This window comes from Arthrobacter sp. FW306-1B-F12A (assembly GCF_058781865.1).
Genome location: NZ_JBYSXD010000024.1, coordinates 1 through 55,898, shown reverse-complemented (window position 1 = coordinate 55,898; position 55,898 = coordinate 1). Strand labels below are relative to the sequence as shown.

Sequence of the window (55,898 nt, the reverse complement as noted above, 5' to 3'; positions counted from 1 at the left end):
TCCCGGCAAAGCGGCCCACAGTCATGAAGGTCACGAAGATTCCATAACCGATGGCTCCGGCAGCGTCGGATTGACCGTGGCCATCGGCCAACGCCAAGGCCACCCAGTCACCCGCCGCGCCCTCAGCCAGGGCGAGCCCCAGGACGAGCAATCCAAGCAGGAGGGTCCGGCGTTCGCGCCATGCCCGGGCCACCATGCGCTTGCTGTCCAAGGGTTCGGCCGGTCCCTGCTGGCCGGGCTGGATGACGGGCAAGGGGCCGGTTGAAGGATCTTCGAAGGTGTCCGGCTTTTCGGGCTTAAAGGCCTTTGCGGTACCTCCTGCAATGGTATGGCGGGTGATGTCCGCACGGAACCAGGCAGCGGCCGTCACCACGGAGACGGCGACCACCAGGCCGGCCGCTGCCAGATGCCAGAAGACCGGCAGTCCCGCGGCAGCGGCCCACGCGCCAAGAGCCGCGCCCGCAACGGTGCCGAGGCTGAAGGATCCGTGGAGGCGGGGCATGATGTGCCGTTCAAGGGCGCGTTCCAGTGACGCTCCCTCTACATTGGACGCCGTGTTCCAGCTGGCCGTGCCGAGGCCGACCACCATGAGTCCAAGCGCCACGACCACCGGGTTTGCCAGCACGGACGTGCCAAAACCGGCGACCGCCAGGCCGAGGCCCACCATGGCGCCGCCGATCCGCGTGGTCAGTCGTGATCCGAGCCGGATCACGATCACCCCGGATGCGGACACGGAGAGGAACGATGCCACCGTCATGCACATCAGCAGGAGGCCTACCGTGCCGGGCGTCAGGTTCAGGCCATCGCGGATCGCCGGTAAGCGGGACACCCACGACGAGAAGGCCAGGCCACTGGCGCCGTACGCGGTCACCACAGCAGTACGCCACCGCGACAATTCCGCCGCGGTGGCGCGAGGAGCTGATTGTTGCAGCCGGCTCAAGCGAGTTTCACAACGGCCTGGGACTTCATGAGGACCTTCTGGCCGGCGAAGGTGACGGTCAGGTCGATGCGCGCGGTGCCGGCTTCGGCGTCGAGCGCTCCCACCACTCCGGCAACCTCGATCACGGCACCGGGCTCACTGGTACCGGTGGTGTCGGCGACCAGCACCGGTTTGGTGAAGCGCGTCTGGTAGTCGACGACGGCGGCGGGGTCGCCGGCCCAGTCGCTCACCAATTGCACGGCGGAGCCCATGGTGAACATACCGTGCGCGATGACTCCGGGAAGCTCGACGCCGGTGGCGAAGGATTCGTTCCAGTGGATCGGGTTGAAGTCGCCGGATGCGCCGGCGTACTTGACCAGGTCCTGGCGCGTGACCTCGATGCTGCGGGTGCCGATTTCCTGCCCGACAGTAAGTTCTTCAAGTTTCATGCTCATGGTTACTGTCCCTCTCCGCGGACCAGGATGGACGAGGTGGTAGTAGAGACCCTTTCGCCGTCCACCGTCGTGATTTCCGAACGAGTCGTGATCATGGCCCCGCCGCCCATGGCGCGGACGCCGTCGACGTGCAGTTCGGCCCGCAACTGATCTCCGGCAACGATCGGGCGGTGGTGGGTGAAGCGCTGGTCGGCGTGAACCACGCGGCTGAAGTCAATCCCGGAATCGGGGTCCTCGATCAGCTGGGCATCGGCCCGCTGGGCGACGATGATCGCGAAGGTCGGCGGGGCCACGAGGTCGCTGTGGCCCAGGGCCTTGGCGGCTTCGACGTCGAAGTGGGCGGGATGGGTGGCCTTCACGGCCCGGGCGAACTCCCGGATCTTTTCGCGGCCGACGTCGTACACCTCTGCGGCAGGGTAGCTGCGGCCCTGCAAGTCCGGGTTAATAGTCATAGTCCAACCCTATCGGCCCGGGAGCCGGTACGTAGAGCCGGACCGCTACCCCGAGGCAGGCGGTCCGAACCATCTGGTGAGCGCGTCGGCAAGGCCCGCTTGGGTGCCGTCTCCCACCCAGGCCACGTATCCATCCGGCCGGATCAACACGGCGGCAGGAGGACTGACCTCGCCGAGTGCCGGAAGCTCCCACGCACCAAGGTATGTGGCATCTATCAGCTGAACACGGTCTGCCCAGGGTGTGATGTCGATGGTGCCGGGTTCGCCGAGGTTGAGGAGCGCCGGCCGGGCATCGTGCAGCAGGCTGAAGACGCGAATCGGCCCGTCCGCGGTGACGAGGTCGAGATCGGGCATGCGTCGTCCGAGCAGCGGGTGCCCATTGCCGACGTCGTAATGTACGTCGAGGCCGGATTGCATCGCGGCGAAGCGCTTGCGCGGTTCCTCCATGCCGAGCAGCTCGGCCATGACCTCGCCCACAGCCTTCGTGCGGTCGTCCGGGCGGCGAAGCGCGACACTCGCCATCGTATTGCGCAGCACGCGGGCGGCCACCGGATGGCGCTCGGCATGGTAGCTATCGAGGAGGCTTTCCGGCGATGTCCCCTTGACCACTTGGGCCAGCTTCCATCCCAGGTTCACGGCATCCTGCACGCCGGTGTTGAGGCCCTGTCCGCCGTCGGGCGCATGAACGTGCGACGCGTCGCCGGCGAGCAGGACCCGTCCGTCGCGGTAGCTTGCGGCCTGCCGGGTCATATCGGTGAACCTGGAGATCCAGATAGGACCGTGGACCCCGTAATCCGTCCCGCATACGGCGATGAGCGCGTTGCTCAGGTCTTGGAGGGTCGGTTCGGTGGTGGGTCCGATGTGCTGTTCGGTCACCATGACCCCCACGGGCCCGCCATCCGCGTAGACCACCTTGCCGTCGAGAATCTTGTAATCCAGCTTGCCGAAGGAGTGGATACCGAAAGGATTGGTGTGGACGCCCAAGGGCGGCTGCTCGGCCATCTCGACCTGGGCGATCAGGGCACTGGTGGTCGGATCCCATCCGGGGAACTCGATGCCGGCTGCTTTGCGGACCAGGCTGCGGCCGCCGTCGCACCCGACGAGGTACTCTGCGCGCAACGGCCCGCCGTCGGACAACTCGACGTCGACGCCGGTAGCGTCCTGCGCGAAACCGGTCACCTCGCGTCCGTAATAGATCGGCACGGTCAGCTCGGCGACCCAGCCCGCCAGAATGCGCTCGATGTGGTTCTGCCACAGCCCGAGCCCGTAGTTGTGCCGGGTGGGAAAGTCGCTGATGTCGAAACGGACGCCGCCGAACCCCGCGACCTGGGCTATTTGCCCCTCGGACAGGAAGCGATCAGCGATTCCGCGCTGATCGAGGACCTCGATGGTGCGTGAGTGCAAACCGCCTGCACGGGATCCGGCGAGATCCTGGTTGGGACGTCGCTCGACGATCGCGACGTCGACGCCGGCCAACGCCAGTTCGCCCGCCAGCATCAACCCTGTGGGGCCTCCTCCGGCGATTACCACCGCATGCTTGGTCATCGCCATGTTCCGCCAGGCTACTTCTTCAAGCCCTTGCGGACCTGCTGTCCGCGGACCACCATGCCCACGACATGCAGGACCAGGCCGAGCCCGATCACGAACAATGACGTCAGCGCAAGGCCTTGGTTATGGGAGGTGTTGCCGATGATCGTCAGGATGATCCCGACGGCGATAAGCCCCATCGCGCTGAAAACCAGCGTCTTGTAGGCGGTAGAGGCCGTGGCCCAGAATTCGTTCAGCACCCCCCAAGTTTAGGGCACTTGTCAGAAGCGTCGAGTCAGGACCCAACACCAACGAACGCCCGCTCACCTATGGCCGGTCGCCAACGAACGCCCGCTCACCTATGGCCGCCAATCCACCAACGCTCGCGCAGATCATCTGCAGGAGGGTTTCGGGAATTGCCGTCAAAAGTGAGCGAGCGTCCTGAAAAAACCGGATGTAAGTGAGCTAGCGTCGGAGGGAGCTCTAGCGTCGGCGGGAGCCCTTAGAGGGAGGGCTGGACCCCGAAGGCAACGGCAAGCTTCATGATCTTTTCGGCGCGGCCCAGGCGCGGGAGGTCGGAGCCGTCGCGGATGACCCTGCCGTTGGCTTCGAAGTCGTTCATGAAGTCGGTGGCCCAAGCGACGTCCGACGGCGTCGGGCTGATGACCTCGTTGATGACCGTGGTCTGGTCAATGGCCAGGCAAAGCTTGCCGGTCATGCCCATGGTCACCGTAATGCCGGTCTGCTCGCGCAGAATCGGGTGGTTGGTGCCGACGGTGGGGCCGTCGATGGGGCCCGGCAGGTTGCCCACGCGGCTGGCGACGACGAGCTTGGCACGCGGGTAGGCCATCGCTTCCGGCGTGGCGGCCATGCCGGTGTCCCGGCGGAAGTCGCCCGAACCGAAGGCGAGGCGGAAGGCACCCTGTGCGCGGGCGATGTGGTTGGCTTCCTCGATGCCGAGGGCCGACTCCACGAGCGGGATGACCGGGGTCTTTCCGTCCATGCGGTGGAAGGACTCGGTGACCTGGTCCGCGGACTCGGTCTTGGCCAGCATGACGCCCAGCAGGCCGGGCGTGCCACGCAGTCCGGCGAGGTCATCGGCCCAGAACGGGCTCGTGGCGTCGTTGATGCGGACCCATGCCTGGCCGCCGGCGGTCAGCCAGTTGATGACGTTCTCGCGGGCAATGTCCTTCTGGGACGGGTCCACGGCGTCTTCGATGTCAAGGATGATGGCGTCCGCACGCGATGAGGCCGACTGGTCGAAAAGCTCCGTCTTCATGGCGTTCACGAGGAGCCAGGAGCGTGCAATCTCGGCGGGAATGTTGCGGGTTGACCGAATGGACTCGGCGGCGGTGCTAGACGTCATGTATCTACCGTATCCGGCCAGCCGCCGGGAACGCTAAGAATCGGGCACCGGTGTGAGCATCAATACGAACAAAACGATTGTGACAGGAGGCCCCGCCCCCAACTAACTCGCAGTTGTTGTCCTTATGAGCCGTCAAAACGACATCTAATGCGAGGTAGTTGGGTTTGGCGCGCTTTGGGGAGCCCGCAGCTCAAACCAGCTCAACCCAGCGACGCAGGGCGAAATGTGTCCCCCTGTTGCCCGGAGTTGCGCGGGGATTTCGCCGGATTGCCCCCGGTTTCCCGGCGTTTCCGAGGGTTACTGCCGGGCTTCCCCTGACCAGTGGACATGCGCTTACATCGTTCCCACCGGCAGTTCGGTCTACTCCAGACCAGGTCCGGACCCACGAATTCCACTCCCCAGAAAGTAGCTCCCATGAAACTGCACCAGCCCCTGCTAAGCGTCGCGGCCGCCGTCGTACTTGCGCTGACGGTGACCGGCTGCGGCGGCAATGCCCAAGCGGGAGACCAAACAGCCGGTCAAGCAGAAGTCAAAGAACTCCGCTACCAAGGCTCGGCCAACAACGTCGGCCTCCCTGAACTGGCGGCGGACCTCGGTTACCTGGGCGACATCAAACTCAACTGGGTAGGCAACACCACCAGCGGCCCCCAGGACATCCAGTCGGCTGCCACCAACCAGACCGACTTCGGCGGCGCGTTCGCCGGGGCCGTCGTGAAGCTGATCGAGGCAGGGGCTCCCGTGACCGCCGTCGTGAACTATTACGGCGAAGATGCCAAGACCTTCAACGGCTTCTACGTCAAGGCGGACAGCCCCATCAAGACCGCCAGGGACCTCATCGGCAAGAAGATCGCCGTCAACACCCTGGGCGCACATTCGGAAGCCGTCATCAACACCTACCTCAGCAAGAACGGCCTCAGTCAGGACGAAATCAAGCAGGTACAGCTGGTAGTGCTCGCGCCCAACGACACCGAAGAAGCCGTACGCCGCGGCCAGGTTGATGTTGGAAGCTTGGGCGGGGTCCTGCAGGACCATGCCGTTGCCGCCGGTGGACTGCGCTCGCTCTTCAACGACTATGAACTCTTCGGCACCTTTGCCGGCGGGCAGTACGTGCTCCGCAACGACTTCATCGACAAGAACCCCAACACAGCCCGGATCTTCGCTACGGGCGTGGCCAAGGCCATCAAGTGGGAGACCGAGACGCCGCGCGACCAAGTGATCGCGCGCTTCAAGAAGATCATCGACGCCCGCGGACGCAATGAGAGCACCGCGAACCTGCAGTACTGGAAGAGCCCTGGCGTCCCCGACAACGGCGTGATCAAGGACGAGGACTTCACCCGCTGGTCCGCGTGGCTGAAGAGCTCGGGGATCGTCAAGAACGACCTCACACCGGCGAAGTACTACACCAACAAATTCAACGATCTCGCAGCAAGCGCCCCAACCCCAAGTACCGCGAAGGGAAAGTGATGACCGCCAAAATCAGCCTCCGAAATGTCACCAAGCAATTCACCGTCCGCCCCGGAAAAGGCGGCAGGGCCGGCGCGACAGGCAAGCCAGGCGCGAAAGAGCCCACCACACTGACCGCTATTAGTTCCCTCAGCTTGGACGTGCGCGACGGCGAGTTCCTCACCTTGGTGGGGCCCAGCGGTTCCGGCAAGACCACCTTGCTGGACCTCCTGGCTGGCCTGTCCACGCCCACCTCCGGCGAGGTATTGGTGGACGGCCAGCCTGTGACGGGACCCGGAAAGGACCGTGCCGTGGTTTTCCAGCAGTACGCACTCTTCCCCTGGCGCACGGCGTCGGCCAACGTGTCGATCGGGCTCGAAGGCAAGGGAACCGACGGGCGCAAGCTCAACCGCCGCGAACGTGCTGCCAGGGCAAGCGAATACCTCAAGCTGGTTGGCTTGGCGGGCTTCGAGGACCGTTTCCCGCATGAGCTTTCGGGCGGCATGAAGCAGAGGGTGGCCATTGCCCGGAGCCTCGCCTACGAGCCCGATGTGCTCCTCATGGATGAACCCTTCGCCGCGTTGGACGCCCAGACGCGTGAACAACTCCAGGACGAACTCCTGCGGATCTGGCGGGCCACGGGCAAGACAATCGTCTTCATCACCCACGGCATCGACGAGGCCGTGTACCTGGGGCAGCGCGTCGCCGTCCTCAGCGCCCGGCCCGGACAGCTCAAGCAAATCGTGGACGTGGACATCCCGGACCGCGACGGCGGGGACGACATCCGCTCGCACCCCGCCTTCGTCGAACAACGGCACAAGGTCTGGACCCTGTTGCACGACGAAGTCCGCCTTGCCCAGGATGCCGGCCATCGCAAGATCCTGCCCGACGGCACGGCCCCGGATGAAGTCCCGGGAACAACTCTCGAAAGGAGCGCGGCCTGATGACCACGACTCTCACGCAACAGCCCGCGGCGAGCGCCGCACCCAAGCAAGCTCCCGCCGTCGGGCACTCCGGTTCCGTTGAGGCGGGGCGTCTGAGCACGACGGCGACTCTCGCCTTTGTGCGGACCGCCGCCGCCCGCGCCGGTTCCGGCCTGTGGAAGGCCGCGGGGATCATCGCCTTCTTGGCTCTCTGGGAACTCGGGCCGACATATCTGGCCAGCCCCTCGACCCGGGTATTCCTGCCGCCATTGCATGTGGTCCTGGAAGCATGGGGGAAGCTGTTCGAATCCGGCACCATCCAGGGGCATTTGGCCGCGAGCCTCACCCGTTCGGTGACGGGATTCGGCGCAGCCCTCGTGGCTGGCGTTACTCTCGGTTTGCTGATCGCCTGGTACGGGCGGCTCAATGCGGTGCTGAACCCGCTCCTGGAACTGTTCCGGAACACAGCCGCGCTTGCCCTGCTGCCTGTGTTCACGCTGCTCCTCGGGATCGGCGAGGAGTCCAAGATCAGCATCGTGGCCTACGCGGCGTTCTTTCCGGTCCTGCTGAACACGATCGCCGGGGTGAAGACGGTGGACCCGCTGCTCATCCGGGCCGCGAAGTCGCTCGGCCTCTCAAGCCTTTCGCTCTTCCGCAAAGTGATCCTGCCTTCCGCGGTGCCCACCATTTTCACGGGAATCCGCATGGCCGGCACGGCGTCCATCCTGGTGTTGATCGCCGCGGAAATGGTGGGGGCGAAGGCCGGGCTCGGTTACCTGATCGTGAATGCCCAGAGCAGCTTCCTCATCCCGGACATGTACGCCGGCATCCTCACGGTGTCCCTTCTGGGCTTGGCCGTGAATTTCCTCCTTGTAGCCCTGGAACGGCATTTCTCCCGCTGGCGGACCGCCGTCGGGAGCGGGTCCTGACCGTCAATCCATCCATCTAGTCACAACCAAGTCACAACAGAAAAGGAACAAAAATGTCCATCATTACCGAAACCAAACTCGAATTCGCCAAGCTCGGATCCCGGATCGGCGCCGAAATCCGCGGCTTCGACGTCAGCGGCGATCTCTCCCCGGAAACCGTGGGGCAGATCCGGGCCGCGCTCAACGAACACAAGGCCCTCGTTTTCCGGGAGGCCAACATTCTCAGCGACGAGGCCCAGGTGAAATTCGCCAGCCATTTCGGCCCGCTCACCACTGCCCATCCGACCGTGGCCTCCGTGGAGGGCGAAGAGAACGTCCTGCCCGTGGACAGCGAGAACGGTTCCGCCAACAATTGGCACACCGACGTCACATTCGTGGTCAACCCGCCGCAGGCTTCCACTCTGCGCAGCATCGATCTTCCGTCCTATGGAGGCGAAACCCTGATTGCTTCTTCGGCGGGAGCGTACGCAGACTTGCCGGACGAGCTCCGGAGCTTCGCGGACACGCTCTGGGCCATCCACACCAACGACTACGACTACTCGGTGCCGAAGAACCTGGAACATGAGAACGCCGATGAGCGCCGCAAGGAATTCACCCGAATCAAGTTCGAAACCGCCCACCCCGTGGTGCGTGTCCATCCCCTGACCGGGGAGCGCGGATTGTTCATTGGGGGCTTCGCGCAGCGCCTTCGGATCGTGGGGCTGTCCAACACCGAATCGAAGGACATCATCCGCTTGCTCCAGGCTTACGTCACCCGTCCGGAGAACGTGGTGCGCGTGAACTGGGAGCCGAACCAGCTGGTGCTCTTCGACAACCGCATCACCCAGCACTACGCGCCGGACAACTACGACGGCCAGCCGCGCAAGCTCAACCGAGTGACCATCGCCGGCGACATCCCGGTGGGCGTGGACGGCAAGCCGAGCCAGTCGATCCAAGGTGACTCGAGCACCTACTCAGTTGTCGCGCCGCTGTAGTAGCACGCATGTGCTGTTGTAGCTGCCTTAGCCAACTAGCTCGCATTTAATGTCGTTTTCAGGGCTCATAACGACATCTAATGCGAGCTAGTTGGGTTTAACGCGCCTTAGGGGAGCTTGCTGCCCCGCGCAGCCACCCACAGGCCATACCACTCAGCGCGCGTCATGGCTGCGGCAACGGCGGCAGCGTCCGCGCAGGCAGCGATCCGCGCAGGGTTGGAACTGCCGAGCACCGGGGAAATGCGTGCCGGATGCTTCATGAGCCACCCCAACAACACGGCCTCGGGAGTGACACCCTTTGCTTCCGCAAGCTCGGCGACAAGAGCGGAAGTCGCAGCGTCCGCGGCAGTCGGGGCATCCGGCGTCGAGCCCGTGTACCGGCCCTGGGCGAGGGAACCGTAGGCCTGCAGCTCAATCCCCTGCGCGACGCAGTGTTCCAAAGTGCCGTGCGGGAAACTGTAGCCGAGGGCATCATCATGGTTGACCAGGACCGTGCTCTCGAGCCATGCCCGCCGGTGCAGGCTCATTTCCAGCTGGTTGACCACGATCGGCACCTCCAGCCGGTCCTGCAGGAAAGCGATCTGCGCGCCCGACATGTTGGACACGCCCAATTGCCGCACCTTGCCTTCCGCCATGAGTTGCCCGACGGCGGACGCCACCTCCGCGGGTTCCATCAGGGGGTCGGGGCGGTGGAGAAGCAGCACGTCGACGTAGTCGGTCCTCAGCCGTTCCAGGCTTCCATTGACCCGCTCCAGGATGGCGTCCTTGCTGAGGTCGTAGTGTCCGTCGACCCCAGGCCGGCTTAGCCGGATTCCGCACTTGGTCTGGAGCTGGATCTTATCCCGCAGCCCCGGCGTCTGAGCCAGGACTTCACCGAAGACGGCCTCGGACTTGCCGGTGCGGTAGATGTCGGCGTGGTCGAACAGGGTGATCCCGATGCCGATGGCGGCCTCGATCGCGGCCGCGGCCTGCTCGATCTCGGCAGCTGCGTATTCGCTGCCCTCCCAGGGACCTCCAAGGCCCATGCAGCCGTAGATGAGCCGGCCCGCGGCTGTTTCACTTTGTGCAGTCATTTTCCAACTCTTTCACGTGCAACTGGCCCGCAGTTGTTGTCGTTTACAGCCTTCAAAACGACGTTAACTGCGGGCCAGTTGGGTAGGGGGGTGCGGGTTAGCGGGTTAGACGATCCAGGCGGTCGTGTTTGCCGGGAGCTTGCCGCCGTCGAGCGGTGCGCTGCTCACGACGACGGTGCCTTCCGGAAGTGCCACCGGCTCGGTGCCGAAGTTCGTCACCGACCGCCAGCCGTTGGGCCGCGCGAAGTGCAGCACCGACTCGTTGCCGGAGGGGATCCATTCAAGGTCCTCGGCCGCCCGCAGTTCCGAACGCAGTTCCAGGGCCTTGCGGTACAGCTCAAGCGTGGAACCGGGAACGTTGTCCTGCGCCTCCACTGCGTAGCCCGCGAACCATTCAGGCTGCGGCAAGTGGGCATGTCCCTCGCCGAAACCGAACGAGGAACCTTCGCTGGTCCACGGCAGCGGGACACGGCAGCCGTCCCGGCCGACGTCCACTCCCGGGTTGCGGAAGAACGCGGGGTCCTGGCGCTGGCCGGCCGCGATGTCGCCGACTTCCTGCAGGCCAAGTTCTTCGCCCTGGTACAGGTACGCGGAACCCGGCAGTGCGAACATGAGCAACGAGGCTGCGCGGGCGCGGCGCAAGCCGAGCTCGGCGTCGACCTCGGCGGCCGAACCGCCGTCGAGCAGCCATTGCTTGCCGTCCTGGCCCAAGCCGTCCCGGCCGCCGCCCGCGGGCAGGCCGTAGCGGGTGGCGTGCCGAACGACGTCGTGGTTGGAGAAAACCCAGGTGGACGAAGCACCGGATGCCGCGGCCTCGCCGAGGTTCTTGGTGATAATCGTGCGGAACTGTTCGGCGTCGAAATCGGCCTGGAGGAGGTCGAAGTTGAACGCCTGGCCCAGTCCTTCGGGGCTGGCGTAGCGGGCGCGGCGGTCCGCGTGGACCCACGCTTCGGCGACGGCCGTCCGGGGCGGGTTGTACTCGTTGAAGACCTTGCGCCACTCGGCGTAGATCTCGTGCACCTCATCGCGGTCCCAGAACGGGTGCTCACCCAAGGCGTTTTCGCCTTCCTTGGGCAGCTCGGTCTTGGAGGGCAGGACCTCCGGCAGGTCCTTCGTGAGGGCATGGGCGACGTCGATGCGGAAGCCGTCCACGCCACGGTCGGACCAGAAGCGGAGGGTCTTCAGGAAGTCTTCACGAACCTCGGGGTTGTCCCAGTTGAAGTCCGGCTGCTCCTTGGTGAAGATGTGCATGTACCACTGTCCCGGGGTGCCGTCCGGTTCGGTGATGCGCTCCCAGGCCGGGCCGCCGAAAATCGAGTCCCAGTCCGCCGGGGGCAGCTCGCCGTTCTCGCCCAGGCCGTCGCGGAAGATGTAGCGTTCACGGGCAGCCGAACCCTTCGGTGACGCCAACGCTTCCTTGAACCATTCGTGCCTGTCCGAGGAGTGGTTCGGGACGATGTCCGCGATCAGCTTGATGCCCGCAGCGTGCAGTGCGGCCGCCATCTCATCGAAGTCTGCAAGGGTGCCCAGCTTGGGGTCCACGTTGCGGTAGTCATCGACGTCGTAACCACCGTCAGCCAGGGCCGAGGGGTAGAACGGGCTCAACCAGACGGCGTCAATGCCGAGGGATTTCAGGTAAGGAACCTTGGCGGTAATGCCCTTGATGTCGCCCAGTCCGTCGCCGTTCGCATCCGAAAAACTGCGCGGGTAGATCTGGTAGACAGCCGCTTGGCGCCACCAGTTGGGATCGGCCATGCGCTCGGAGTCGTTGTGAGTTGCCATGGTGGCGGTGGAGGACAAAGGGAATCCTGTTCTGTGTCGACGCTTCGATGGATGGGACTTTTATTTAGAATCTAAATTTAGTACCTCAAGTATTATGTGACGCATACCTACAGAAGGTCAACAGCCATGCCTGATATCGCGACTGCCACTCCGCAGATGCTCCGGCGGTTCAACGCGGCCACCGTGCTCGGGGTCATCCGTTCCTCCAACGCAGTGACCGTTTCGGAGCTGATGGACGCTACCGGACTGACCCGCGCCACCACCCTTTCCGTGTGCGAAGACCTCATGGCCCGTGGCTGGATCCGCGAGTTGGAGAACCAGCGCGATTTCGGCGCGTACCAGAAGGGCCGCCCCGCGCGGCGCTTCGAACTCGACGAAAGTGCCGGTTGCGTCTTGGGAATCGACGTCGGCGTCCTCAAGACCACGGTGGTGGTGGCCGATCTGCGCGGAAAAACGGTCGGTCGGGCGAGCAAGCCATTCCGCGGAAGGGCGATCGAAGCGGAGGAACGGATCGGGGTGATCAGCCAAACCGCGCTGCTCGCCCTCGAGGCTGCCGGAGTGGCGCCGGACCAAGTCCTGGCGGTGACGGTGGGGCTCGCCGCCCCGGTGGGCCGCGACGGAAACATCCTCGTCAGCCAGCCGTTCTGGCGCCTGTTCGACGTCGGGCTGAAGAAGGCCCTGCACGATCTCCACGGATGGGAGGTAGTACTGGAGAACGATGCCAACTTGGCGGCATTGGGCGAATGTTGGCGCGGTGCGGGCGGCGGCGTCCAAGACCTGGCCGTACTCCTGGCCGGGGAGCGTTTCGGTGCGGGCCTGGTGGAATCCGGCCGTTTGCTGCACGGTACTGCCGGGGGCGCGGGTGAAATGGCCTATCTGGACATGGTGGAGGGCGTGGGCTCCGCCGACGGCCTCGCCGCGCTTGCCAGGCTATGGGCGGCAGAAGCCCTGGCGGGGGAGTCGAAAACGACGCTGCGGACCGCGGCCGCGCCGGGCGGCGAGGTGACGGCCCAACACGTGTTCGCCGCTGCGGCCCAGGGTGACAAGGTTGCGCTGGACATCCTGGACCGGCTCTCGGACCGGCTGGCCCGGGTGGTCTCGACGGTGGCCATTTTGCTCAACCCGGAACTCGTGGTGATCGGCGGCGCGGTGGCGGATTCGGCGTCGGTCCTTCTTGAGCCTGCCGCCCGGAAGCTGGCCAGTTACACAGCCACTCCCCTGCGGTTGGCCGCGTCCCCTTTGGGCGATGCGATTGTGGGTATCGGCGCGGTGCGCCATGCCCTGGACCGAGTGGAGAAGAACTCCTTGGATCTGGTGTTGCGGCGGGCCTAGGCTCTTCGACGGCTTGACCGGGTTTCCCGTCGGCGCACTCGTCGGCGTCCTAGGCGCCCGGGGCTATTCCGGCATCGCCATCGTGCGGAGGTCCAGCTGGCGCAGGACCCTGTCCGCGACCTCGGGATCCATGCCGGGCTCGCTCCGCGCGGCGACCACTTCCTGGCGCGCGGCGTCGAGGGCGATGGTCTGGACCGCGATCGCCAGTTCCCTGCCGCGCTGTCGCTTTTCGGCGTCCGACTCGTTCTTCAATGTCCCGTCAAGCAACTCGGCATGCAGGCGGGTCATCTTTTCCTTGACGAGGGCCACCTTGTCCGCCGGCAACTCCTTCATCAGATCGTGTTCCTTCAGTGCGGAGATGGCGGCGGTCTGGGCGCGCTTGGCCAGGAGCCGCGCGGCATCCTTTTCGTGCGAACCGCCTTCGGATGCCTTGAGCACGCGCATGAGCCACGGAAGGGTCAGCCCCGGCAGCACCAGGGTGGCCAGCAGTACCGCGCAGGCGATGACCAGGATCTCGTGGCGGGCAGGGAAGTCGCTGCCCTCTGCGATAGTCAGAGGAAGGGCCAAGGCGAGGGCCAGCGTCGCGAGGCCGCGCATGCCGCACCACGTCAGGATCAGGACCTCCTTGGGCGAGGCCGGCTGCAGCAGGTTTTTCCGCTTGCGGGCCGAGATTGCCAAAAGCCCGAGCCAAGCGAAGCGGACAACGAACACGAGCACGCACACCGCCACGGCGGGGCCGATCATGCCATATATGGCCGCCCCTTCGTCCCGGATCACATGCCGGATCTCCAGCCCCACAAGGCCGAACGCCAGGCCCGTGGCGAGAAGTTCCACCACGTCCCAGAAGGCGGTGCGGGTGACGCGCTCGGCGGCGTCCTGGGACCGCGCGTGCCGCTGCGTTTCGAGGGCGGTGACGACGACGGCGATCACTCCCGAGGCGTGCAGCTCTTCCGCAAGGATGTAGGCAGCGAAGGGAATCACCAGGGTCACGGCGCTGCGGGCCACCATGGAGGTGACCAGCTGGGTGATCAGCCTCGTCAACCAGCCCATCGCAATGCCGACAATGACAGCCAAGGCAGCACCGATGACGAATTGGAGCACGACGCCGGCACCCAGCTTGGTGCCGGAAACCGTCGCCGCCACCGCGGCCTGGAAGATCACGATCGCGGCGGCGTCGTTGAACAAGCCCTCGCTCTGCAGCACGGTAATGAGCCTGCGCGGCATGTGGACGCGTCCGGCAACGGATTCAACCGCGACGGGGTCCGGCGGGGCCACCATGGCACCGAGTGCGATCGCCGCAGGAATGCCGATCCCCGGAATCATGAGCCACGCGGCACCGGCAACAACCGCCGTCGATACCACGACGAGCGCCACAGCCATGAGCAGAAGCGTCCGCCACCGGACCCGGAAGACGGCCCAGGAACTCTTCTGGGCGGTTGCGAACAGCAGCGGCGGAAGGAAGATCGGGAGGATCAGTTCAGGCGCAAGATCAAAGTCCGGGAAGCCCGGAATGAAGGTCATAGCCGCAGCCAGCAAGAGCATCAGCACCGGGTACGGGAGCCGCAAGCGGTCCCCCAGGCCCACGGCCACGACCGTTGCAAGAAGCAGTCCAACAATGAGTGCCAACTGGTCCATGTTCCCGATTCGCCAGACGTCGTAGCGGCGGCGTCCCGGGCGCCTGCCGAGGGACTAGCCCTACCAACATATCCCGGCGGGGCGCGGTTAGGACGCGGTGAGAGCCTCCACCACGGGCATTGAGCCGTCCCTGAACTCGATGGTGCGGCGGACAGTCTCGGGCAGTTCCAAGACGGCGGCAGCCACCAAGGCAACATTGGCCCGTGAAGTTTCCGTCCCGGTACTCGGGTCCGCGGGGCTTACCTCAATGAGCGCAGACCCCGGATTGCTGGTCAGCGCACCCGGGCCAAGGATCGTCCAGTCGAGATCAGTAGCGCGCAGGTACTCGTCCGCCGCGGCTTTGGCCTCCGCGTAGGCGTAGAAGCTGTTGTCCTCGGGAACGCCGTGGCTGGGTCCTGCGCCGAAGTAGGACACCATCACATAGCGGGTGATGCCGGATTGTGCCGCGGCATCCATCGAGCGGATGGCGGCATCCCTGTCTACGGCATAAGTACGTTGCGGATTGCCTCCGCCTGCCCCGGCGGACCACACCACGGCGTCGTGGCCGTCAAGCGCCGACGCGATCTCCGCCGTCGTCGAATTCTCGACGTCGAGCACCACCGGGGCCGCGCCCGTCACTTCGACCTCGGGCGCGTGTTCCGGATTGCGGATAAAGGAAGTGACCGCGTGACCTTCGTTGCTCAGGATGCGGGACAGGTGCAAGGCCACCTTGCCGTGGCCGCCGATGATTGCGATTCGACTCATGGACCCATTCTGTCGCAGTGGTCAAGCGAAGCGGCCAAGCCCGCCCGCAGACGGTGGATGAATTCCCGGAAAATCGCCGCTCCGCATTTGCGGAGCCCATTGCTGAATTCGTCAGTTCTCCGGACAAATCTGACTACTAATTACTAAGTAGACTTAGTTTAAACAAAATCGCCACCCTGGCCGGAAGGCCGGAAGTCCGGGCCTTGGGGGCACCCCTCCCGACGCCGAAGAAGACTTGCGAGTGTTTGGTGGCCGGCCGGAAATAAAAGCAAGTGGCACCCACTCGTGTGGAGCGAATTACCCATTCCTACACTCAAATCACCTGCAGCAGGAAAAGGAATACCTCATTTCATAAATCTCATTGATGGACTTATCCAAATAACCGGGTTACATCCCGTTGATGGATCTCTTCGAAATGGGCGGACATGAGGGCTTCCTCAGTGCTGCGCATTTAAGCAAAAGGGTCTCAACGAGCGCCATCCCCTGCGCCTGCGTATCACTTCCCGGGGCCGCCAACCGGCCGGCCCCAGAAACGATGAGCTACGGGGATTCGACATGTATCAGCAGGAGTACAGACACGGCGGGATCAGTGGAGGCAGCGTCCTCGCCCTGATATCCGCGGGGGTAAGAACTGTCACCAGGTACAAGGCATCAATAGCCACTTGGGCAATTGTGGCGGTGGTCGCCATTGCGGCCGTGACGATGCAGAACTACACACAGGTCCTTGCCCCAGGCGCGAGCGCTGCAAACGCCACACACGTCGGTTCGGGAGCCGGGATTGCCGCACCTTCCCCGGCGGTTGCCAGTCCGACGCCGGTTGACAGTCCCACACCGGCACCGGCACCGGCCGCCGTCGCGCCGTCAGCTCCTGCAGCGGCGCCGGTCGCAGCCGCTGCTCCACCCGCTCCTGCTCCTGCGCCTGCTCCGGCGCCCGACACGAACGCCTACACGGTGGTCAGCGGCGACACCGTTGGCTCGATAGCCGCCCGATTCGGCGTCGACGTCGATGCGATGCTGGCAGCCAATGGGCTCAGTGCGTATTCCGTGATCGTGCCCGGCCAGGTGCTGAAGCTGACCGGGCCGCCGGTTGACGCGGCTCCGGCACCCGCTCCGGCACCGGCCCCCGCTCCGGCGCCTGCGCCCGCGCCTGCTCCGGCTCCGGCTCCGGCTCCGGCGGTGCGGACCATCTATGTTGCGGGCTCCGGCGGCCAGGCGGCTGTGGACAGTTGCATTGGCCCGATCCATTTCACTCCGACGGACGCCTATTCGCTTTTCATTACAGAACATGATTTCTGCGGCGGGTGGGCACGATTCTCGGGTATCGGCGTCGGCGAGACGGTGAGCATTCCCGGTTACGGCACATACACCGTGACAGCTCGCGGCCAGGTGCCCCAAGGCGGGACGACAAACAACGTCGCAGCAGTATTCGGCGGCTTCCCCCGGGCGATACTGCAGACGTGCATCCCGGGCACCAACCAGATGCTGGTCATCGCGCTGAACTAAGGGCGCTCCCGTCGGCGCGGGCTGGGCGAGCGCCCTTCCTGACCCTCATTGAATTTTAGAAGGCCCCGTAGAGGGCGTGTCGTCGGGGTGTTGCGCGGGATCGCTTCTCAAAGAAGGTCAGGAAGGGAGGCACCCGGACTCCCTTCCTGGCTGAAAAAGCAGGCCGGAAGCTGAACGCTTCCGGCCTGCTTCTGCAAGGGTGGGCTTTCGATCTTCCCCACAAGACCTCGCTCAACAACCTCCGGTTTGGGAGACTGGATCAAGACCTGAGATTGGGGCGAACTTGGACGGACAACAATGGATCTGGGTTGCGACGGTGCTGGTCGTCGCGGCGATAGTAGCCATTGTCATGGCCTTTGGCCGCCACTGACAGTCGCCGGTTGGTCGCGAATGCGTGCCGGACCTGGCCTTTCCGGACGGGCTTCGGCATCGTGGCCCGGAAGTGCCCGTGGCTCCGGGCGCGAGAGCTTCCTGTACTTCCGCTTCGAGCGCCACAGCACGAGCAGGTGGAGCGAGCACATCAGCACAACTGTGATGCCAACGAAGACCACAAGGTCAATGAGAAAGCGGCCAAAATCCACGAGCAGGGATGCCTTTCGGTCCGGACAACCTCCTGATCGTAGCTTGAGATGGCCGACAGACGAAACCGGCCCACTACAGGGTGAACCTCAAGGAAACACTAAGAAAAGATCAAGATTTCACTAAGACTGTCAGCTCGCGCGCCAACCAGGCGCCACATGCTTATGGAAGAATCTGTTTTGCTCAGGTAACTGAGGCCCTGGCCGTGATCTTCAAGAAGCGCCGCCACCTGAGGATTGGGGGACACCCAAGTGGCGGCGCTTCTAAAAACTATCGGCAGGCTGCGCGCGCTCTCAGCTTTTCAGCAGGATCTTTACGAAATCTTTACGGCAAGTGCCCAGCAAACTTGCGGGCTTCGCGAAGGCACAGAGCAGGCTTCACTGGCCGGCGGATGGGCTCCGGAGCGGACGGCTTCATCACCAAGCCCTTCCGTGCGCGGGAGATGCCGGCCAGTATCGCGCGATGACGCGCCGGCCGCTGCGCCCTCCACGCCCACCCAATGGGTTTCGTTCGTCGCTGCCTGGCAGGAAACTCAATCGAGGAAGACACTGAAGGGCCACCGGCATCACGGCCGATGACCCTTCAGGCTGTCCTGTGATTTGGAGCTAGGCGGGGACGTCGAACCGCTGGCCTTCCGGCTTGGACGGCAGGATCGTGAAGACGAGCAGCGCCAGTCCACCGAGGAACGGGACGAGGCCGATCAAGATCATCCAGCCACTGAAGTTCACATCGTGGAGGCGGCGGACAGTGAGGGCCAGAGACGGGACGACGACTGCCAGACCCCAGATGACCAGGAGGATGACGCCGACCATCGCCCCGGGACCCGGGACCATAGCTCCGGAGTCATTGACGGTGGCACCGGCGGAGCCAGCTACGGACATGACGATGTTCAGCACGGTGGTGACGACAACCGAGATGAGGGTCCACCACCAGTACTCGCTACGGCTGGCCCGGCCGGTGAACGTGGCGTACTTCTTGAAGAACCGGCGTGCCGCCTCGCCGATCGGTGCACCATAGTACGGGGCCCAAAGCGGAATGGCGCTGCCAAACTGGGTGGTTTGTTGCTGCTGGTACGACAATGGATCTCCTAAATAGACGAGTAAGTTCGAGGGTGATCGCGAGTTACGACGCGCCGTACCCACGTTGAGTTCCGTGCATAGGACTTGGACATCTTCGAAGGGCGCCGCCGCCTGAGAATTGGGGGAACCACAGGCGGCGGGCCATCTTTCTAGATGCGTACCACCCGAGAATTGGGGGAAACCTCAGATGGCGGCGCGTCCGAAACTATCGGCAAGTAGCGCCATTTCGTCACGATCTTTACGAAATCTTTACGGCAAGCATCCAGTGGCCTTGTGGCTACCGCCCAGATTTCTCCTCTAATTCACTTGGACCAACACCGGGCTCGGCGGCCTAAGATGCAGGGGTGGGGGCTCCAAACGCGCGGAGGCCGTTGTTTGGTGTGCGCCGCGGGAGTGGTTATACCTTGGCGTCCATCAGCTAGCGCCGAAAACGAAAAACCCCCGGAATCTCGCGGATTCCGGGGGTTTTACTTGGTAGCGGTGGGGAGGCTCGATCTCCCGACCTCACGATTATGAGTCGTGCGCTCTAACCAACTGAGCTACACCGCCACGAATGAGAAAAACCTGCGTCAAGCCGGTCAAAAACCGCCTTGACACAGGCCCTCATTCAGAGCCCCCCACCGGAATCGATCCGGTGACCTCGTTCTTACCAAGAACGCGCTCTACCACTGAGCTAGGGGGGCAACGAGTAAATACTCTACCGGACGATTTCTCAGGCCACAAATCGGCTGCGGGACAGGGAAAAACGGCACCGACACAATTTGCATCCGCCCCGTTTTCTTGGGCAGGAAAGGGTCCGAATCAGGGCAGTCGGAGCACTTGGCCAGGGTAGATGTGGTCCGGGTTGGGCACGGTGTCCGCGTTTACGGCGATCAGGGCACCCAAGTCAACCCCGAACTGCAAGGCGATGCCGCTGAGGGTATCGTCGGCCTCCACTACGACTTCCGTGACCGGCCCTGCGTTGGCGGCGGAAGCACCGGCGTCGGGCAGTGCGGGGCCGGGCGCCACGGGAGCCTCCACTGACGGCTCCGGACCCGGGCTTTGGACCGTCTCCCCCGGTGAGGCTTCAGCGGCCTCCTGTGGGGCCTCAGACGGCCGTCCAGTCGGCTTGCGTTCGGCCTTCTCGAAGCCGAGGTTCTTCTTCAACCCATCGAGGAATCCCATGAACCTAGCTTTCCACAGCCGGGCAAGCGCGGAACCTGGGCGGGCGCTAAAGTGGGGCCACCGTTAAACGGCCAGAGGCCGGCTCGAAGGCCGGCCTCTGACGAGAAACCCAGGAACTAGTCCTGTTTACCACTTACCCTTGCGGTTGAAATCGCGGTTGCCCGCGTCGCCGCCAGTGCGCGGCTTGCGTGCGCCGCGGTCGGCGTAGCTGCCCGTCCCGGTACCGGCGCTGCTGCGCTCGCTGTAGGAACGGCCACCGCGATCAGCGGAAGAACGCTCGCCTCCGGAGTAGCCGCCACGGTCGCCTTCAGTCTTACGGAACTCCTTCTTGAAGCCACCGTTGCCCTTGAAGTTTCCGCCACGGTCACCACCGGAGTAGCCACCACGGTCGCCGCCGCGGCTGCCTCCGGAGTAACCGCCACGCTCGCCGCCACGGTCAGAGGCCGGCTTGCGGCCGTTGTCCAGCTCGAGGTGAATCAACTCGCCGCCGATCCGGGTGCGGGACAGGGCACGCAACTGCTCGGGGCTCAGGTCTGCCGGGAGCTCCACCAGGGAGTGGTCCGAGCGGATGTCGATGCCGCCGATCTGTGCCGAGGAGATGCCGCCTTCATTGGCAATGGCACCAACGATCGAACCCGGCATGACGCGCTGGCGGCGTCCGACGGCGATCCGGTAGGTGGCGTTGCCCTCGGTCAGGGCGCGGGTCGGGCCACGGGAACCGAAGCCGTCCTTGGAGCGCTCGCGCTTCTGGAATTCCGGTGCAGCCGGCAGTTCCTTGACCAGGAGCGGCTGGCCGCCCTGTGCCATGACGGCCAGTGCAGCTGCGATCTCCGAAGCCGGAACGTTGTGCTCCTCTTCGTAGGAAGAGATCAGGTCGCGGAACGCGGCAACGTCCTCGGACTCGAGGGTCTCCGTGATCTTGTCCGCGAACTTGCCAAGGCGCAAGGTGTTGACCGTCTCGGCAGTGGGCAGGTGCATCTGCTCAACCGGCTGGCGGGTGGCCTTCTCGATCGAGCGCAGCAGGTACTTCTCCCGCGGCGTCATGAAGAGGATGGCGTCGCCGCTACGGCCTGCACGGCCGGTACGGCCGATTCGGTGGACGTAGGACTCGGTGTCGTGCGGGATGTCGTAGTTGACCACGTGGCTGATGCGCTCAACGTCAAGGCCACGGGCCGCGACGTCGGTGGCGACCAGGATGTCGATGCGGCCTTCCTTCAGCGCGTCGACAGTCCGTTCGCGCTGCTGCTGCGGAATGTCGCCGTTGATGGCGGCGGCCTGGAAGCCGCGGGACTTCAGCTTGTCAGCCAGGTCCTCGGTAGCCATCTTGGTGCGCACGAAGGCGATAACGCCGTCGAACTCTTCCACCTCGAGGATGCGGGTCAGGGCATCGAGCTTGTGCGGGCCCATGACCTGCAGGTACCGCTGGCGGGTGTTGGCGCCGGTGGTGGTCTTGGACTTGACCGAGATCTCGGCAGGGTTGTTCAGGTACTGCTTGGACATACGGCGGATCTGGCCCGGCATCGTGGCAGAGAACAGCGCAACCTGGCGGTCTTCCGGGGTCTGCTGGAAGATCTGCTCAACGTCCTCGGCGAAGCCCATGCGGAGCATTTCGTCGGCTTCGTCCAAGACGAGGTACTGCAGCTCGGACAGGTCCAGGGAACCCTTGGAGATGTGGTCGATAACGCGGCCCGGGGTACCCACAACAACCTGTGCACCGCGGCGAAGGCCAGCAAGCTGCGGGCCATAGGCGGAGCCACCGTAGACGGGGAGAACCGTGAAGTCATCGATGTGCTTGGCGTACGAGGTGAAGGCCTCGGCAACCTGGAGCGCAAGCTCGCGGGTCGGAGCGAGGACCAGTGCCTGCGTCTTGCGGGACGGGCCGTTCAGGTCGTGGAGTTCGGCCAGGCGGGACAGTGCCGGTACTGCGAATGCTGCAGTCTTACCGGTGCCGGTCTGGGCGAGGCCGACGACGTCGCGACCTTCGAGCAGCAGCGGAATGGTTGCTGCCTGGATCGGAGACGGCTTCTCGTAGCCGACGTCCTGCAGGGCCGCAAGGACGCGGGGGTCGATTCCGAGGTCGACGAAGCGGATGCCCTCTTCCTCTTCTTCGACAGGCGATTCGGCCGGAACCGCAGCCGGGGCCTTGGCGGAAGCCTCGGCGGGTGCCTCGGCCGGGGCCTCAACGGGCGCTGCAGCCTCGATGAACTCAGCAGCGGGTGCGGCGGTTTCGGCGGGTGCGGTTTCGGCGATCTCGACGGCGGTCTCTGCTTCTTCAGCAGACTCGGCGACGAACGGGTCGTTCAGGTTTTCGGGCATAGGGGAAAGTTTCCTCATCCATAGGGGGCCAGTCGGCGCGGCCCGGTTGGGCTTGGCCGCAGTACACGTTGCGGGCAAAAGAACCCGAAGGCTCTGGTGCTCGCAAGAAGTCCGGCGCTGTCGCAATCCCATGGCAGGACTTCCCGCTGCATCTCTTGGCTGCTATCTCAGCAGTCTGTACAGCGTTTTCTTCGCCCGGCTCTCCCTATGAAACTGCCCACACACATTTTGCGGGCCCCAACACTGACCAGTCCTGCCTCAAGAATTGGGCAGGAAAAAGGGATTTCCGGAGTGGGGGATAGTTCTAGTGTAGGGCACAGATTGGTCCCGCGGCGACATAACTGCCGACGGCGGCGGTGAGCTTGCGCACAAAGCCGCGCCGGGCGCCCTCAAGACCGCCCCTCAGGACGGCCGTTCGAGGGCATCTTCAGGCGTCCACCCCGTTGCGGCGCATGAGCTTTTCGAAAGAGTCGTGGTAGTCGGACTGCAGCAGGATTTCTCCGTCCGCCTCTGCGTCGAGCAGCAATTGCATGTCATCGAGGTTGGGGTTGCTGAACCACTGCCCCACCGTGATGCCGTGTTTCGGCACAAACAGTTTGTGGATGTAGTCACCGGCCGAAATGGTGCCGGTCTTCACTACGCGCAGGTAGGTGCCGACCCGCCCTGCTTCGGTGAAGCGCTTGACCCACTGTGGTTCGTTCATGCGGCGCTGGAACGTTGCGCACGGCACACGCGGGGACGTGACCTCGACTTCGACGTCCAAGCCGATCTTCCACCGTTCGCCGATCACCGCACCGCTGGTCTCGATTCCGGCAACGCGGAGGTTCTCCCCGAAGATCCCGGCGGGCATGTCCCGCTGGAGTTCATTCGCCCAGTAATCGGCATCCGCCTGGGAATACGCGTAGAGCGCCTGGTCCTCGCCGCCGTGGTGGATCCGGCTCGCCTGGATGTCGCCGTGGATTCCCAGCTTGTGGACCTTCACCGGCCCGTCAACGGGGCGCTTGTCAATGGCCGTCACTCCTACCGACCCTTCGGGATCGGGCAGGAGCTCGTATACCCGGCAAACAGCAAGCAACGATGCGGTATCCATGACTACAGTCTACGTACGCAGCTACGGATCGAAGCGATATCCCATGCCGGCCTCGGTATGGAGGTGTCGGGGCTGTGCAGGGTCGCGTTCGAGCTTGCGCCGGAGCTGGGCAATATAGACACGCAGGTACTGGGTCTCCTTGGCGTAGGCCTGTCCCCAGACCTGTGTGAGGATCTGCTGCTGGCTGACCAGCCGTCCGGCGTTGCGCACCAGCAATTCCAGGATGTTCCATTCCGTGGGCGTCAACCGGACTTCCGCGCCGTCTTTGGTGATCTTCTTTCCGGCCAGGTCAACCAGGAAGTCGGCGGTCTGGAGCGTCGGCGCTTCATGCCGGGGCGCTGCCCGCCTCGAGGCTGCACGGAGCCTGGCCAGGAGTTCGTCAAGGCCGAAGGGCTTGGTCACGTAGTCGTCGGCCCCGGCATCGAGGGCCTCAACTTTGTCTTCCGAACCGTGGCGGGCAGACAACACGATGATGGGCATGGTGCTCCAGCCGCGGATTCCCTTGATCACGTCCACGCCATCCATGTCCGGCAGGCCGAGATCGAGCACCACGATGTCCACGGGCTGCTGGGCAGCCGCCTTGAGTGCGTCTGCGCCGTTGCCGACGCTGATGGCACGGTAGCCGTGGGCATGGAGATTGATCTGCATTGCCCGGGCGATCTGGGCTTCATCTTCCACAATCAGGACGAGGCTCATGGCCGTCCTCCCGTCCACAGAGGGAGCGTGACCACCATGGTCAGCCCGCCTCCCGGCGTCGCCTCGGCCATGAGCGTACCGCCCATGGCCTCGGTGAAACCCTTGGCGACAGCAAGTCCCAGGCCGATTCCGCTGCGGCCGTCCCGGCTGGACGGAGAATCATCGAGGCGTTGGAAAGGCTGGAAAAGCTCCAGCACGGCCGCTGGCGCTATCCCCGAGCCATGGTCCATCACCCGCAGTTCGCTGGCCGGCCGACCATCCACCATGATGCCCGCACCGGTCCGCGCCGCCAGCACAACATCGGAATCAGGCGCGTATTTCACCGCGTTCTCCACGAGGTTCGCCACAACGCGTTCCAGCATCCCGGCGTCGGCCTCTATATACGGAAGGTTGGCCAGTAGCTCGTTGCGTATGCGCTCCCCCGGCACCCCGCGTAAAGCCTCCGGCAGGATCTGGTGCCAGCCCAGTCCGCGCAGCAGCGGGTTCACGGCATCCGCGGTGATACGGGACATGTCCAGCAGGTTATCCACCAAGTGATCCAAACGGTCCGCGTAGTCCTCGATAGTGGCCAATAGTTCGCGCTCGTCTTCGGGAGCAAAGGTCACGTCTTCCTGGCGCAGGCTGCTGACGGCAAGCTTGATGCCCGCCAAAGGAGTGCGGAGATCATGGGAGACGGCTCGCAGGATGGAGGTCCGCATCTTGTTGCCTTCCGCCAGGCGCGCGTTGTCCTGCCTGCTCTTGACCAGCTGCTGGCGCTCCCGCACGGCCACCACGAAGGCGCCGAACGCGGCGAGCATGCGGCGGTGCTGTTCGGAGAGCGGTCCGCCCCTGAGCAGGAGCGTGTAGTTGCGATCGACGACGGCGGCATGGTCGGCGGCCGCATGGGTCACCGGCGGTTGAATCCCGGAGCTTGCAAGGACCTTCCAACCCGGTCCGGTGGCGTCCGGCGAGTCAAACGTGGAGAGCAGCGTCATCGCTTCCATGCCGAGGTTGACGCGGATTTTGTCCAGGAACGACTCGAGGCTGCCGTCCGAGCTCAGGATACGAAGGGCCAATTCGCTCAGTGCCCTCGCCTCGGCTCCGGAATGCGCGGCTTCCTGGGCCCGTCGGGTCGCCAAACCGACGGCGAGCGCCACGCCGCACGCCACAGCAAGGAAGATGACCAGGGTGAAAAGCGTGGCGGGATCCGCGATGGATAGGGAGCCCACGGGATCGGCTGAGAAGTAGTTCAAGAGCATGCTGCCGAGGACGGCGGACACCACCGCCGGCCACAACCCGCCGATCGCGGCAACGGCGGCGGAGACGGCCAATTGGAAGAGCATGATCATGGCGAAGTTCCGGTATTGCAGCGCGGATACCACGACTTCGATTGCAGAGGGTAGCAGCAGGGCCAGGACCAGGCCCGCCAGAATTCGGGGTCGCCCGATTCCCTTGACTGCCGGTAGCTGCAGCCCTATTGCGTTCACATCCGCGGCGGCCATGGCTCAATTCTGGCACGGCGCAGGTGCCGCGCCGGCGCCGACGGTCCTTACAGGACGCTGCGGGGAACATGTCCGGCCTTAGGATGCTGGCATGAGCCATTCAACGACGAATACCTCCGATGTCCTTGCCCTCGATTCCCTCTTGGGCTCCGAGGAACTGGAGCTTCGCGAGAAGGTACGCGATTTCACGGACCAGCGGATCCGGCCGAACATCGCCCGCTGGTACGAGGACGCGGTGTTCCCGCGGGAACTGCCGGCGGAACTCGGCGAACTCGGCGTCCTTGGCATGCATCTGGAGGGCTACGGCTGCCCGGGCCGCACCGCCGTCGAATACGGCGTTGCCGCCATGGAACTCGAGGCCGGCGATTCCGGCATCCGGACCTTCGTGTCCGTCCAAGGCTCCCTGGCCATGACGGCGATCCACAAGTGGGGCAGCGAAGAGCAGAAGGAACAATGGCTCCCGCGCATGGCTGCCGGCGAACTGATCGGCTGTTTTGCCTTGACGGAGCCGACGGCGGGTTCGGACCCGTCGTCCATGGCCAGCTTTGCGCGCCGCGACGGGACGGGCGACGACGCCGGCTGGGTGCTGAACGGTTCGAAGCGCTGGATCGGGATGGCATCGATCGCGGACGTCATGGTGGTGTGGGCAAACACCGACGACGGCATCCGGGGCTTCCTGGTTCCGGCCGGCACCCCGGGAGTCGCCGTGACTCCCATCGACGCGAAGCTCTCCATGCGTGCCTCGATCCAGTGCGATGTGGTGTTCGACGCCGTCCGGCTGGGTCCGGAGGCACTCCTCCCGGGTGCCATGGGACTCCGCGGCCCGTTCTCCTGCCTCAACGAGGCGCGGTACGGCATTGCGTGGGGTGCCATGGGCGCTGCCCGCGACTCCTACGAGGCCGCGCTCGAATATGCCGGGAGCCGCATGCAATTCGGCAAGCCCTTGGCCGGCTACCAGTTGACCCAGGAGAAGCTCGTGAACATGGTCCTGGAGATCCAGAAAGGTACCTTGCTCGCCCTGCACCTTGGGCGGCTCAAGGATGCGGGCAAACTGCACCCGGAGCAGATCTCGGCGGGCAAGCTCAACAATGTGCGGGAGGCAATCAAGATCGCCCGCGAAGCGCGCACCATCCTCGGTGGCAACGGCATCACGCTGGACTACCCGCCCATGCGCCATGCCAACAACCTGGAATCCGTGCGCACTTACGAAGGGACGGACGAGGTGCACACGCTGATCCTTGGCCAGCACATCACGGGCGTCCCGGCTTTCCGCTAGCTCCGCGCGCGGGGGGACCAGCCCAGCGAGCTAGGCTCCGACCGAAACCGGTTCCTTCTTTCCCGCGTCCTTGCGGATGGTGGCGCTGATGACGGCGGCCACCGTGCACATCGCTGCGGCGCCGATCCATGCGTAGGTGTAGTGGCCAGTGGCATCGCGGATGTAACCCGCGAGCAACGCGGCCGCAGCGGCCCCGAGCTGGTGCGCGGCAAAGACCCACCCGAACACCACCGAGCCGTCCGCGCCGAACACCTTCCGGCAGATGGCCGCCGTCGGGGGCACGGTGGCCACCCAGTCCAGGCCGTACACCACTACGAACAGGATCATGCTCGGTTGCACGGTGGAGCCCAGAAGCACGGGCAGCACCAACAGCCCAACCCCGCGGAACTGGTAATACACAGCCAGGAGCACCTTGGGATTGAAGCGGTCCGTCAACCAACCGGAGGCGATGGTGCCCACGATGTCGAAGATCCCGACGACGGCCAGCAACCCGGCCGCGGTGGTTTCCGGCATGCCGTGGTCGTGCGCCGAGGGGATGAAGTGGGTGCCGATCAGGCCGTTGGTGGTGGCACCGCAGATGGCGAAACCGGCAACCAGGGCCCAGAAGGTGCGCACTTTGCTGGCGCGCTTGAGGACCTGCAGTGCGCGCACGGCTGCGTTGGGCGTCTTGGCGCCTTCCGCGTTGGCGGCTTCCGGGACCGGGGCGGGCTCCGCCGTCGTCGCTTGCTCTTCTTCGGCTCCGTAGGGCTGGACCCCGACGTCGGCAGGTGAGTTCTTCAGCCAGCGCAGCACGAGCGGCACTACGGCAAGCGCACCCGCTGCGATGAGGAGCGAGGCACCGCGCCAGCCCGGGCTCTGGGCAAGCACCGCGATGAAGGGCAGGAACACTAGCTGCCCGGCCGCGCTGCCCGCCGTCAGGATGCCGATCACCAGTCCGCGGTTCTTGGAGAACCACGTATTGGCGATGGTGGCCGCGAAAACCAAGGCCATGGAGCCGGTGCCCAGCCCGATCAGGACGCCCCAGGTCAGCAGGATCTGCCACGACTGGTTGACGAACACCGTCAGGGCGGAGCCGAGACCGATCAGGCAAAGGGCAATCGCGGTGACGGTGCGGATGCCGAAGCGTTCCATGAGCGCCGCAGCGAACGGTGCCGTGAGCCCGAACAACACCAGGTTGATGCTGACTGCGAGCGACAAGACGGTTGTTGACCAGCCGAATTCCTGTTGCAGCGGCACCATGAGCACACCGGGCGCCGCCCGGAAACCGGCCGCGCCTACGAGTGCCAGGAACGCGACGGCGGCGACCATCCAGGCGGGGTGGAGTCGCCACTTCCGAGGAGTCTTGCCGGCTGGTTTGCCGGCGGAAAGTTTGGTGGAATTGGGTGCGGTCATGCGGAGGGCTCCGATTCGTCCAGGAGGTCACGTCTGGCGGGGGCGGTGGCCAGGGCCATGGGGTGTTCCGATCGCGTGAGGCTATGCCAACTGGTGTTGGCCGCGGTCAGGCGGGACCCGCAGTGGGAGCACGTATCAGCCGACGCGGTCGGCAGCCCGCAGCCGTTGTGGATCACGCGCATGTGGGCGTTGTCCGCCGGCGCGTCGAGATGCTTCTCGGACCAGAGAATGATGGCGTTCAAGACGGGCAAGGCATCTTCGCCCTTGGCCGTGAGGACGTATTCCTGGCGCGTGCGGGCGCCATCTTGGTAGGGCCGTTGGGCAAGGAGGCCTGCCTCGACCAGCCAGCCCAGTCTTTTACTGAGGACGTTGTCTGCGATGTGGAGGCGGGTTTTGATGGCGTCGAAGCGGCCGTTGCCGAAGAAGACCTCCCGCAGCACCAGGCTTCCCCAAGGGTCGCCGAGGATATCGAGGCCGCGCGCCAGGCTGCACGTCCGCTCGGACCAATCGGATCGTAAGGGCATGGTTCGAGATTAGCTGGCTTTTCTAAAGAAAGCTAGGTTACTTGGTGAGGGCTTTCAGTCGGTGATGTTGCCGATCGCCTGCTCGAGGTCCGCGATCAGGTCCTCGACGTCCTCGATGCCGCAGGAAAGCCGGATCAGGTTGACAGGCACGGCCAGCTCAGTGCCCTTGACCGAAGCGTGCGTCATCTCCGAGGGATAGTTCATGAGGGACTCGATGCCGCCCAGGGACTCGGCCAGAGTGAAGACCTGGGTGGATTCTGCCACCTTGCGGGCCGCAGCTTCGCCGCCCTTGAACTGCACGGAAATCATGCCGCCGAACTTCTTCATCTGCTTGGCCGCGAGCTCGTGGCCCGGGTGGGAAGGCAGCCCCGGATACAGCACGGCTTCAACCTCGGGGCGCTCCAGCAACCACTCGGCCACGGCCTGGGCGTTCTCGCTGTGGCGGTCCATGCGCACGCCGAGCGTCTTGAGGCCACGCGTGGTCAGGAACGCATCCATGGGTCCGGACACGGCGCCGACAGCGAACTGCACGAAGCCGATCTTCTCTGCCAGTTCGGCGTCCTTGACCACGATCGCGCCGCCCACCACATCCGAGTGGCCGCCGATGTACTTGGTGGTCGAGTGGACCACGACGTCGGCCCCCAGGGCGAGCGGGGTCTGCAAGTAGGGGGACGCAAAGGTGTTGTCGACCACCAGGAGGGCACCGGCGTCGTGCGCTACTTTGGCGAGCGCTTCGATATCGGTGATCTTCATCATGGGGTTGGAAGGCGTTTCCACCCAGACGATGCGGGTCTTGTTCACCGCGACGGCCGCGGCAACGGCGTTCAGGTTGGACATGTCCACTGGTGTGTTACCGATGCCCCACTCACCCAGCACGCGGTTGATGAGCCGGTAGGTTCCGCCATACGCGTCGTTGCCGAGGACGATGTGGTCGCCGGGCCGGGCAACAGCACGGATCAGTGAGTCCTCCGCTGCGAGGCCCGAGCTGAAACTGAACGCGTGGGTGCCGCCTTCGAGCGCGGCGAGCTGTTCCTGCAGCGCATCTCGGGTGGGGTTGCCGCCGCGGCCATACTCGTAGCCGTCGCGCAAACCACCTATGCCGTCCTGGGCATACGTCGAGCTGAAGTGCAGCGGCGGAACCACGGCGCCGGTGCGCGGTTCGAATGCCTGGCCGGCGTGGACGGCACGCGTGTTGAATCCTGCTTCGTTTGCAGACATATGAACTCCTAGTGTCAGTTGCTCAGGTAGGCGAGAAGGTCGTGGCGGGTCAGGATGCCCACGGGAGCTCCAACGAACGTCACCATGACGGTGTCGACGTCGGACAGCAGCTCGCGTGCGGCGGAAATGGTCTCCAGGGAGCCGATCACGGGCAGGCGCTCCCCCATGTGCTCGGAGATCTTGTCGGTCAATTTCGCCTCGCCACGGAACAGCTTGGAGGTCAGCGTGCGCTCATCGACAGCGCCGAGCACCTCGCCCATGACCACGGGCGGCTCCTGCGAGAGGACCGGGATGTGCGAGACCCCGAATTCGTTCATGATGTTGATGACATCGCGGACGGTCTCGTTGGGATGGATGTGGACGAGGTCCGGCATTTCGCCGGTCTTGGACTTCAGGACCTCGCCCACCGAGGCTTCCTCGCCGCCGGAGAGGAAGCCGTAGGAACGCATCCACTTGTCGTTGAAGATCTTCGCCAGGTAGCCACGGCCGGAGTCCGGCAGGATCACGACGACGACGGCTTCCTCGCCAAGGTCTTTGGCCACCTGCAACGCGGCAACCACTGCCATGCCGGAGGAACCCCCTACCAGGAGGCCTTCCTCGCGGGCCAGGCGCCTGGTCATCTCGAAGGAGTCGGCGTCGCTGACGGCGATGACATCGTCCGGCACAGTCTTGTCGTAGTTGGCCGGCCACATGTCCTCGCCGACGCCCTCCACGAAGTAGGGCCGCCCGGTGCCGCCCGAGTAGACCGAGCCTGCCGGGTCCGCGCCGATGACCTTGACGCGGCCGCCGTCGGACTCCGGCCGCTGGGCGGACACATCCTTGAGGTAGCGCCCGGTGCCGGTGATGGTGCCGCCCGTCCCGGCGCCGATCACGACGTGGGTGATCTTCCCGTCGGTATCACGCCAGATCTCGGGCCCGGTGGTTTCGTAGTGGCTGCCGGGGGCTGCGGGGTTGGAGAACTGGTCCGGCTTGTAGGCTCCGGGGATCTCCGACACGAGCCGGTCGGAGACGCTGTAGTAGCTTTGCGGGCTGTCCGGGGCCACGGAAGTAGGCGTCACGACAACTTCGGCGCCGTACGCCTGAAGTACGGCACGCTTGTCCTCGCCCACTTTGTCCGGGACAACAAAGATGCATTTGTAGCCCTTTTGCTGGGCCACCAGGGCGAGTCCGACGCCGGTATTGCCCGAGGTCGGTTCCACGATGGTTCCGCCCGGCTTGAGCTTTCCGTCCCGCTCCGCTTCCTCGATCATCTTCACCGCGATGCGGTCCTTGATGGAGCCACCGGGATTCACATATTCAAGCTTCACCAGAATGGTGGCTTTGATGTCCCCGGTCACGTGGTTGAGCTTGATGAGCGGTGTATTGCCAATGAGGTCCAGGACGGACTGGGCGTACTTCATAGGTACCAAGTTACCGCTTGGTCGGGACTGCTCCGGTGCAGCGGAGGCTCAGCACGTGGCACAGCTGACTCCGCCGGGCTCCGGATGCTCGATCGTCGTCGGAGACTTGCCGGCGCAGAGCGAGATGGCGCCGGGTTCCATGCGGGGCCTTCAGCTTGTGGTCGCCGATGCCCGCGCCGCACGCGAGGAATTGCTCGGCCGCGGGGTCGAGGCCAGCGAAATCACCGTCTTCGACGAGCGCGACGGCGGCACGTTCTTCGGCTTCAGCGATCCGGACGGCAACACGTGGGCCGTGCAGGAACTCAAGGTCCGGGCCGAGAAGCCGCTGATTCCGGCGGAGTCCCGCGGGCGCTTCGGAGAGTAGTTTCGGGAGCGTAGGGCCAGCCCCGCGTAAAGGGCCGGCCCGAGCAACCCACTCACTCTGCCGGTGCAGTGCCTCCTGCCGAAGAGTCCGTCTGCCAGAGGCCGAGGATGTTGCCTTCGGTGTCCTTGAAATAGGCGTAGTAACCCATGCCTGGAACGGCATCCTTGCCTTTGACCACAGAACCGCCCGCACTCTCGATTTGGCCGAGCGAAGCCTCGATGTCTTCGACGTCAACCGTGATGATGGGCGTCTTCAATTCCTCTGTGCGCGGGAACAGTGCACCATTGATGGCCCCTGGCGCGCTCGGCATGCCCGTCTGTGGGTCCGAAGGCGTGGTGATGGCGATCGTGTAGTCCATTTCCTGCATGGGGTTGAGCATCCAGCCGAAGGCACCCTGGTAGAAAGTGTTGGCCCGCTCCTTGTCGTCCGCGGGGATCTCGAAATGCACTACACCGGCCATTGCGTTCTCCTGAGATTGTCATGGAAGGCGCAGACGCCCCGCGCCACACGTGGAGTCTAGTCGTGTGGGTTTCGCGGCGTAAGGTCTTGAGCGCGGCTCTTTTCGAGTGTTGTCACACGAGCATGCGACCATGAATGAATGACCATCGTCGATGCCCCACCCGCCGCAGCGGCTGCGGCCGACGCATCCGTGCGATGGCACCCCGGCGGCCCCTTCGACCTCCTGCAGACCGTGGGAATCCTCATGCGCGGCAACGGCGATCCGTCCTTCGCTGTCCGACAGGACGGGGTGTGGATGGCCTTCACGACGCCGGATGGCCCGGCCACGCTGCGCCTCACCGCCGCGGGAACCGGCCAAGGCACCCGTGTCGATGCCCAGGCGTGGGGCCCCGGCACGGGCTCCGCCATTGCCTCCGTGCCTGCGTTGTTGGGGAGCGGGGACGACTGGTCCGGCTTCGACGAGCCTGCGTTCCATGCCACCCTTCCGCGCATGGTCAGGGAAGCCCGACGCCGGAACCTCGCCGTCCGTTTGCCTACCACCGGCCGTGTGGTGGACTCCCTCGTGCCCACGATTCTTGAGCAAAAGGTCACCACTATCGAAGCCCGCCGGGGCTACCGCTACCTGATGTACAGGTACGGCACCGCAGCGCCAAGCGCAGGCCGCCTCCCGACGTCGGGCCCGTCGGGGCTACTCGTGGCGCCGACCGCAGCCCAATGGTTAGCCATCCCTTCGTGGGAATGGCACAAGGCAGGCGTGGGTCCCCAGCGTTCGGCGACGGTCATGCGGGCGCTGCGATCCGCCGTCGCGCTTGAACGGCTCGCCTCACTCAGCGCGGCGGAAGCCGCGGCAAAGATGCAGACCATCCCGGGCATCGGCATCTGGACGGCCGCCGAGGTGGTCCAGCGGACCCATGGCTGCCCTGATTCGATCGCGGTGGGCGACTACCATTTGGCCTCGTACGTCGGTTATGCGCTCACAGGCAGGAAGACGGACGACGCCGGAATGATCGCCCTCCTGGAACCGTGGCGTGGGCACCGGCAGCGGGTAGTCCGGATGCTCGGGCTCAGCGGCTTCCGCAAGCCGACCTTCGGACCACGGATGACCATCCAGGACCACCGAGGACACTAACGCCACCAACGCCCCCCCAACGCGGGGTCACTTACGGCCGATGTTGCCGCCCAGCATGGGCCGTAAGTGACCCCGCGTTCGGAGTTTCGCGCGCTTGATCCGGACAATCAGGCCAGAGAACCCTTCGGCCAGATCATCGGCGTTGGCCTTGAAGTAGGACCAGCCGGCATTGGTGAACGCTTCGTCCCTCCGGTTGTCCCGTGTCTGCTGTTCCCGCGTGAGATGTGGTGCGCCGTCGTACTGCACGGCGATCCGAAACCGCCGGTACCCCAGGTCCGCGGACGGCGACCACGGATCGTCCGGGTCGAGGCGGAGCTGCAGTTCCGGTTCAGGCAATCGCGCATCCGACATTGCGAGCCGCACGAATGTCTCCGGAAACGAATCTGCTCCAACCCGCATGTCTTCAAGGGCAAGCCGGGCCTTCTCCACGCCTTTCATGTTCGGATGCTGCCGGATCAGGAGCCGCAATCCTTCCTTGGTGGCGTAGGCCTCCGTCCTTCCTTCAAGGCCAGGCCGAGGCGTACGGATCAGCTGATCGCCCATGGCAATCACGTACCGCAGCGGCAACTGATGCGCCAGGTCAAGCCACGTCCGGGACGGGGAGGACACCGGGATACCGTCTATCTCCGTGACTTCGCCCTGGAGGACACGGACTCGGTGCCCCGTCACCCCGGTCCGGCGGACCCGGGGAAGCTCATGGGGCTTGCTCAGGTGGACCGTCTCGCAGTCGCCCAGCCACGGAGGAAGGCCGAGCCGGGTCAGTACCGCGGCGCTCTCATGGGACACCCAGGCGCCCGGTGTTGCCGCGGCAAGGACCCGCGCCTGTTCGGCAAACTCAAAGTCACGACCCGCAGGCAAGTAGATCAGCCGCCCGCCGTCGGACATATCCCTGGCCCGGAGCCGCTTCGGAGCGACGCCAAGCACGCGGGATTCATAGACCGTGAAAGGACGGTTACTAAGTTCCTCCGGCAGCGGCATGATGCGGACCATGGGATCCAGTTTGTCCGCAGTTTGACCCCGGCAAGGAGTTATCCACAGGCTGACTTCCAAGCAAGCCAACGCGGGGTCACTTACGGCCCATGTTGCCGCCTAACATGGGCCGTAAGTGACCCCGCGTTGGAATTAGAGTCCGAGGCGGGCGATCGCTTCTTCGCGCATGTCGATCTTGCGCACCTTGCCGGACACCGTCATGGGGAAGCTCTCCCTGATGTCGACGTAGCGGGGGATCTTGTAATGGGCAAGTTTGCCGCGGCAGAACTCCTGCACCCCTTCCAGGTCCAAAGCCGCTCCCGGTTTGAGGATGATGCACGCCATCAACTCCTCGCCGTACTTGGGGTCAGGCACCCCGATGACTTGGACGTCCTGGATGGCGGGATGGCGATACAGGAACTCCTCGATTTCGCGGGGATAGATGTTCTCCCCTCCGCGGATGACCATGTCCTTCATGCGGCCTTCGATGATGATGAAACCGTCCGAGTCCATCCGGGCGAGGTCGCCGGTGTGCATCCAGCCGTCGTCGTCGATGGCCTCGGCTGTCTTCTCCGGCTGGCCCCAATACCCGGCCATCACGGCGTAGCCCCGCGTGGACAGCTCGCCGATCCCCCCGCGTTCCAGGGTTTCGCCGGTGGCCGGATCCACGATCTTGGACTCGAGCCTGGGCATCGTGCGCCCTACAGTCGTGGTCCTTTGCTCCAGGGTGTCGGCCGCGAGGGTCATGGTGGATACGGGAGAAGTCTCGGTCATGCCGTAGCAAATGGCCACGTCCCGCATGTTCATCTCGGCGATGACACGCTCCATGACCTCGATAGGGCATAGTGAGCCGGCCATGACGCCGGTACGCAGCGTCGAGAGGTCGTAGGACGCGAAATCCGGCAAAGCCAGCTCGGCGATGAACATCGTGGGCACGCCATACAGCGAGGTCCCGCCAAAATCCTGCACGGCTTCCAGCGCTGCGGCCGGGGAGAATCCGCGGCCGGGAATGATGGTGGCCGCGCCGAAGCTCAGGGCGTTCAGGTTCCCGATGACCATGCCGAAACAGTGGTAGAAAGGCACCGGAAGGACCACGCGGTCGCGTTCCGTGTATCCCAACAGCCTGCCGATTTGGTTGCCGTTGTTGAGGATGTTGTGGTGCGTCAGGGTGGCGCCCTTGGGGAAGCCCGTGGTCCCCGAGGTGTATTGCAGATTGATGGGATCGTGCGGGTCCAGCTCCGCCATCCGAGCCTTGAGCGCTGAGGGGACGACGTCGTCCGCCCGCTTGAGCAGTTCGGCGTACGTCAGCTCGGCGTCAGTTTGCGGTTCGCCTGCGTTAAGCATGTCCAGTCCCAGATCGGGAAGAAACACGAGCTCCCGAAGCTCAGGGCAACTGGTCAAGGCGTCCCGGGCCATGGCCACATAGTCACTGTTCTTGTCCGATGGCGCGGCCACCAGCATCCGCATGCCGTTCTGGCGGACCACGAATTCGAGTTCATGGCTGCGGTAGGCCGGATTGACGTTGACCAGGATCGCCCCGACCTTCGCCGTGGCGTATTGCAGGATGGTCCATTCGGCGCAATTCGGGCTCCAGATGCCTACCCTGTCACCCTTCGCGACGCCCATGGCGAGCAGCGCACGCGCGAGGCGATCGACGTCGTCGTTCAGTTTTTCGTAGCTCCAGCGCCTGGCCTCATCGCCCGGCACCACGGCGGCTTCGATGAGCGCGTCCCGCAACGGAAACCGCGCCGCGACGCGTTCGAAGTTGGCGCCGATGGTCTCTTCAAGCAGCGGGACGTCAGTGTCCCCGGCTGTGTAGGAAAGCATGAACGCACGCTACCAACTCCGGGGGGCCAAGAGAAGACTTTTGCTTGGAAGTCCTACAAAATATTTCAGGGCCTTGGCGGGCCAGCCGGTAATGTGAATCCCATGAGTGCACCCATTGACCTGCAGGCCACGTTCATCCCCAACGACGGCGAATTCTTCCGCGTCAAGCTCGCGCTGGAAATCGCGATCGACGAAGTGGTCAACGAACCCGGCTGCATCCGCTACGAGCTCACCGAAGCCAACGAGGACAAGCTGGTCCTGACCGAACAGTGGGCATCCGAGGAGCACCTCGACACCCATTCCAAGGGCATCGCCGTCCAGGACCTCAACGAATCCCTCAGCGCGCTGCTCGCGGAGCCTGTGAAGCTCGAGCGCCTCTAACTAGCATCGGCTGTTGCCCACTGGAAAGTGGGCAACAGCCGATGGCGTTTGCTAGGAGTTTTCGGCGCGCTGCTTTGCGATGTGCGCGTGAACCTCATCCATGTCGAGACCCTTGACGGCCTCGATGACCTGCTCCAGCTGTGGTCCGTTCAGTGCGCCCGGCTGGGAGAACACGAGGACCTTTTCGCGGAAGGCCATGAGCGTGGGGATCGAGGAGATACCGGCTTCGGCGGCCAGCTGCTGCTCGGCCTCGGTGTCCACCTTGGCGAAGAAGACATCGTCATGCTTCTCGGAAGCGGCCTGGTATGTGGGGGCAAACTGCCTGCAAGGGCCGCACCACGCAGCCCAGAAATCCACCAGGACAATGTCATTGCCCTCGATGGTCGATGCGAACTGCTCGCCGGTGATGTCAACTGTAGCCATGCTTCCACGGTACGCGACCGCACCGCCTAAGTCGCCCTTGTTCGCTACCCGGCAAACCGGGAATAAAGCACGACGCCGGGCAGCTCGTTTGGGGCCGCCCGGTACCGTCGGCTAGTGCCAGAGGTGCGGGGCGGCCTTCCTGGCACCGGGGAGCGCGTTGTTCTCGCGCCACTCGTGGATCCATTCCGGAAGCTCGAGGTCCGCGGGGGGCTCGCCGAACTCGGCCAGGATTTCCTCCTGGCTCACGGGCCGGCCCTTGGCGACAAGCCGTGTGGCGATGTGCGCGCGGGCGTAGATCTCGCCGTCGGCCACCATTCGTTGTTCAAAGTAGATCGCCTTCGAATCGATCCCGATGATCTTGGACTCGATGGTGTATTGCTGCCAGAGCTGCAACGACTTCCGGAACGCGATGGTCTCCCCAGCTGCCACGGGGCTCCAGCGGCGTCTGCGCATCTTTTGCCAGATCCCCGCGCGCACCATGAGGTCGAAGCGTCCAAGATCCATCAGCGAGAAATACATGCCGTTGTTGACATGCATCGCAATGTCGATGTCCGTGGGCAGCACTCGCATGGGCAAGGAAGACGTGCCCCAAACGCTGAGCCGGCTCCGCCTGGACGAGGTGAACAAGAGCAAGAGGGTTCGGAGAAGCAAATGCATAACCGCAATGTTACTCCCCAGTAACATTTCGGGACAGACCCGTTTTGTGTGTCGCTACATGGCATGTCGTTTACCACCGGTTCACATGCCGAGGGAAGAATGTCTGAAAACAAATTGCAGAAGGCACCAAGGAGATCCCGTGAGCACCACCCAAACCATCAGGCCACACGCAGAGGTGTGGCCGGAACTTCCGCTCCACCAGGAGCTCGTGTTGCAGGACACCCGCGGCAACAGGATCGTGGGCACCCTGGACGGCATGACCGAGGATCGCAGCACGCTCTGGATCCAGTTGTCCGGAGGCCTGGGCCGGCAACTCGTCCATCACCAGGACGGTTACTGGCTGGAGCCGGGCAGCGCGAGCTAATCGGGCTTTCGTTCTCGACACGCAAAATCCCTGTCGACACCGGAATTCGTGCGTCGAGAATCCACCAGCGCCGCGCAGGGGATTTTCCGCGTCGAACGGCCCCGCGCGCCTCGAACGGGGCCTCCCCAGAAAACGCGGACAAACAAAAATCCCCGGAACCATTGGTTCCGGGGATTTAATTTTGTGGCAGATGAGGGATTCGAACCCCCGTAGGCGTTGCCAGCTGATTTACAGTCAGCCCCCTTTGGCCGCTCGGGTAATCTGCCGAACTTCAAAGAAGTCACTCCCGATCATCGTTTCGTTTCCGATCCGGTAAGCGCGAGCAAGACAACCTTACAGAACTTCTGCCGAAGAATCGAATCGAGCCCTCAAGGGCCCAAAATCGGCGGAAATCTCAGGCTAACCAAGTATCCGGCCTGCCAGTTTGGCCTCGAAACTGGCCGCCTGCTCCAGCGTGATCTGGTTGAGCTGCACGGCCCGCAACAAGTCCGCGTGGACGCCATCCATCCGCGACGCCGCGTCCGGGACCGGGCTCAGGACCACGGAGGCGGCGAGCGCTGCGGCTGCAACCGCGCCTGCGGCCGTGGCGGCAGCGACTCCGATTGAACCGGCGGCGGCAGCGGCTGACTTGGTGACGTAGCGGACGGCCTGGTTGCTCATGGTGCTCCTTTTCAGGACGGGCTCTTCAAACTGATACAACTCTGTCGGGGCAGTCTCAGTTCCGGCCATGCGTGTGCTGTGAGCGAACTGTGAACGTTCAGCACACGCCGGGCGCTTCCGTACTAGGCTGGATGGCAGACAAAACCGCCCGTTTCCGGGCCACCCCCAACGATCACAAGGAGAGTCATGGCAGGCGAATCCACATTCGACGTCGTCAGCAAGGTAGACAAGCAGGAAGTCGCCAACGCGCTCCACCAGTCCCAGAAGGAAATCGCACAGCGATACGACTTCAAGGGCGTCGGCGCGGAGATCGACTTCAGCGGCGAGAAGATCCTCATGAAGGCCAACTCGGAGGACCGCATCCTCGCTGTCCTGGACGTGTTCCAGTCCAAGCTCATCAAGCGCGGCATCTCCCTGAAGTCCCTCGACCAGGGCGAGCCTTACCCCTCCGGCAAGGAATTCCGCCTGGAGTGCTCCATCAAGGAGGGCATTGCCCAGGACATCGCGAAGAAGATCAACAAGATCATCCGTGACGAAGCCCCTAAGTCCGTCAAGTCCCAGATCCAGGGCGACGAGCTCCGCGTCACCTCGAAGTCCCGCGATGACCTGCAGGAGACCATGAACATCCTCAAGAAGTTCGAAGAGGCCGATCTCCAGTTCGTGAACTTCCGCAGCTAGGACTTCGTTGCGGCCCAGGCCGCCATCCGGAAGTACGACGACGGCGCGTTGCCCCCTGAGCGGGCAACGCGCCGTCGTCGTCGTTAACGGAGAGAGGCGCGTCACTCCAGGCAACTTTTTGGGGTCGAGGCCTGGCGAAGGCCCCGGGATTCCGCGACTGCACCGATCCGCGGAGGTCAAAAGACTGCGGCTGACAGCCACCCCAAAATAATTACGACACGTTTCTTTTGCGCAATCCCTCCGAACGGGTACTGTACTTCCTTAGGCGAGCCTAAGTGTGGCTCCCCTAACGAAGGATTCCACATGACCGCGAACTTCCTGATCGGCCTGCGCGAGGGCCTTGAAGCCACCCTCGTTGTGGTCCTGCTCATGGCCTACCTGGTCAAGACGGGACGCCGCTCGCTGCTCCCCCGGCTCTGGGCCGGCGTCGGCATCGCCGTGGCCGTATCCATCGCCTTCGGCGCCTTGCTCACCTTCGGTCCGCAGGGACTGACTTTCGCCGCGCAAGAGGCGATCGGGGGCGGATTGTCGATTGCCGCCGTCGGGCTCGTCACCTGGATGGTCTTCTGGATGGCGCGCACTGCCCGCAGCCTCGGCGGCGAGTTGAAGTCCCAAGTGGACAAGATGGCCGACGGCGCCGCGTGGGGCCTCATGGTCGTGGCGGCACTGGCGGTGGGCCGCGAAGGACTTGAGACTGCGCTGTTCCTTTGGGCTGCTGCCCAGGCCGCCGGCGAGTCGTCGCAGCCGCTGCTCGGCGCGCTGCTCGGCCTGGCCGTCGCTGCCGGGCTCGGATACCTGCTGCACCGCGGCGTCCTCAAGGTCAATCTCTCGCGGTTCTTCACCTGGACCGGAGTCGGCCTCATCGTGATCGCGGGCGGCGTGCTCGCGTATGGCATCCATGACCTCCAGGAAGCCGGAATCCTGCCAGGGCTCCACACCCTCGCTTTCGACGTCTCCGCGGCCATCCCGCCGTCGTCCTGGTACGGCACCCTGCTGAAGGGCACCCTTAACCTGTCCCCGGCCACCACGTGGCTCGAAGCCGGGGCCTGGCTGCTGTACGTGATCCCTGTGCTCTATTTCTACATCCGCGTCAACGGTTCCACGCCGAAGAAATCCACGGGCAACGCCCCCACGGCCCAAGCCGCCACCGCCGCCTAAAAGCTTCCCGCACCCCACAACAGAAGGAAACCCAATGCCTGGCACTCCCCTGCCCAAAATTCCCCTGCCCACAACGGCTTCACGCCGCCGGACGTCCCTCGCCCTCGTCGCCGCTGCCGCCGCCGTTCCGCTCGTACTCACCGGCTGCACGGATAACACAAAGACGCCGGGCGCCAGCGCCTCCGCCGGACCGATCCAGGTCACCAGCACCAAAACCGAATGCAAAGTCTCCACGGGCAGCGTCCCCAGCGGCAACCTGAGCTTCGCGGTCAAGAACGACGGCACTGAAATTACCGAGTTCTACCTCCTCGCCGAGGACGGCCTGCGGATCGTCGGCGAAGTGGAGAACATCGGTCCCGGCCTGACCCGCAACCTGGTGGTCACTGCTCCCGCGGGCAAGTACACCACCGCCTGCAAGCCGGGCATGCAGGGCGACGGTATCCGAGCCGCCTTTGAGGTCACGGACTCCGGAAACAAGACCGGCGTCGATGCCGATTTCCAGAAGCTTGTGGACACTGGGGTTCAGCAGTACACGGCGTACGTCAAAGACCAGACTGAGCAGCTTGTGACCGGCACCAAGGCCTTCGCCGATGTCTACGCGGCGGGCGACGTAACGAAGGCCCGCGAACTGTACGCCGCAACCCGCATGCACTGGGAACGGATCGAACCCGTAGCGGAATCCTTCGGGGACCTCGACCCCAAACTCGACGCCCGCGAAGCCGACCTTGAACCGGGCCAGGAATGGACCGGCTGGCACCGCGCGGAGAAGGACTTGTTCCCGCCGTCGGGCTACACAGCGCTGACGGCCACCGAGCGGGCCAAAATCGCCACGCAGCTCGTTTCCGACACCGAGGAGCTCGGCAAGCGCACCCGCACTGTGGTGCTCTCCGCGGACAAGCTCGGCAACGGCGCCAAGGAGCTGCTGGACGAAGTCGCGCGCGGCAAGGTCACCGGCGAAGAAGAAATCTGGTCCCACACGGACCTCTGGGACTTCCAGGCCAACATCGACGGCGCGCGGATAGCGTTCGAAAACCTCAAACCTGCGCTCGCGCAGAAAGACCCGGCCCTGGCCACGAGCCTCGACGGGAAGTTCGCTGCCCTTGAGGCCGAACTCAAGAAGCACGCCAAGGGTGACGGCTTCGCGTACTACAACGAACTCAGCCCCGCCGAGGTCCAGCAGCTCGCCGCGCTGGTCGACGCCTTGGGAGAGCCGTTGTCCAAGCTCACCTCAGCCGTGGTCCTGTGAGCGGCTGCCCTTTCAACCACGAGACCGCTGAGGCGCCCGACGGCGGGACCCAGGCTGCCGCCGTCGGGCCCGCCAATGCGGCCGTTGCGTCCGCTGCCAAGGACCACGACGGCAAGCGCGGCATGTCCCGTCGCGGACTGTTCTCCCTCGCCGGCGTGGGCGGTGCCGGTGCAGTGGCTGGCCTTGCCGCCGGATACCTCAGCCACGATGCGGTGGCAGCTGAAGCGGCGCCCGCGGCAAGCGACGTCGTTCCCTTTTACGGCGAGCGCCAGGCCGGGATCATCACTCCCGCCCAGGATCGCCTCCACATCGCTGCCTTCGACGTGACGGTCGAGGACCGCGCCGCACTGATCCAGCTCCTGAAGGACTGGACCGCCGCGGCCGAAGCCATGACCACCGGTCGCACGACCGGCGCGACGGGCGCCGTCGACGGCCCCTACGACGCGCCGCCTGAAGACACCGGGGAAGCCCTCGATCTGGCGGCCGGCAAGCTGACGTTGACGTTCGGCTTTGGCCCGGGCCTCTTCGAAAAGGACGGCAAGCCGCGCTTCGGGCTGGAGGGCCGCAGGCCCGATGCCCTGATCGACTTGCCGCATTTCCCCGGCGATGCCCTCGAGGCCGCGCGTACCGGCGGCGACATTGTGGTCCAGGCGTGCGCCGACGATCCGCAGGTCGCCGTGCACGCGATCCGGAACCTCGCACGCATCGGCTTCGGCAAGGTGCGCGTCCGCTGGTCCCAGCTGGGGTTCGGCCGCACCTCGTCCACCTCACGGGCCCAAACGACTGCGCGCAACCTCTTCGGCTTCAAGGACGGCACGGCCAACCTGAAGTCGGAAGACACGGCACTCCTCAACGAGCACGTCTGGGCCACCGCCGGAACCCGCCCGGGTGAAGCGTGGATGGCGGGAGGCAGCTACCTTGTCTCCCGCCGGATTCGGATGCATGTCGAGATCTGGGACCGGACCTCGCTCCGCGAACAGGAAGGGCTGATCGGCCGCACGAAAGGTGCCGGAGCGCCGTTGTCCGGAGGGGAAGAATTCACGGTGCCGGACTTCGCAATCAAGGGCCGCGATGGCGAGCCGCTGATTCCCATCGATTCCCACGTCCGCCTCGCCCACGCGGACCAGAACAACGGCGTGAAGATGCTTCGCCGCGGATACAACTACGCCGACGGTTCGGACGGGCTCGGCCACCTCGATGCAGGCCTGTTCTTCATCGCCTTCGTCAAGGACCCGCGGACGCACTACGTGCCCATGCAGATGACGATGGCAAAGAGCGACAAGCTGGCCCTGGAGTACCTCAAGCACACGGGCTCCGGCCTGTTCGCGGTGCCTCCGGGCATCAAGGCGGGCGGCTTCATTGGTGAGGGCTTGTTCGCATGAAGCCGCCCGTCGTCGGACGCGGCCGGTAGGGCGCTCTACGGGACCGCTGGCTAGGAAAGCGGCCGTCCGGCCATCCGTTCGAGCCGCTCGATGCGCTCACGCATGGGCGGGTGGGTGGCGAACAGCTTGGTCATGGCACCGCCGCGGAACGGGTTGGCAATCATCAGGTGCGAAGTATTCACGAGGCGCTGATCCTGCGGCAGCGGCACCTGCTTCACGCCTGCTTCGATCCTGCGGAGGGCTGAGGCGAGCGCCAGCGGATCGCCGGTGAGCTCCGCGCCGTCGTGGTCGGCGTCGTACTCCCTGGTGCGGGAAATGGCGAGCTGGATCAGCGAGGCGGCAAACGGCGCCAGGAGGGCCATGGCGATCATGGCAAACGGGTTGGCGTTCCGCCGGTCCCCGCCGCCGAAGAACAGCAGCATTTGGCCCACCGAAGTAATGACGCCGGCGACGGCGGCCGCGATGGACGAAGTGAGGATGTCGCGGTTGTAGACGTGCATGAGTTCATGCCCGAGGACGCCGCGGAGTTCGCGCGCGTCGAGCAAGTTCAAGATCCCCGCGGTGCAGCACACGGCGGCGTTCTTGGGATTGCGTCCCGTGGCGAAGGCATTGGGGGTCATGGTCGGAGAAACGTAGATCCGCGGCATGGGTTGGTTGGCCCGCACGGAGAGCTCCCGGACGATTTGGTACAGCTGCGGAGCCTGTGCTTCCGAAACCGGGTACGCGGCCATGGAGCGGATGGCGATCTTGTCGCTGTTCCAATATCCATAAGCCGTTGTCGCGACGCCGATCACTGCCATGATCCAGATGGGCGACGCACTGCGGGTGCCCACACCGATCACGGCACCGAGACCCAGCAGCACCGCCCAGAGCACACCGAAGAGCGCTGCGGTCTTCAGGCCATTGTGATGATTATGCACTTCACTACTTTCTTGCAGTACGGCTTTTGGTTCTGTTCCGATTAACGCCGACGGCGGCCCGGACGTTCCGCCCAACTAGCTCGCATTTGTTGTCGTTCCGAGCCGCCATAACGACAACAACTGCGAGCTAGTTGGGCGTGGGGCTGGGTCCGGGCTAAGGCACCGGGTGGAGCGAATCGTACTGGAGGAATCCACGCTGACCGCGCGCCACCAGCCACGCAAGCACTGCGCACAGCACGCCGCCGAGAAGCAGCACCCAGCCTTCGCTGAGAACTTTCGTGACTCCACCGGAGAGCATGTCCCCCACGCGCGGACCACCGGAAACCACCACAATGAACACGCCTTGCAACCGTCCCCGCATGTGGTCCGGAGTGGCCGATTGCAGGATGGTGGTGCGGAAGACCGCGCTGACGGAGTCCGAGATCCCGGCAAGGGCACAACACAAGGCCGCCGGGATGATCCACAGCGTGACGCCATCGCGCCCTGCGTCCCCGGCCAGGACCACCACCAGCCCGAAAGCAGCAATCGAGAAGCCCCATCCTGCCACGGACCACACCACCGCGCTCCCCTGGCGCCGCACCCTCCCCAGGGGCCCGGAGAACAGTCCCGCCAGGAAGGCGCCGACGGCCACGGACGCGAGCAGCACACCCACAGTGGCGTCACCGCCCCCGATCATCGTGGCTCCGATCGCGGGCATGAGGGCACGGGGCTGGGCGCAGATCATCGCAATGAGGTCGATGATGAACGTCATGCGAAGGTTGGGCCGGGTGCCCAGGAAACGGAAGCCCTCGACGACGGAGCGCAGCCCGGGTGCCGACGCGTTCTCCGCCGCGGGAAGGGCCGGGAGCTTGAACAGGCTCCACAGCGCGAAGGCGAAGCTGAGCGCATCGATCGTGTAGGTCCAGCCAAAACCGCTCGACGCGACTAGCACACCGGCCAGCAGGGGGCCTGCCGTCATGGAAATGCCCATGTTGAGCATGCTCAACGCGTTGGCGGCGGGCAGCAGTTCCTTGCGGACCAGCAAGGGAATAATGGCGCTGCGTGCCGGTCCGTTGATGCCCTGCGCGCCGCTCTGGATAGCGACGAGGAGGAACAGGATCCAGACATTGTTGAGCTGGAACCAGGCCTGGAGTGCCAGGGCCACGCTGCAGGCCCACAGGACGAGGGACGCAACAATGGCGACCTTCCGCCGGTCATAGGCATCCGAAAGGGCGCCGCCGAACAAGCCCGCAATCACCAGCGGAACCAGGGCAAAGATGCTGAGCAGTCCCACGTAGAGGCTCTGTTGGGTGATGCTGTAGACCTCGAGGCTCACGGCAACCAGGGTCAGCTGGGATCCGACCATCGACACCGAAGACCCCAGCCACAGGCGGCGGAATGCGGGGCTTTCGCGAAGCGGGGTCATGTCAGCCAGGAGTTTTGCCACCGTCCAACCCTACCCACCAAGCCATCCGCCCTCCCGGAGCGCCGCGGGGGCAGGGTTCGCAGCTGCGGTGCGGTCCGCCGTCGGGCCCGAGTCCGGGCCGCGAGCGGGGTGCCGTCGTGCCCGAGTGCCGCCCGCCGTCGGCGGGTTCATCCGAAGTTAGCCTCACCTTATTGTGAAGTACTCATAATAAGTGCTTCAATGGGCGTATGGCAGATCACACGGCAGACCAGGAAGCGTGGGCTTCCGCCCTGCATTCCCACGGACGCCGCGTGACCAAGCAGCGTCTTGCGGTTCTTGCTGCCGTTCAGCACAATCCACATTCCCCGGCCGAAGGCATCCTGGCTGCCGCGCGCAAGGAACTTCCCGAACTGACAGCGCAGTCTGTTTATGTGGTGCTGAGCGACCTCACGGACCTACAGATGCTGCGACGGTTCGAACCGCCCCACTCTCCCGCGCTGTATGAGACCCGGGTGGGCGACAACCACCACCACGCCGTCTGCATCAGTTGCGGCCGGGTGGAGGATGTCGACTGTGCCGTCGGCCATGCCCCCTGCCTCACCCCGCACTGGGATGAGCACTCCAAACCCATGACCATCCAGATCGCAGACGTCCTGTACCAAGGCATCTGCCAGGACTGCCAGGCCAAACAACAGCTTCCTACTCACACGCAAGTAACCACGAAATAGGAGAACGATGACCGCGAACATCTCGACCACCCAGTCGGGCGCCCCCGTCACCTCGGACGCGCATTCCAAGTCCGTTGGTGCCGATGGTGCCATCATCCTGACCGACCACTACCTGGTGGAAAAGCTCGCCCAGTTCAACCGCGAGCGCGTCCCGGAGCGTGTTGTCCACGCCAAGGGCGGCGGCGCTTTCGGTATCTTCAAGACTTCCTCGGATGTTTCCAAGTACACCAAGGCTGCTTTCCTGCAGCCCGGTGTCGAGACGGACATGCTCATCCGCTTCTCCTCCGTCGCAGGCGAGAACGGCTCCCCTGACACGTGGCGCGACCCCCGCGGCTTCGCCGTCAAGTTCTACACTTCCGAGGGCAACTACGACCTCGTGGGCAACAACACCCCGGTGTTCTTCATCCGCGACGGCATCAAGTTCCCGGATTTCATCCACTCCCAGAAGCGCCTCCCGGGCACCCACCTGCGCGACGCCGACATGCAGTGGGACTTCTGGACCCTCTCCCCCGAGTCCGCACACCAGGTCACCTGGCTCATGGGCGACCGTGGCCTGCCGGCTTCCTGGCGTGAAATGCAGGGCTACGGCTCGCACACCTACCAGTGGATCAACGCCGAGGGCGAGCGCTTCTGGGTCAAGTACCACTTCAAGTCCAACCAGGGCGTCAAGACCATCACGGGCGACCAGGCTGAAGAACTGGCCGGCTCGGACGCGGACTTCTACATCCGCGACCTCCAGGAGAACATTGCCGCCGGCAACTTCCCGTCGTGGGAACTGCACGTCCAGGTCATGCCTTACGAGGACGCGAAGACCTACCGCTTCAACCCGTTCGACCTCACCAAGGTGTGGCCGCACGCGGACTACCCGCTGATCCACGTTGGCACCATGGAGCTCAACAAGAACCCGGAAAACTACTTCGCGCAGATCGAGCAGGCCACCTTCGCGCCGTCGAACTTCGTTCCGGGCATCGCCGCCTCCCCGGACAAGATGCTGCAAACCCGCATCTTCTCCTACGCCGACGCACACCGCTACCGCGTGGGCACGAACCACGCCCAGATCCCGGTAAACCAGCCGAAGAACCAGGTCAACAACTACAGCCAGGACGGCGCGGGACGCTACCTGTTCAACGCTCCTTCGGTTCCGGTCTACGCACCGAACTCCGTGGGTGGCCCGGCTGCTGTTGAGCCGCAGAACCCGGCCGGCGGCTGGGAGAACGACGGCGAGCTGACGCTCTCCGCACACTCCCTGCACGCCGAGGACGGCGACTTCGTCCAGGCTGGCGCGCTCTATCGCGAGGTGTACGACGACGGCGCCAAGGCCCGTCTGCTGGACACCATCACCGGCGCCGTCGGTGGCGTCAAGAGCGCCGACATCAAGGAACGCGCCATCCAGTACTGGACCAACGTGGACGCCGAACTCGGTGCCAAGCTGCGCGCCAACCTCGGCGCGGGCGAAGGCGAGTCGGCTGCGGAAGCAGCGAACAAGCTGTAACAACGGCCTCCAACGAAGCAACCCCGCTACGGAATTTACGTGGCGGGGTTGCTTTTTTGGCATGAATAGCGGGTCTTGTTTAGCGTTCCTCGGCGGGTTTTCCACATAGCAAACAATGGCTCTGGCTAGCTCGGCATGGTGATCCATAGGATCCTTACATGAGCACATTTACCGGGATCCCCGCAGAGGCGATCGCCTTCTATGCCGAACTTGAAGAGAACAACAACCGCGAATGGTGGCTGGAGCACAAAGACATCTACGACTCCGCCGTGAAGGAGCCATTGACGCTGTTACTGGAGGAGCTTGAGCCAAGATTCGGGCCGGGCAAGGTGTTCCGTCCGAACCGGGATATCCGTTTTTCCCAGGACAAGTCCCCCTACAAGACGGCACAGGGAGCGTTTGCGGCAGACAAGGAGGGCGTCGGCTTCTACCTCCAGCTCAGTGCAGACGGCCTGTTGGTCGGGGGTGGATGCCACTCGCGCACCCCGGAGCAGATTGCCCGTTTCCGCGCAGCTACGGATTCGCCGGCCAGCGGGGAGCAACTGCAGAAGATCGTCGATTCCATCGCCGCGGCAGGTTTCGCGGTGGAAGGCGAGAAGCTCAAGACCGTGCCTCGTGGTTTCGACAAAGCCCATCCCCGGGCCGAGCTTCTGAAGCACAAGTCGTTGTCCGCAGGCATGACCTTGGGCGAACCGGAATGGATGTCCAAGCCCTCGGCCAAAGAAGAAATCGCCAAGCGTTGGGAGGTACTGCGCCCGCTGGTGGAATGGGTCAACGAACACGCGGCGCCGTAAGCCCGAGAGGGCCGTGAGTCTAGCCGGGGCGTGAGCCCAGCCCCGGGATCAAACCTTGCTGAGGCTGTCTTCGTCGTCGCCGCTCTTGTCGGAAGCCGCGGCCTTGTAAGAAACGGCCGCGTTCCCGGACACCGCGGCTTTCGCCGATGCGAACTTCTCGTTCAAGCGGGAGTGGCGCTGTCCATAGGCAAAGTAGATGGCAAGTCCGATCGCCAGCCAGATGGCGAAGAAGATCCAGGTCTCCACGGCCAGGTTTGTCATCAGGTAGACGCACAGCACCGCCGAAACCACGGGAAGCACCTTGCCGAACGGAACCCGGAAAGCCGGCTTCAGATCTGGACGCTTCTTACGCAGGACCAGGATGCCCAGGCTCACCATGACGAAGGCCGAAAGGGTACCGATGTTGATCATTTCCTCGAGAAGATCCACATTGGTCAGGCCAGCGACGATTGCCACGGCAGCGCCGCAGATGATCTGGAGGCGGACCGGCGTCGAACGCTTGGCACTGGTCTTGGACAGCGCGCGCGGGAGCAGGCCGTCACGGCTCATGGCAAGGACCACCCGCGCCAGGCCCATGAGCAGCACCATGATGACGGTGGTCAAACCGATGAGCGAGCCAAACGCAATGACCTTGGCCGCGTCGGTGTTTCCAACCGCCTCGAAGGCCGTGGTCAGGGTGGGGTTCTTGGCTTCGGCCAGTTGGGTGTAAGACACCATGCCGGTCAGGGCCAGGGAGACCAGGATGTACAGCAGCGTCACCAGCGCCAGGCCGCCGAAGATGCCCCGGGGCAAGGTCTTCTGCGGGTTCTTGACCTCTTCCGCTGAGGTGGCAACCACGTCGAAGCCAATGAAGGCAAAGAACACCAACGCTGCGCCGGCAAAGATGCCCAGCGTTCCGTACTGCGCCGGAACCGCACCAGTGAGGAAGCCGAAGAAGGACTGCTTCATGACATCCGCGCCGTCGTTGCCCCCGGTAGGCTGCGATGCCGGGACGAAGGGCGCGTAGTTGGAGAACTTCACGTAGGTGAACCCGACAACAATCACGAACAGCACCACGGCGATCTTGATCAGCGTGAATACGTTGCCCACCCGTGCGGAGAGCTTCGTGCCGAGCACCAGGAGCACCGTGAAGATCGCGACAATCAGGAAAGCGCCCCAATAGAGATCCACGCCGGCAATGTTCACGGCCGGCGGCATATCCACACCCATAAGCGCAAACACTTTGCTCAAGTAGATTCCCCAGTACTTGGCGATCACCGCAGCAGCGGTAAAGAGTTCAAGGATGAGGTTCCAACCAATGATCCAAGCGAGGACTTCGCCCATCGTGGCGTAGGTGAAGACGTAGGCGGACCCAGCAACCGGGATCGCGGTAGCGAATTCGGCGTAGCACATGATGGCCAAAGCACACGTGACGGCTGCGACAGCGAACGAGATGGTCACGGCCGGGCCGGCGAAGTTCGCAGCGGCCTTGGCGCCGACGGAGAAGATCCCGGCGCCGACCGCAACGGCGACGCCCATGATCATCAGATCCCACGTGCTGAGGGAACGCTTGAGCTTGCGTCCGGGCTCATCGGCGTCCGCTATGGACTGCTCGATCGATTTGGTCCGGAAGAGGTTCATAGAAAAGTCCACAATCTTGATGAGGTGGTAGAAACAGACTCATCAAGAGTAGTGTCCAGCCAATGGACCCCCACATTTGTCCCGAATCGTGAGACACAAGCACGGTCCATCTTCAGAGATTGGAGACGTTCCAATCCATCAACGTGGAACGGATAAGGAAGCGCTTCCCCTCAGGCGATTCCACTGAGAACCCACTCCCGCGGCCGTCCACTACGTCCACCGTCAGATGGGTGTGGGACCAGTAATTGAACTGCTCCCGGGACATCCAGAACTCCAGGAGCTGCGGCCGTTCGGGCTCGCCAATATCGAAAAGTCCGAGCAGAACGTCCGAATCACCGGTGATGAATTCGCCGGCGGGATAGCACATGGGTGAGGAACCGTCGCAGCAGCCACCCGATTGGTGGAACATGAGGGGACCGTGTTGCTCCCACAGCTTCCGGAGCAGTTCGATGGAAACGGCGGTGAGCGCCACCCGGGAAAAGTCTTCCCCGGGCAGCGTCACTGCGGCGTCAAGCCTGTTGCGGGGCATTAGAACCTCAGCACCACGCGGCCGTCGATCTTGGCATGCTTCATTTCGTCAAAGACCGCGTTCACCTCGGAGAGCTCCCGCGTGGACACGGTCGGGTGGATCTTGCCCTGCGCGTAAAAGTCCAGGGCTTCCTCCAGGTCCTGGCGTGTTCCCACGATCGAACCACGGACGGTCAGGCCCTTGAGCACGATCTCGAAGATCGGCGCGGGGAAGTCTCCCGGCGGGAGTCCGTTGAAGACGATGGTCCCGCCACGGCGGGCCATGCCGATCGCCTGCCCGAACGCCGAGGGGTGCACCGCCGTGACCAAGACGCCGTGGCAGCCTCCGGTTTCCCGTTGAATGACTTCCGCCGGATCTTCGTGCAGCGCGTTGACCGTGAGCTCGGCGCCGTGTTTCCTGGCGAGGGCGAGCTTGTCGTCGGCGATGTCCACAGCGGCAACCCGCAGGCCCATGGCCACGGCGTACTGGACTGCGATGTGTCCTAGGCCGCCGATGCCGGAAATAGTGACCCATTGGCCCGGCTTGGCCTCGGTCATCTTCAATCCCTTGTAGACCGTGACTCCGGCGCACAGCACCGGGGCGACCTCTACGGGGTCCGAACCTGCCGGGATCCTCGCAGCGAACCGGCTGTCCACCAGCATGTACTCACCGAAGGAACCGTCCACGCTATAGCCGGCGTTCTTCTGGGCTTCGCACAGCGTCTCCCAACCGGTCCGGCAGAACTGGCAATCGCCACAGGCGGACCATAGCCAGGCGTTGCCCACCAGGTCCCCGACGGCAAGGTCGGTGACGCCCTCGCCGAGGGCAACCACTTCACCCACGCCTTCGTGGCCGGGCACGAACGGCGGTGAAGGCTTGACTGGCCAGTCCCCCTCGGCGGCATGCAGGTCGGTGTGGCACACGCCGCTGGTGATGACCTTGACCAGCGCTTCTCCTCGACCGGGCGCGGGAAGGGGAAGTGACTGGATCTGAAGGTCTTGTCCGAATTCTGTTACTACGGCTGCTTGCATTGTCGTCGTCATTGGCGAAATCCTTGCGTCGTTAAAACTAGATGTGCGGTGTAGGTGCTGCTTTCCTGAGGGGTGGCCAGGGTGGGCCGGCGGGGAGGGATCTGTGCTGGTCCCGCCCCGCCAGGTCAAATGAGGCTTAGAAGAAGCCGAGTTTGTTTTCGTTGTAGCTGACCAGGAGGTTTTTGGTCTGCTGGTAGTGGTCCAGCATCATGGCGTGGTTCTCGCGTCCGATGCCGGAGGACTTGTAGCCGCCGAACGCGGCACCGGCCGGGTAGGCGTGGTAGTTGTTGACCCAGACGCGGCCAGCCTGGATCTCCCGGCCTGCCCGGTAGGCAACGTTGCCGTTGCGGGACCAGACGCCGGCGCCGAGTCCGTAGAGGGTGTCGTTGGCGATCCCGATGGCGTCGTTGTAGTCGCTGAACTTTGTGACGGACACGACGGGGCCGAAGATCTCTTCCTGGAAGATCCGCATCCGGTTGTGGCCTTCGAAGATGGTCGGCTGGACGTAGTAGCCGCCGGCGAGGTCACCGGAAAGCTCGGTCCGGGCGCCGCCGGTGAGGACCTTCGCGCCCTCCTGCTTCCCGATGTCGATGTAGGAGAGGATCTTCTCCAGCTGGTCGTTGGAGGCCTGGGCGCCGATCTGGGTGTCGGTGTCCAGCGGGTTGCCTTGGATGATCTTGTTGGTGCGTGCCACGGCGTCGGCGATGAAGGAGTCGTAGATGCCTTCCTGGACCAGGGCGCGGGAGGGGCAGGTGCAGACTTCGCCTTGGTTGAAGGCGAAGAGCGTGAAGCCTTCCTGGGCCTTGTCGTAGAACGCGTCGTTCTGCGCGGCGACGTCGTCGAAGAAGATGTTAGGGCTCTTGCCGCCCAGTTCCAGGGTCACGGGGATCAGGTTCTGTGACGCGTACTGGCTGATGAGCCGGCCCGTGGTGGTCTCGCCGGTGAAGGCGATCTTGCGGATTCGCGGGCTGGAGGCGAGCGGCTTGCCGGCCTCGACGCCGAAGCCGTTGACAACGTTCACGACGCCGGCGGGCAGCAGGTCGGAGATGAGTTCCATGAGGACCAGGATGGAGGAGGGGGTCTGTTCGGCGGGTTTGAGGACGACGGCGTTGCCCGCGGCCAGGGCCGGGGCGAGCTTCCACACAGCCATGAGGATCGGGAAGTTCCACGGGATGATCTGGCCCACGACGCCCAAGGGCTCGTGGAAGTGGTACGCGGTGGTGTCCTCGTCCAGCTGGGACAGGTGGCCTTCCTGGGCACGGATCGCGGAGGCGAAGTAGCGGAAATGGTCCGCCGCGAGGGGGATATCCGCGTTCAGGGTTTCGCGGATCGGCTTGCCGTTGTCCCAGGTCTCGGCGACCGCCAGCAGCTCGACGTTCTCATCGATGCGGTCGCCGATCTTGTTCAGGATTGCGGCGCGTTCGGTCGCGGAGGTCTTGCCCCAGGACGGTGCCACCTTGTGCGCGGCGTCCAGTGCCAGCTCGATGTCCTCGGCCGTGCCGCGAGCCACCTCGCAGAAGGCCTTGCCGGTCACCGGGGTGATGTTCTCGAAGTACTGCCCCTTGACCGGGGCAACCCACTCGCCGCCGATCCAGTTCTCGTAACGGTCCTTGAACGTGACCTTCGAACCCTCGGCACCCGGCTGTGCATAAACAGTCATTGCTAGCTCCTTTGCTGCGCATGATGGTGGCTTTGCTGTGCCATCAGCGTAGGAGCGGGGAGGTTGCAAGCAGGTTGCAACCTTGTGGTTCAGATCACGTCGGGGCAGTACTCCCCTGCCGGGCCCGGAAAGCTAGAGGCCTGCAGGGAAATTGTAGGAGCTCGGAACCGGCGAAGGTGCGGAACCGAAGGAGAGCACCACTTCGTCGTGGGCCTTGAGAACCACGTCAGACACCGGCGCACTCTGTTTTACGCCGTTCAGGTATACGCTCCAACCTCCGGTTCCGCCGTGCGGTGCTCCGGTGGCATCGTTGCCGTCCAACACTCCCCATTCGCTGAGGACCTGGCCGAGCGTGTACTTCAGGCCGGCGGTGGGCGCTTCGATGTGGATGACGCCAGTCGTGTCGTGGGTGTGAAGTGCCGAGATTCCGTTGGGTTGCCCGTCGGCCCCGAAACTGAAACCAATCTCGGCCGGGACCGTGACGGCTTTGCCATCCACCAGGACATCCAGATGGGCGTGGTAGTGCTCGGCTGTGCCTTCGGCGGTCAGGATATCCAGACCTGCGGACTTGATTCTCTGGGCGCCCGCCGCGGGATCAAGTCCCCAGTCGGCGGCAGCCGTGGTGGCCGAAGTCGAAGGCGTGGCCGAAGCCGAAGGCGTTGCCGACGCGGGGGCTGTCTGGGCGGGTGCCCCGCAGGCTGTGACTCCGGCAAGGAGTCCGGACATGGTCAGGGCAACGGCGAGGCGTTTGTTCAACACGGAGGAAGCTTCTTTCGTTTGGCTCGCTTCTACGATACGGGCCGAAACTCCGTATTGCCCGAGTGCCACACGAGGGGCCAGCGTCAGGCCGACAGTTCGCTTTCCAGGCGTTCAAGCTCGGCGACGACGGCGGCCCGCTTCGGCGAGCGCGGCGGCAGGAGCCTGAGGGCGGCAAGCCGGACGTCGACGTCGTTTTTCGCCTCGGGCAGTCCGGCATACTTGAGCAGCGCCTCGGCACTGCCGTCGTTCAGGACCGCCTCGCGCAGGAGCGCCGAAACCTTCTCGCGGAGCTCCACGATGCCGGGCGCTTCCGAATGCGGAAGGACGGCGCCTTTGTAGATCTCCAGCGCGATGCGGTGGGCGCCCCGCTGCAGGCAGGACAGAACCTGGGCCGCATCCTGGCCAAGGTCGATCGGGAGCCGGTAGGGGCGTGATTCCGGGACCGCGGCGGGGTCGAGCTCGTGGAGCACCTTGCGCAGGCGCACCATTTCGGCCCGCAACGTCACGCTCGAGCCATCCCCCGGATAGAGGGCCAGGGCGAGCTCCTCGGCACTGAGCCCTTCGGGACGGGTTCCCAGCAACGCCAGGATCTCGCTGTGCCGTGCGGACAGCGGAATGCTGCGCCCTCCGATGCTCAACAAGGCCTGGTCCCGGCCGAGCAGCTGGAGGCTGTTCCGGTACAGTCCTGTCCCCTGGCGTGAGCCGACGGCGGAAGGCGAGTTCCGGCGTCGGGCAGGCGCAGAGTGCTTAGTGGCCGCGAGTTGGAGCCTTTCCACCCGTAATTGCGCCTGCGCGGCAGCCACAGTTGCTTCAACGAGGGAAAGTGTGTGGGGTGCGACGGCGGCTTCCGTGCCGGTGATGTCGACGACGCCGAGCAGGGCTCCGGAATCAGGGTCATGGAAGGGCACGGCGGTGCAGCTCCACGGGTGGACGGAGCGCTTGTAGTGCTCGGCGCCGGAGATCTGGATTCCACGGCCCAAGGCGAGCGCCGTGCCGGGCGCACTCGTGCCGACCGCGGCTTCGGACCAGTCCGCGCCGGCGACGAACATCATGCCTTCGGCGCGGCGCCGCATCGCGGGATTTCCGTCCACCCACAGCAGGCGGCCCAGCTCGTCCCCCACGGCGACCAGCAGCCCGCTCTCATAGCTGGGCTGGATGAGGAGCTTCTGGATGACGGGCATGATGGTGGCCAGCGGGTGTTGGCGGCGGTATTCCTCGAGCTCGTCGAGGTCGATGACCAGCGGCGCCTCGGGCTGGTCCGGGTTTGCTTTGAGCTGGGCGGATCGCTGCCAGGATTCCTTGATCAGGCTGCGTAGACCGGGAAGCTCCGTGGCGTCGGGAAGCCCGTAACGCCACGATTCCAAGTGTTCGTGCCCGGCGCGGGCATGACGCTGCAGCAGCTCGGCGGCGTCATTGACCGAAGCTGCCGGATGGATCGGATTCCTCATCGAACTCCCAAAACCGGACGCAGCACAGTACGGGCCAGTCTAGTTGCGACGCCGGGGTTTGTGTACCCGCTCACTCCGGGTGGAATTCGTACGACTCGACCTCGCCCAACGCTTCGATCCGGGGTACAGGCAGGCCGACTTCCGCGACGAGTTCCGCGAAACTGTGGCCACGGCTGAAGCGATCGAACGTTGCCCTATCCGGACAGGTGTCGTACACCGAGATGCCACCCTCGGTGGAAAGACATACATGGATCTTCAACGCGCCGGATGGCAGCAGGCCCACCATGCGCTTGTGGCCTTCCAGCAGTTGAGCGGGATCCCCGTCGAAATGGTAGACGCCCATGAACATTGCTTCTCTCCTGTCTTGCGTCAGCTTCAGAGCGGGGCCGCCAACGCCCGCGCGAGGGCTTCGGGTTTGCGGTCCGCCCAGGGTGCGGCCTTCTCGAGCTGGCCCGCCAAGCGAAAGAGTGTGGCCTCATCCCCGAACCGGCCAAGGAAGGACATGCCCACCGGCAGGCCGGCCGAGTCGACTCCAAGAGGCAGCGACATGGCCGGGTTGCCCGAGATGTTGGCATATTCGCCGTC

At 64.4% G+C, this 55,898-nt stretch carries 53 protein-coding genes, 3 tRNA genes and 1 pseudogene (1 of these 57 running past the window's edge); 18 read left to right on the top strand and 39 right to left on the bottom strand.

The features are described from left to right. From AC3WJU_RS13100 to AC3WJU_RS13075, 6 genes are all read right to left on the bottom strand, one after another. Positions 1-940, bottom strand: partial view of an MFS transporter gene (locus tag AC3WJU_RS13100; RefSeq protein WP_492260062.1) — the 5' portion only. The gene continues 383 nt to the left of window position 1, outside the view; only the first 940 of its 1,323 coding nucleotides appear in the window; its start codon is at positions 938-940; its stop codon lies beyond the left edge, outside the window. Then, positions 937-1,374: a MaoC family dehydratase gene (locus AC3WJU_RS13095; protein WP_306958998.1), complete on the bottom strand. Its 438-nt coding sequence runs from the start codon at positions 1,372-1,374 to the stop codon at positions 937-939. The genes AC3WJU_RS13100 and AC3WJU_RS13095 overlap by 4 nt, the downstream gene beginning before the upstream one ends. 2 nt (positions 1,375-1,376) lie before the next feature. Beyond that, positions 1,377-1,826, bottom strand: a complete 450-nt coding sequence (locus tag AC3WJU_RS13090; protein ID WP_492260061.1) for an FAS1-like dehydratase domain-containing protein — start codon at positions 1,824-1,826, stop codon at positions 1,377-1,379. A 45-nt stretch (positions 1,827-1,871) separates the two neighbouring features. Next, on the bottom strand, positions 1,872-3,371 hold the full coding sequence (locus AC3WJU_RS13085; RefSeq protein ID WP_492260060.1) for an FAD-dependent monooxygenase: 1,500 nt from the start codon (positions 3,369-3,371) through the stop codon (positions 1,872-1,874). A 17-nt stretch (positions 3,372-3,388) separates the two neighbouring features. Continuing rightward, positions 3,389-3,613, bottom strand: a complete 225-nt coding sequence (locus tag AC3WJU_RS13080; RefSeq protein ID WP_059387331.1) for a DUF3188 domain-containing protein — start codon at positions 3,611-3,613, stop codon at positions 3,389-3,391. A 242-nt stretch (positions 3,614-3,855) separates the two neighbouring features. Continuing rightward, the gene (locus tag AC3WJU_RS13075; RefSeq protein ID WP_078108043.1) at positions 3,856-4,719 is read right to left on the bottom strand and encodes an HpcH/HpaI aldolase/citrate lyase family protein; all 864 of its coding nucleotides are present in this window, start codon (positions 4,717-4,719) and stop codon (positions 3,856-3,858) included. A gap of 414 nt (positions 4,720-5,133) precedes the next feature. Between AC3WJU_RS13075 and AC3WJU_RS13070 the strand changes: the two genes are divergently transcribed. The 4 genes from AC3WJU_RS13070 to AC3WJU_RS13055 are packed head-to-tail and all read left to right on the top strand — an operon-like array spanning position 5,134 to position 8,988. Continuing rightward, positions 5,134-6,183, top strand: coding sequence for an ABC transporter substrate-binding protein (locus AC3WJU_RS13070; RefSeq protein ID WP_492260059.1), 1,050 nt, complete (start codon positions 5,134-5,136; stop codon positions 6,181-6,183). Beyond that, positions 6,183-7,106 (top strand): ABC transporter ATP-binding protein, encoded by a 924-nt coding sequence (locus tag AC3WJU_RS13065; RefSeq protein WP_492260058.1) that lies wholly within the window; start codon positions 6,183-6,185, stop codon positions 7,104-7,106. Before AC3WJU_RS13070 ends, AC3WJU_RS13065 begins: the two co-directional genes overlap by 1 nt. After that, the gene (locus tag AC3WJU_RS13060) at positions 7,106-8,014 is read left to right on the top strand and encodes an ABC transporter permease (protein WP_492260057.1); all 909 of its coding nucleotides are present in this window, start codon (positions 7,106-7,108) and stop codon (positions 8,012-8,014) included. The genes AC3WJU_RS13065 and AC3WJU_RS13060 overlap by 1 nt, the downstream gene beginning before the upstream one ends. Before the next feature lie 53 nt (positions 8,015-8,067). Then, on the top strand, positions 8,068-8,988 hold the full coding sequence (locus tag AC3WJU_RS13055; protein WP_492260056.1) for a TauD/TfdA dioxygenase family protein: 921 nt from the start codon (positions 8,068-8,070) through the stop codon (positions 8,986-8,988). A gap of 107 nt (positions 8,989-9,095) precedes the next feature. Here AC3WJU_RS13055 and AC3WJU_RS13050 read toward each other — a convergent pair whose 3' ends face one another. Both AC3WJU_RS13050 and AC3WJU_RS13045 read right to left on the bottom strand, forming a co-directional pair. Beyond that, positions 9,096-10,061: an aldo/keto reductase gene (locus AC3WJU_RS13050; RefSeq protein ID WP_492260055.1), complete on the bottom strand. Its 966-nt coding sequence runs from the start codon at positions 10,059-10,061 to the stop codon at positions 9,096-9,098. 105 nt (positions 10,062-10,166) lie between these two features. After that, positions 10,167-11,861: a glycoside hydrolase family 13 protein gene (locus AC3WJU_RS13045; protein WP_492260054.1), complete on the bottom strand. Its 1,695-nt coding sequence runs from the start codon at positions 11,859-11,861 to the stop codon at positions 10,167-10,169. 108 nt (positions 11,862-11,969) lie between these two features. Between AC3WJU_RS13045 and AC3WJU_RS13040 the strand changes: the two genes are divergently transcribed. After that, positions 11,970-13,175 carry an ROK family transcriptional regulator gene (locus AC3WJU_RS13040; RefSeq protein ID WP_492260053.1) on the top strand — a complete coding sequence of 402 codons (1,206 nt, stop codon included), beginning with the start codon at positions 11,970-11,972 and terminating at the stop codon, positions 13,173-13,175. Positions 13,176-13,238: 63 nt separating this feature from the next. Here AC3WJU_RS13040 and AC3WJU_RS13035 read toward each other — a convergent pair whose 3' ends face one another. Next, on the bottom strand, positions 13,239-14,810 hold the full coding sequence (locus tag AC3WJU_RS13035) for a Na+/H+ antiporter (RefSeq protein WP_492260052.1): 1,572 nt from the start codon (positions 14,808-14,810) through the stop codon (positions 13,239-13,241). Positions 14,811-14,897: 87 nt separating this feature from the next. After that, complete coding sequence (locus tag AC3WJU_RS13030; RefSeq protein WP_307052467.1) at positions 14,898-15,554, bottom strand: NAD(P)H-binding protein; 657 nt, start codon at positions 15,552-15,554, stop codon at positions 14,898-14,900. 555 nt (positions 15,555-16,109) lie between these two features. Here AC3WJU_RS13030 and AC3WJU_RS13025 point away from each other — a divergent pair. Continuing rightward, positions 16,110-17,057 (top strand): LysM peptidoglycan-binding domain-containing protein, encoded by a 948-nt coding sequence (locus tag AC3WJU_RS13025; protein WP_492260051.1) that lies wholly within the window; start codon positions 16,110-16,112, stop codon positions 17,055-17,057. Positions 17,058-18,241: 1,184 nt separating this feature from the next. Here the strand turns inward: AC3WJU_RS13025 and AC3WJU_RS13020 are convergent. The 8 genes from AC3WJU_RS13020 to AC3WJU_RS12985 form a co-directional block, all read right to left on the bottom strand. Beyond that, positions 18,242-18,715 carry a DUF805 domain-containing protein gene (locus AC3WJU_RS13020; protein ID WP_306959008.1) on the bottom strand — a complete coding sequence of 158 codons (474 nt, stop codon included), beginning with the start codon at positions 18,713-18,715 and terminating at the stop codon, positions 18,242-18,244. A gap of 472 nt (positions 18,716-19,187) precedes the next feature. Next, positions 19,188-19,264 (bottom strand) — tRNA-Met (locus AC3WJU_RS13015). A 62-nt stretch (positions 19,265-19,326) separates the two neighbouring features. Further along, positions 19,327-19,398: transfer RNA gene (locus AC3WJU_RS13010), tRNA-Thr, on the bottom strand. 118 nt (positions 19,399-19,516) lie between these two features. After that, complete coding sequence (locus AC3WJU_RS13005; RefSeq protein WP_492260050.1) at positions 19,517-19,879, bottom strand: LysM peptidoglycan-binding domain-containing protein; 363 nt, start codon at positions 19,877-19,879, stop codon at positions 19,517-19,519. A gap of 126 nt (positions 19,880-20,005) precedes the next feature. Continuing rightward, positions 20,006-22,195 (bottom strand): DEAD/DEAH box helicase, encoded by a 2,190-nt coding sequence (locus AC3WJU_RS13000; protein WP_492260049.1) that lies wholly within the window; start codon positions 22,193-22,195, stop codon positions 20,006-20,008. A gap of 427 nt (positions 22,196-22,622) precedes the next feature. Next, positions 22,623-23,285, bottom strand: coding sequence for an MOSC domain-containing protein (locus AC3WJU_RS12995; protein WP_059387284.1), 663 nt, complete (start codon positions 23,283-23,285; stop codon positions 22,623-22,625). A gap of 21 nt (positions 23,286-23,306) precedes the next feature. Next, positions 23,307-23,981 carry a response regulator gene (locus AC3WJU_RS12990; protein ID WP_059387283.1) on the bottom strand — a complete coding sequence of 225 codons (675 nt, stop codon included), beginning with the start codon at positions 23,979-23,981 and terminating at the stop codon, positions 23,307-23,309. Then, complete coding sequence (locus AC3WJU_RS12985) at positions 23,978-25,462, bottom strand: sensor histidine kinase (protein ID WP_492260048.1); 1,485 nt, start codon at positions 25,460-25,462, stop codon at positions 23,978-23,980. The genes AC3WJU_RS12990 and AC3WJU_RS12985 overlap by 4 nt, the downstream gene beginning before the upstream one ends. A gap of 91 nt (positions 25,463-25,553) precedes the next feature. On the opposite strand from AC3WJU_RS12985, the gene AC3WJU_RS12980 reads away from it, so the two are divergent. Then, positions 25,554-26,738, top strand: a complete 1,185-nt coding sequence (locus AC3WJU_RS12980) for an acyl-CoA dehydrogenase family protein (protein ID WP_307052463.1) — start codon at positions 25,554-25,556, stop codon at positions 26,736-26,738. 30 nt (positions 26,739-26,768) lie between these two features. Here AC3WJU_RS12980 and AC3WJU_RS12975 read toward each other — a convergent pair whose 3' ends face one another. From AC3WJU_RS12975 to AC3WJU_RS12960, 4 genes are read right to left on the bottom strand one after another with little or no spacing between them, the layout of a single operon-like run. Beyond that, the gene (locus tag AC3WJU_RS12975) at positions 26,769-28,130 is read right to left on the bottom strand and encodes an MFS transporter (protein ID WP_492260047.1); all 1,362 of its coding nucleotides are present in this window, start codon (positions 28,128-28,130) and stop codon (positions 26,769-26,771) included. Beyond that, the gene (locus AC3WJU_RS12970; protein WP_059387281.1) at positions 28,127-28,654 is read right to left on the bottom strand and encodes a winged helix-turn-helix transcriptional regulator; all 528 of its coding nucleotides are present in this window, start codon (positions 28,652-28,654) and stop codon (positions 28,127-28,129) included. The genes AC3WJU_RS12975 and AC3WJU_RS12970 overlap by 4 nt, the downstream gene beginning before the upstream one ends. Positions 28,655-28,708: 54 nt before the next feature. Further along, a complete protein-coding gene (locus tag AC3WJU_RS12965) occupies positions 28,709-29,872 on the bottom strand; it encodes a cystathionine gamma-synthase (RefSeq protein ID WP_059387280.1) in 1,164 nt (387 codons plus the stop codon). Positions 29,873-29,886: 14 nt separating this feature from the next. Beyond that, positions 29,887-31,272 (bottom strand): cystathionine beta-synthase, encoded by a 1,386-nt coding sequence (locus tag AC3WJU_RS12960; RefSeq protein WP_306959016.1) that lies wholly within the window; start codon positions 31,270-31,272, stop codon positions 29,887-29,889. A gap of 55 nt (positions 31,273-31,327) precedes the next feature. On the opposite strand from AC3WJU_RS12960, the gene AC3WJU_RS12955 reads away from it, so the two are divergent. Then, positions 31,328-31,636 carry a VOC family protein gene (locus AC3WJU_RS12955; RefSeq protein WP_306959017.1) on the top strand — a complete coding sequence of 103 codons (309 nt, stop codon included), beginning with the start codon at positions 31,328-31,330 and terminating at the stop codon, positions 31,634-31,636. A 52-nt stretch (positions 31,637-31,688) separates the two neighbouring features. Here the strand turns inward: AC3WJU_RS12955 and AC3WJU_RS12950 are convergent, their stop codons facing one another. After that, positions 31,689-32,096, bottom strand: coding sequence for a VOC family protein (locus tag AC3WJU_RS12950; protein WP_059387279.1), 408 nt, complete (start codon positions 32,094-32,096; stop codon positions 31,689-31,691). Between the two features lie 138 nt (positions 32,097-32,234). Between AC3WJU_RS12950 and AC3WJU_RS12945 the strand changes: the two genes are divergently transcribed. Continuing rightward, complete coding sequence (locus AC3WJU_RS12945) at positions 32,235-33,224, top strand: DNA-3-methyladenine glycosylase family protein (protein WP_492260046.1); 990 nt, start codon at positions 32,235-32,237, stop codon at positions 33,222-33,224. A gap of 27 nt (positions 33,225-33,251) precedes the next feature. Here AC3WJU_RS12945 and AC3WJU_RS12940 read toward each other — a convergent pair whose 3' ends face one another. Next, complete coding sequence (locus tag AC3WJU_RS12940) at positions 33,252-34,214, bottom strand: hypothetical protein (RefSeq protein ID WP_492260045.1); 963 nt, start codon at positions 34,212-34,214, stop codon at positions 33,252-33,254. Between the two features lie 132 nt (positions 34,215-34,346). Then, positions 34,347-36,020: an AMP-binding protein gene (locus AC3WJU_RS12935; protein WP_492260044.1), complete on the bottom strand. Its 1,674-nt coding sequence runs from the start codon at positions 36,018-36,020 to the stop codon at positions 34,347-34,349. Between the two features lie 102 nt (positions 36,021-36,122). Here AC3WJU_RS12935 and AC3WJU_RS12930 point away from each other — a divergent pair, with 102 nt between their 5' ends. Next, on the top strand, positions 36,123-36,401 hold the full coding sequence (locus AC3WJU_RS12930) for a putative quinol monooxygenase (protein ID WP_059387275.1): 279 nt from the start codon (positions 36,123-36,125) through the stop codon (positions 36,399-36,401). 51 nt (positions 36,402-36,452) lie between these two features. Here the strand turns inward: AC3WJU_RS12930 and AC3WJU_RS12925 are convergent, their stop codons facing one another. Beyond that, the gene (locus tag AC3WJU_RS12925) at positions 36,453-36,824 is read right to left on the bottom strand and encodes a thioredoxin family protein (RefSeq protein WP_059387274.1); all 372 of its coding nucleotides are present in this window, start codon (positions 36,822-36,824) and stop codon (positions 36,453-36,455) included. 111 nt (positions 36,825-36,935) lie between these two features. Continuing rightward, on the bottom strand, positions 36,936-37,481 hold the full coding sequence (locus AC3WJU_RS12920; protein WP_492260043.1) for an acyl-CoA thioesterase: 546 nt from the start codon (positions 37,479-37,481) through the stop codon (positions 36,936-36,938). 139 nt (positions 37,482-37,620) lie between these two features. Between AC3WJU_RS12920 and AC3WJU_RS12915 the strand changes: the two genes are divergently transcribed. Then, positions 37,621-37,845 carry a hypothetical protein gene (locus AC3WJU_RS12915; RefSeq protein ID WP_059387272.1) on the top strand — a complete coding sequence of 75 codons (225 nt, stop codon included), beginning with the start codon at positions 37,621-37,623 and terminating at the stop codon, positions 37,843-37,845. Between the two features lie 184 nt (positions 37,846-38,029). Here the strand turns inward: AC3WJU_RS12915 and AC3WJU_RS12910 are convergent. Both AC3WJU_RS12910 and AC3WJU_RS12905 read right to left on the bottom strand, forming a co-directional pair. Further along, positions 38,030-38,111, bottom strand: a tRNA-Tyr gene (locus AC3WJU_RS12910). A gap of 133 nt (positions 38,112-38,244) precedes the next feature. After that, positions 38,245-38,505, bottom strand: coding sequence for a hypothetical protein (locus AC3WJU_RS12905; RefSeq protein WP_306959021.1), 261 nt, complete (start codon positions 38,503-38,505; stop codon positions 38,245-38,247). Positions 38,506-38,691: 186 nt separating this feature from the next. Between AC3WJU_RS12905 and AC3WJU_RS12900 the strand changes: the two genes are divergently transcribed. The 4 genes from AC3WJU_RS12900 (at position 38,692) to efeB (ending at position 42,969) form a co-directional block, all read left to right on the top strand. Further along, positions 38,692-39,183, top strand: a complete 492-nt coding sequence (locus tag AC3WJU_RS12900; RefSeq protein WP_059387254.1) for a YajQ family cyclic di-GMP-binding protein — start codon at positions 38,692-38,694, stop codon at positions 39,181-39,183. Between the two features lie 303 nt (positions 39,184-39,486). Then, positions 39,487-40,341 (top strand): iron uptake transporter permease EfeU, encoded by an 855-nt coding sequence (gene efeU / locus AC3WJU_RS12895; RefSeq protein ID WP_492260042.1) that lies wholly within the window; start codon positions 39,487-39,489, stop codon positions 40,339-40,341. Between the two features lie 34 nt (positions 40,342-40,375). Continuing rightward, positions 40,376-41,587 carry an iron uptake system protein EfeO gene (gene efeO, locus AC3WJU_RS12890; RefSeq protein ID WP_492260041.1) on the top strand — a complete coding sequence of 404 codons (1,212 nt, stop codon included), beginning with the start codon at positions 40,376-40,378 and terminating at the stop codon, positions 41,585-41,587. Then, positions 41,584-42,969: an iron uptake transporter deferrochelatase/peroxidase subunit gene (gene efeB / locus AC3WJU_RS12885; RefSeq protein WP_492260040.1), complete on the top strand. Its 1,386-nt coding sequence runs from the start codon at positions 41,584-41,586 to the stop codon at positions 42,967-42,969. The genes efeO and efeB overlap by 4 nt, the downstream gene beginning before the upstream one ends. Positions 42,970-43,019: 50 nt before the next feature. Here the strand turns inward: efeB and htpX are convergent, their stop codons facing one another. After that, entirely contained in the window at positions 43,020-43,889 is an 870-nt protein-coding gene (gene htpX / locus AC3WJU_RS12880; protein WP_284990988.1) for a zinc metalloprotease HtpX, read from the bottom strand. A gap of 154 nt (positions 43,890-44,043) precedes the next feature. Beyond that, positions 44,044-45,315 carry an MFS transporter gene (locus AC3WJU_RS12875; protein ID WP_332602770.1) on the bottom strand — a complete coding sequence of 424 codons (1,272 nt, stop codon included), beginning with the start codon at positions 45,313-45,315 and terminating at the stop codon, positions 44,044-44,046. Between the two features lie 206 nt (positions 45,316-45,521). Between AC3WJU_RS12875 and AC3WJU_RS12870 the strand changes: the two genes are divergently transcribed. The 3 genes from AC3WJU_RS12870 (at position 45,522) to AC3WJU_RS12860 (ending at position 48,287) form a co-directional block, all read left to right on the top strand. Further along, complete coding sequence (locus AC3WJU_RS12870) at positions 45,522-46,001, top strand: Fur family transcriptional regulator (protein WP_059387252.1); 480 nt, start codon at positions 45,522-45,524, stop codon at positions 45,999-46,001. Between the two features lie 7 nt (positions 46,002-46,008). After that, complete coding sequence (locus tag AC3WJU_RS12865) at positions 46,009-47,493, top strand: catalase (protein WP_492260039.1); 1,485 nt, start codon at positions 46,009-46,011, stop codon at positions 47,491-47,493. A 158-nt stretch (positions 47,494-47,651) separates the two neighbouring features. Next, entirely contained in the window at positions 47,652-48,287 is a 636-nt protein-coding gene (locus AC3WJU_RS12860; protein WP_492260038.1) for a DUF2461 domain-containing protein, read from the top strand. Between the two features lie 48 nt (positions 48,288-48,335). Here AC3WJU_RS12860 and AC3WJU_RS12855 read toward each other — a convergent pair whose 3' ends face one another. The 8 genes and pseudogenes from AC3WJU_RS12855 to AC3WJU_RS12820 form a co-directional block, all read right to left on the bottom strand. Further along, complete coding sequence (locus AC3WJU_RS12855) at positions 48,336-49,907, bottom strand: amino acid permease (protein ID WP_492260037.1); 1,572 nt, start codon at positions 49,905-49,907, stop codon at positions 48,336-48,338. 112 nt (positions 49,908-50,019) lie between these two features. Beyond that, positions 50,020-50,436 (bottom strand): DUF779 domain-containing protein, encoded by a 417-nt coding sequence (locus AC3WJU_RS12850; protein WP_059387249.1) that lies wholly within the window; start codon positions 50,434-50,436, stop codon positions 50,020-50,022. Next, positions 50,436-51,458: an alcohol dehydrogenase AdhP gene (adhP, locus tag AC3WJU_RS12845; protein WP_492260036.1), complete on the bottom strand. Its 1,023-nt coding sequence runs from the start codon at positions 51,456-51,458 to the stop codon at positions 50,436-50,438. Before adhP ends, AC3WJU_RS12850 begins: the two co-directional genes overlap by 1 nt. Positions 51,459-51,582: 124 nt before the next feature. Then, positions 51,583-53,106, bottom strand: a complete 1,524-nt coding sequence (gene exaC / locus AC3WJU_RS12840; protein WP_441432622.1) for an acetaldehyde dehydrogenase ExaC — start codon at positions 53,104-53,106, stop codon at positions 51,583-51,585. A 132-nt stretch (positions 53,107-53,238) separates the two neighbouring features. Beyond that, positions 53,239-53,865, bottom strand: a complete 627-nt coding sequence (locus AC3WJU_RS12835) for a hypothetical protein (protein WP_492260035.1) — start codon at positions 53,863-53,865, stop codon at positions 53,239-53,241. Positions 53,866-53,948: 83 nt separating this feature from the next. Beyond that, the gene (locus AC3WJU_RS12830) at positions 53,949-55,313 is read right to left on the bottom strand and encodes a GAF domain-containing protein (RefSeq protein ID WP_306959031.1); all 1,365 of its coding nucleotides are present in this window, start codon (positions 55,311-55,313) and stop codon (positions 53,949-53,951) included. A gap of 70 nt (positions 55,314-55,383) precedes the next feature. Beyond that, entirely contained in the window at positions 55,384-55,656 is a 273-nt protein-coding gene (locus tag AC3WJU_RS12825; protein WP_492260034.1) for a hypothetical protein, read from the bottom strand. 32 nt (positions 55,657-55,688) lie between these two features. Further along, a pseudogene (locus AC3WJU_RS12820) lies at positions 55,689-55,898 on the bottom strand (hypothetical protein); the annotation flags it as partial.

What these genes read in the sequence shown, in the direction of transcription:
- AC3WJU_RS13095 (WP_306958998.1), bottom strand. Translation starts at nt 1,374, where the DNA reads ATGAGCATGAAACTTGAAGAACTTACTGTCGGGCAGGAAATCGGCACC.
- AC3WJU_RS13090 (WP_492260061.1), bottom strand. Translation starts at nt 1,826, where the DNA reads ATGACTATTAACCCGGACTTGCAGGGCCGCAGCTACCCTGCCGCAGAG.
- AC3WJU_RS13085 (WP_492260060.1), bottom strand. Translation starts at nt 3,371, where the DNA reads ATGACCAAGCATGCGGTGGTAATCGCCGGAGGAGGCCCCACAGGGTTG.
- AC3WJU_RS13075 (WP_078108043.1), bottom strand. Translation starts at nt 4,719, where the DNA reads ATGACGTCTAGCACCGCCGCCGAGTCCATTCGGTCAACCCGCAACATT.
- AC3WJU_RS13070 (WP_492260059.1), top strand. Translation starts at nt 5,134, where the DNA reads ATGAAACTGCACCAGCCCCTGCTAAGCGTCGCGGCCGCCGTCGTACTT.
- AC3WJU_RS13065 (WP_492260058.1), top strand. Translation starts at nt 6,183, where the DNA reads ATGACCGCCAAAATCAGCCTCCGAAATGTCACCAAGCAATTCACCGTC.
- AC3WJU_RS13060 (WP_492260057.1), top strand. Translation starts at nt 7,106, where the DNA reads ATGACCACGACTCTCACGCAACAGCCCGCGGCGAGCGCCGCACCCAAG.
- AC3WJU_RS13055 (WP_492260056.1), top strand. Translation starts at nt 8,068, where the DNA reads ATGTCCATCATTACCGAAACCAAACTCGAATTCGCCAAGCTCGGATCC.
- AC3WJU_RS13050 (WP_492260055.1), bottom strand. Translation starts at nt 10,061, where the DNA reads ATGACTGCACAAAGTGAAACAGCCGCGGGCCGGCTCATCTACGGCTGC.
- AC3WJU_RS13040 (WP_492260053.1), top strand. Translation starts at nt 11,970, where the DNA reads ATGCCTGATATCGCGACTGCCACTCCGCAGATGCTCCGGCGGTTCAAC.
- AC3WJU_RS13035 (WP_492260052.1), bottom strand. Translation starts at nt 14,810, where the DNA reads ATGGACCAGTTGGCACTCATTGTTGGACTGCTTCTTGCAACGGTCGTG.
- AC3WJU_RS13030 (WP_307052467.1), bottom strand. Translation starts at nt 15,554, where the DNA reads ATGAGTCGAATCGCAATCATCGGCGGCCACGGCAAGGTGGCCTTGCAC.
- AC3WJU_RS13025 (WP_492260051.1), top strand. Translation starts at nt 16,110, where the DNA reads ATGTATCAGCAGGAGTACAGACACGGCGGGATCAGTGGAGGCAGCGTC.
- AC3WJU_RS13005 (WP_492260050.1), bottom strand. Translation starts at nt 19,879, where the DNA reads ATGGGATTCCTCGATGGGTTGAAGAAGAACCTCGGCTTCGAGAAGGCC.
- AC3WJU_RS13000 (WP_492260049.1), bottom strand. Translation starts at nt 22,195, where the DNA reads ATGCCCGAAAACCTGAACGACCCGTTCGTCGCCGAGTCTGCTGAAGAA.
- AC3WJU_RS12995 (WP_059387284.1), bottom strand. Translation starts at nt 23,285, where the DNA reads ATGGATACCGCATCGTTGCTTGCTGTTTGCCGGGTATACGAGCTCCTG.
- AC3WJU_RS12990 (WP_059387283.1), bottom strand. Translation starts at nt 23,981, where the DNA reads ATGAGCCTCGTCCTGATTGTGGAAGATGAAGCCCAGATCGCCCGGGCA.
- AC3WJU_RS12985 (WP_492260048.1), bottom strand. Translation starts at nt 25,462, where the DNA reads ATGGCCGCCGCGGATGTGAACGCAATAGGGCTGCAGCTACCGGCAGTC.
- AC3WJU_RS12980 (WP_307052463.1), top strand. Translation starts at nt 25,554, where the DNA reads ATGAGCCATTCAACGACGAATACCTCCGATGTCCTTGCCCTCGATTCC.
- AC3WJU_RS12975 (WP_492260047.1), bottom strand. Translation starts at nt 28,130, where the DNA reads ATGACCGCACCCAATTCCACCAAACTTTCCGCCGGCAAACCAGCCGGC.
- AC3WJU_RS12970 (WP_059387281.1), bottom strand. Translation starts at nt 28,654, where the DNA reads ATGCCCTTACGATCCGATTGGTCCGAGCGGACGTGCAGCCTGGCGCGC.
- AC3WJU_RS12965 (WP_059387280.1), bottom strand. Translation starts at nt 29,872, where the DNA reads ATGTCTGCAAACGAAGCAGGATTCAACACGCGTGCCGTCCACGCCGGC.
- AC3WJU_RS12960 (WP_306959016.1), bottom strand. Translation starts at nt 31,272, where the DNA reads ATGAAGTACGCCCAGTCCGTCCTGGACCTCATTGGCAATACACCGCTC.
- AC3WJU_RS12950 (WP_059387279.1), bottom strand. Translation starts at nt 32,096, where the DNA reads ATGGCCGGTGTAGTGCATTTCGAGATCCCCGCGGACGACAAGGAGCGG.
- AC3WJU_RS12945 (WP_492260046.1), top strand. Translation starts at nt 32,235, where the DNA reads ATGACCATCGTCGATGCCCCACCCGCCGCAGCGGCTGCGGCCGACGCA.
- AC3WJU_RS12940 (WP_492260045.1), bottom strand. Translation starts at nt 34,214, where the DNA reads ATGGTCCGCATCATGCCGCTGCCGGAGGAACTTAGTAACCGTCCTTTC.
- AC3WJU_RS12935 (WP_492260044.1), bottom strand. Translation starts at nt 36,020, where the DNA reads ATGCTTTCCTACACAGCCGGGGACACTGACGTCCCGCTGCTTGAAGAG.
- AC3WJU_RS12930 (WP_059387275.1), top strand. Translation starts at nt 36,123, where the DNA reads ATGAGTGCACCCATTGACCTGCAGGCCACGTTCATCCCCAACGACGGC.
- AC3WJU_RS12925 (WP_059387274.1), bottom strand. Translation starts at nt 36,824, where the DNA reads ATGGCTACAGTTGACATCACCGGCGAGCAGTTCGCATCGACCATCGAG.
- AC3WJU_RS12920 (WP_492260043.1), bottom strand. Translation starts at nt 37,481, where the DNA reads ATGCATTTGCTTCTCCGAACCCTCTTGCTCTTGTTCACCTCGTCCAGG.
- AC3WJU_RS12905 (WP_306959021.1), bottom strand. Translation starts at nt 38,505, where the DNA reads ATGAGCAACCAGGCCGTCCGCTACGTCACCAAGTCAGCCGCTGCCGCC.
- AC3WJU_RS12900 (WP_059387254.1), top strand. Translation starts at nt 38,692, where the DNA reads ATGGCAGGCGAATCCACATTCGACGTCGTCAGCAAGGTAGACAAGCAG.
- efeU (WP_492260042.1), top strand. Translation starts at nt 39,487, where the DNA reads ATGACCGCGAACTTCCTGATCGGCCTGCGCGAGGGCCTTGAAGCCACC.
- efeO (WP_492260041.1), top strand. Translation starts at nt 40,376, where the DNA reads ATGCCTGGCACTCCCCTGCCCAAAATTCCCCTGCCCACAACGGCTTCA.
- AC3WJU_RS12870 (WP_059387252.1), top strand. Translation starts at nt 45,522, where the DNA reads ATGGCAGATCACACGGCAGACCAGGAAGCGTGGGCTTCCGCCCTGCAT.
- AC3WJU_RS12865 (WP_492260039.1), top strand. Translation starts at nt 46,009, where the DNA reads ATGACCGCGAACATCTCGACCACCCAGTCGGGCGCCCCCGTCACCTCG.
- AC3WJU_RS12860 (WP_492260038.1), top strand. Translation starts at nt 47,652, where the DNA reads ATGAGCACATTTACCGGGATCCCCGCAGAGGCGATCGCCTTCTATGCC.
- AC3WJU_RS12855 (WP_492260037.1), bottom strand. Translation starts at nt 49,907, where the DNA reads ATGAACCTCTTCCGGACCAAATCGATCGAGCAGTCCATAGCGGACGCC.
- AC3WJU_RS12850 (WP_059387249.1), bottom strand. Translation starts at nt 50,436, where the DNA reads ATGCCCCGCAACAGGCTTGACGCCGCAGTGACGCTGCCCGGGGAAGAC.
- adhP (WP_492260036.1), bottom strand. Translation starts at nt 51,458, where the DNA reads ATGACGACGACAATGCAAGCAGCCGTAGTAACAGAATTCGGACAAGAC.
- exaC (WP_441432622.1), bottom strand. Translation starts at nt 53,106, where the DNA reads ATGACTGTTTATGCACAGCCGGGTGCCGAGGGTTCGAAGGTCACGTTC.
- AC3WJU_RS12830 (WP_306959031.1), bottom strand. Translation starts at nt 55,313, where the DNA reads ATGAGGAATCCGATCCATCCGGCAGCTTCGGTCAATGACGCCGCCGAG.
- AC3WJU_RS12825 (WP_492260034.1), bottom strand. Translation starts at nt 55,656, where the DNA reads ATGGGCGTCTACCATTTCGACGGGGATCCCGCTCAACTGCTGGAAGGC.